56 protein-coding genes and 1 other RNA gene (2 of these 57 running past the window's edge) are annotated in these 56937 nt (G+C 56.6%); 36 read left to right on the top strand and 21 right to left on the bottom strand.

Going from position 1 to position 56937, the window contains the following annotated elements:
- The 3 genes from C8N36_RS24455 to C8N36_RS03820 form a co-directional block, all read right to left on the bottom strand.
- Positions 1-462 carry the 5' portion of a carbohydrate ABC transporter permease gene (locus C8N36_RS24455; protein ID WP_245910715.1) on the bottom strand. Its footprint begins 963 nt before the window's first position, so only the first 462 of its 1425 coding nucleotides appear in the window; it begins with the start codon at positions 460-462; its stop codon lies beyond the left edge, outside the window.
- A gap of 78 nt (positions 463-540) precedes the next feature.
- Positions 541-1836, bottom strand: coding sequence for an ABC transporter substrate-binding protein (locus tag C8N36_RS03825; RefSeq protein WP_097803290.1), 1296 nt, complete (start codon positions 1834-1836; stop codon positions 541-543).
- 379 nt (positions 1837-2215) lie between these two features.
- Positions 2216-3127, bottom strand: a complete 912-nt coding sequence (locus C8N36_RS03820) for a Gfo/Idh/MocA family protein (protein WP_097803411.1) — start codon at positions 3125-3127, stop codon at positions 2216-2218.
- A 304-nt stretch (positions 3128-3431) separates the two neighbouring features.
- On the opposite strand from C8N36_RS03820, the gene C8N36_RS03815 reads away from it, so the two are divergent.
- The 8 genes from C8N36_RS03815 (at position 3432) to C8N36_RS03780 (ending at position 12776) form a co-directional block, all read left to right on the top strand.
- Positions 3432-4262 carry a 3-oxoadipate:acetyl-CoA acetyltransferase gene (locus C8N36_RS03815; protein ID WP_097803289.1) on the top strand — a complete coding sequence of 277 codons (831 nt, stop codon included), beginning with the start codon at positions 3432-3434 and terminating at the stop codon, positions 4260-4262.
- A gap of 102 nt (positions 4263-4364) precedes the next feature.
- Entirely contained in the window at positions 4365-5183 is an 819-nt protein-coding gene (locus C8N36_RS03810; protein WP_097803288.1) for an ABC transporter substrate-binding protein, read from the top strand.
- A gap of 72 nt (positions 5184-5255) precedes the next feature.
- On the top strand, positions 5256-6074 hold the full coding sequence (locus C8N36_RS03805) for an amino acid ABC transporter permease (RefSeq protein WP_097803287.1): 819 nt from the start codon (positions 5256-5258) through the stop codon (positions 6072-6074).
- Entirely contained in the window at positions 6074-6802 is a 729-nt protein-coding gene (locus C8N36_RS03800; protein WP_097803286.1) for an amino acid ABC transporter ATP-binding protein, read from the top strand. Before C8N36_RS03805 ends, C8N36_RS03800 begins: the two co-directional genes overlap by 1 nt.
- 51 nt (positions 6803-6853) lie before the next feature.
- Positions 6854-7261, top strand: coding sequence for a rhodanese-like domain-containing protein (locus C8N36_RS03795; RefSeq protein WP_097803285.1), 408 nt, complete (start codon positions 6854-6856; stop codon positions 7259-7261).
- Between the two features lie 111 nt (positions 7262-7372).
- Complete coding sequence (locus C8N36_RS03790; RefSeq protein ID WP_097803284.1) at positions 7373-9583, top strand: trypsin-like peptidase domain-containing protein; 2211 nt, start codon at positions 7373-7375, stop codon at positions 9581-9583.
- 33 nt (positions 9584-9616) lie between these two features.
- Positions 9617-12022, top strand: coding sequence for a DUF4384 domain-containing protein (locus C8N36_RS03785; RefSeq protein WP_097803283.1), 2406 nt, complete (start codon positions 9617-9619; stop codon positions 12020-12022).
- A 13-nt stretch (positions 12023-12035) separates the two neighbouring features.
- Complete coding sequence (locus C8N36_RS03780) at positions 12036-12776, top strand: OmpA family protein (protein WP_097803282.1); 741 nt, start codon at positions 12036-12038, stop codon at positions 12774-12776.
- An 81-nt stretch (positions 12777-12857) separates the two neighbouring features.
- Here the strand turns inward: C8N36_RS03780 and C8N36_RS03775 are convergent, their stop codons facing one another.
- Together C8N36_RS03775 and nudC are read right to left on the bottom strand one after the other, a co-directional pair.
- The gene (locus C8N36_RS03775) at positions 12858-13319 is read right to left on the bottom strand and encodes an SRPBCC family protein (RefSeq protein WP_097803281.1); all 462 of its coding nucleotides are present in this window, start codon (positions 13317-13319) and stop codon (positions 12858-12860) included.
- A gap of 48 nt (positions 13320-13367) precedes the next feature.
- A complete protein-coding gene (gene nudC / locus C8N36_RS03770; protein WP_097803410.1) occupies positions 13368-14336 on the bottom strand; it encodes an NAD(+) diphosphatase in 969 nt (322 codons plus the stop codon).
- 182 nt (positions 14337-14518) lie between these two features.
- Between nudC and C8N36_RS03765 the strand changes: the two genes are divergently transcribed.
- The 3 genes from C8N36_RS03765 to C8N36_RS03755 all read left to right on the top strand — a co-directional run bounded on the left by C8N36_RS03765 (position 14519) and on the right by C8N36_RS03755 (position 17643).
- Positions 14519-16492 carry a bifunctional 2',3'-cyclic-nucleotide 2'-phosphodiesterase/3'-nucleotidase gene (locus tag C8N36_RS03765; protein WP_097803280.1) on the top strand — a complete coding sequence of 658 codons (1974 nt, stop codon included), beginning with the start codon at positions 14519-14521 and terminating at the stop codon, positions 16490-16492.
- Positions 16493-16669: 177 nt separating this feature from the next.
- Positions 16670-17002, top strand: coding sequence for a hypothetical protein (locus C8N36_RS03760; RefSeq protein WP_110767792.1), 333 nt, complete (start codon positions 16670-16672; stop codon positions 17000-17002).
- Between the two features lie 2 nt (positions 17003-17004).
- Positions 17005-17643, top strand: a complete 639-nt coding sequence (locus tag C8N36_RS03755; protein WP_097803278.1) for an HAD family hydrolase — start codon at positions 17005-17007, stop codon at positions 17641-17643.
- Here the strand turns inward: C8N36_RS03755 and C8N36_RS03750 are convergent.
- Together C8N36_RS03750 and C8N36_RS03745 are read right to left on the bottom strand one after the other, a co-directional pair.
- On the bottom strand, positions 17592-18785 hold the full coding sequence (locus tag C8N36_RS03750) for a hypothetical protein (protein WP_170125792.1): 1194 nt from the start codon (positions 18783-18785) through the stop codon (positions 17592-17594). The genes C8N36_RS03755 and C8N36_RS03750 overlap by 52 nt on opposite strands.
- 111 nt (positions 18786-18896) lie before the next feature.
- Entirely contained in the window at positions 18897-20003 is a 1107-nt protein-coding gene (locus C8N36_RS03745; protein WP_097803276.1) for a THUMP domain-containing class I SAM-dependent RNA methyltransferase, read from the bottom strand.
- Positions 20004-20160: 157 nt separating this feature from the next.
- Between C8N36_RS03745 and ffs the strand changes: the two genes are divergently transcribed.
- Positions 20161-20256: signal recognition particle sRNA small type (ffs, locus tag C8N36_RS03740), an RNA gene on the top strand.
- Between the two features lie 60 nt (positions 20257-20316).
- Here ffs and C8N36_RS03735 read toward each other — a convergent pair.
- The 3 genes from C8N36_RS03735 to C8N36_RS03725 all read right to left on the bottom strand — a co-directional run bounded on the left by C8N36_RS03735 (position 20317) and on the right by C8N36_RS03725 (position 23292).
- Positions 20317-20865, bottom strand: coding sequence for a protein-tyrosine phosphatase family protein (locus C8N36_RS03735; protein WP_245910714.1), 549 nt, complete (start codon positions 20863-20865; stop codon positions 20317-20319).
- On the bottom strand, positions 20831-21667 hold the full coding sequence (gene ypfJ, locus C8N36_RS03730) for a KPN_02809 family neutral zinc metallopeptidase (protein WP_097803275.1): 837 nt from the start codon (positions 21665-21667) through the stop codon (positions 20831-20833). Before ypfJ ends, C8N36_RS03735 begins: the two co-directional genes overlap by 35 nt.
- A gap of 98 nt (positions 21668-21765) precedes the next feature.
- Entirely contained in the window at positions 21766-23292 is a 1527-nt protein-coding gene (locus C8N36_RS03725) for an ankyrin repeat domain-containing protein (RefSeq protein WP_097803274.1), read from the bottom strand.
- A 225-nt stretch (positions 23293-23517) separates the two neighbouring features.
- On the opposite strand from C8N36_RS03725, the gene C8N36_RS03720 reads away from it, so the two are divergent.
- The 4 genes from C8N36_RS03720 to recR all read left to right on the top strand — a co-directional run bounded on the left by C8N36_RS03720 (position 23518) and on the right by recR (position 27434).
- The gene (locus tag C8N36_RS03720) at positions 23518-25278 is read left to right on the top strand and encodes a DNA polymerase III subunit gamma/tau (protein WP_097803273.1); all 1761 of its coding nucleotides are present in this window, start codon (positions 23518-23520) and stop codon (positions 25276-25278) included.
- 154 nt (positions 25279-25432) lie between these two features.
- Positions 25433-25777 carry a YbaB/EbfC family nucleoid-associated protein gene (locus tag C8N36_RS03715; protein ID WP_097803272.1) on the top strand — a complete coding sequence of 115 codons (345 nt, stop codon included), beginning with the start codon at positions 25433-25435 and terminating at the stop codon, positions 25775-25777.
- A 38-nt stretch (positions 25778-25815) separates the two neighbouring features.
- The gene (locus C8N36_RS03710) at positions 25816-26838 is read left to right on the top strand and encodes a TraB/GumN family protein (RefSeq protein WP_170125791.1); all 1023 of its coding nucleotides are present in this window, start codon (positions 25816-25818) and stop codon (positions 26836-26838) included.
- Positions 26838-27434 (top strand): recombination mediator RecR, encoded by a 597-nt coding sequence (gene recR, locus C8N36_RS03705; RefSeq protein ID WP_097803270.1) that lies wholly within the window; start codon positions 26838-26840, stop codon positions 27432-27434. Before C8N36_RS03710 ends, recR begins: the two co-directional genes overlap by 1 nt.
- A 173-nt stretch (positions 27435-27607) precedes the next feature.
- On the opposite strand, the gene C8N36_RS03700 is transcribed toward recR, so the two are convergent.
- Entirely contained in the window at positions 27608-28429 is an 822-nt protein-coding gene (locus tag C8N36_RS03700; RefSeq protein WP_097803269.1) for an N-acyl homoserine lactonase family protein, read from the bottom strand.
- Positions 28426-28707 (bottom strand): putative quinol monooxygenase, encoded by a 282-nt coding sequence (locus C8N36_RS03695; RefSeq protein WP_097803268.1) that lies wholly within the window; start codon positions 28705-28707, stop codon positions 28426-28428. The genes C8N36_RS03700 and C8N36_RS03695 overlap by 4 nt, the downstream gene beginning before the upstream one ends.
- Positions 28708-28918: 211 nt before the next feature.
- Here C8N36_RS03695 and C8N36_RS03690 point away from each other — a divergent pair, with 211 nt between their 5' ends.
- The 3 genes from C8N36_RS03690 to C8N36_RS03680 are packed head-to-tail and all read left to right on the top strand — an operon-like array spanning position 28919 to position 31727.
- Entirely contained in the window at positions 28919-30010 is a 1092-nt protein-coding gene (locus C8N36_RS03690) for an isocitrate/isopropylmalate dehydrogenase family protein (protein ID WP_097803267.1), read from the top strand.
- Positions 30007-31035, top strand: a complete 1029-nt coding sequence (locus C8N36_RS03685; protein ID WP_097803266.1) for a Gfo/Idh/MocA family protein — start codon at positions 30007-30009, stop codon at positions 31033-31035. The genes C8N36_RS03690 and C8N36_RS03685 overlap by 4 nt, the downstream gene beginning before the upstream one ends.
- A gap of 14 nt (positions 31036-31049) precedes the next feature.
- Positions 31050-31727 carry a GntR family transcriptional regulator gene (locus C8N36_RS03680; RefSeq protein WP_245910713.1) on the top strand — a complete coding sequence of 226 codons (678 nt, stop codon included), beginning with the start codon at positions 31050-31052 and terminating at the stop codon, positions 31725-31727.
- Here the strand turns inward: C8N36_RS03680 and C8N36_RS03675 are convergent.
- From C8N36_RS03675 to C8N36_RS03660, 5 genes are read right to left on the bottom strand one after another with little or no spacing between them, the layout of a single operon-like run.
- On the bottom strand, positions 31724-33277 hold the full coding sequence (locus C8N36_RS03675; protein ID WP_097803265.1) for a polyamine aminopropyltransferase: 1554 nt from the start codon (positions 33275-33277) through the stop codon (positions 31724-31726). The two genes, C8N36_RS03680 and C8N36_RS03675, sit on opposite strands and share 4 nt — an antisense overlap.
- The gene (locus C8N36_RS03670) at positions 33274-33498 is read right to left on the bottom strand and encodes a DUF350 domain-containing protein (protein ID WP_097803264.1); all 225 of its coding nucleotides are present in this window, start codon (positions 33496-33498) and stop codon (positions 33274-33276) included. The genes C8N36_RS03675 and C8N36_RS03670 overlap by 4 nt, the downstream gene beginning before the upstream one ends.
- 10 nt (positions 33499-33508) lie before the next feature.
- Positions 33509-33679 (bottom strand): hypothetical protein, encoded by a 171-nt coding sequence (locus C8N36_RS24085; RefSeq protein WP_170125790.1) that lies wholly within the window; start codon positions 33677-33679, stop codon positions 33509-33511.
- Positions 33680-33681: 2 nt separating this feature from the next.
- Entirely contained in the window at positions 33682-34980 is a 1299-nt protein-coding gene (locus C8N36_RS03665; RefSeq protein ID WP_097803263.1) for a DUF4178 domain-containing protein, read from the bottom strand.
- Positions 34977-35591, bottom strand: coding sequence for a DUF4178 domain-containing protein (locus C8N36_RS03660; RefSeq protein ID WP_097803262.1), 615 nt, complete (start codon positions 35589-35591; stop codon positions 34977-34979). The genes C8N36_RS03665 and C8N36_RS03660 overlap by 4 nt, the downstream gene beginning before the upstream one ends.
- Before the next feature lie 218 nt (positions 35592-35809).
- On the opposite strand from C8N36_RS03660, the gene C8N36_RS03655 reads away from it, so the two are divergent.
- Together C8N36_RS03655 and C8N36_RS03650 are read left to right on the top strand one after the other, a co-directional pair.
- Complete coding sequence (locus C8N36_RS03655) at positions 35810-37201, top strand: bifunctional enoyl-CoA hydratase/phosphate acetyltransferase (RefSeq protein WP_097803261.1); 1392 nt, start codon at positions 35810-35812, stop codon at positions 37199-37201.
- Positions 37198-38373 (top strand): acetate/propionate family kinase, encoded by a 1176-nt coding sequence (locus C8N36_RS03650; RefSeq protein ID WP_097803260.1) that lies wholly within the window; start codon positions 37198-37200, stop codon positions 38371-38373. The genes C8N36_RS03655 and C8N36_RS03650 overlap by 4 nt, the downstream gene beginning before the upstream one ends.
- Positions 38374-38453: 80 nt before the next feature.
- Here the strand turns inward: C8N36_RS03650 and C8N36_RS03645 are convergent, their stop codons facing one another.
- The gene (locus tag C8N36_RS03645) at positions 38454-39503 is read right to left on the bottom strand and encodes an aldo/keto reductase (protein ID WP_097803407.1); all 1050 of its coding nucleotides are present in this window, start codon (positions 39501-39503) and stop codon (positions 38454-38456) included.
- Positions 39504-39618: 115 nt separating this feature from the next.
- On the opposite strand from C8N36_RS03645, the gene C8N36_RS03640 reads away from it, so the two are divergent.
- Positions 39619-40212: an ImuA family protein gene (locus C8N36_RS03640; protein ID WP_097803259.1), complete on the top strand. Its 594-nt coding sequence runs from the start codon at positions 39619-39621 to the stop codon at positions 40210-40212.
- A 45-nt stretch (positions 40213-40257) separates the two neighbouring features.
- Here the strand turns inward: C8N36_RS03640 and C8N36_RS03635 are convergent, their stop codons facing one another.
- On the bottom strand, positions 40258-40743 hold the full coding sequence (locus C8N36_RS03635; protein ID WP_097803406.1) for a PaaI family thioesterase: 486 nt from the start codon (positions 40741-40743) through the stop codon (positions 40258-40260).
- 155 nt (positions 40744-40898) lie between these two features.
- On the opposite strand from C8N36_RS03635, the gene C8N36_RS03630 reads away from it, so the two are divergent.
- The 4 genes from C8N36_RS03630 to truB all read left to right on the top strand — a co-directional run bounded on the left by C8N36_RS03630 (position 40899) and on the right by truB (position 46007).
- Positions 40899-42143 carry an MFS transporter gene (locus C8N36_RS03630; protein WP_097803258.1) on the top strand — a complete coding sequence of 415 codons (1245 nt, stop codon included), beginning with the start codon at positions 40899-40901 and terminating at the stop codon, positions 42141-42143.
- 54 nt (positions 42144-42197) lie between these two features.
- Entirely contained in the window at positions 42198-43910 is a 1713-nt protein-coding gene (gene metG, locus C8N36_RS03625; RefSeq protein WP_097803257.1) for a methionine--tRNA ligase, read from the top strand.
- Positions 43911-44155: 245 nt separating this feature from the next.
- A complete protein-coding gene (locus tag C8N36_RS03620) occupies positions 44156-44980 on the top strand; it encodes a LysR family transcriptional regulator (RefSeq protein WP_097803256.1) in 825 nt (274 codons plus the stop codon).
- A 100-nt stretch (positions 44981-45080) separates the two neighbouring features.
- Positions 45081-46007: a tRNA pseudouridine(55) synthase TruB gene (truB, locus tag C8N36_RS03615; protein WP_097803255.1), complete on the top strand. Its 927-nt coding sequence runs from the start codon at positions 45081-45083 to the stop codon at positions 46005-46007.
- 55 nt (positions 46008-46062) lie between these two features.
- Here truB and C8N36_RS03610 read toward each other — a convergent pair whose 3' ends face one another.
- Both C8N36_RS03610 and C8N36_RS03605 read right to left on the bottom strand, forming a co-directional pair.
- Positions 46063-46881: an alpha/beta fold hydrolase gene (locus C8N36_RS03610; protein WP_097803254.1), complete on the bottom strand. Its 819-nt coding sequence runs from the start codon at positions 46879-46881 to the stop codon at positions 46063-46065.
- The gene (locus C8N36_RS03605; protein WP_097803253.1) at positions 46881-47558 is read right to left on the bottom strand and encodes a haloacid dehalogenase type II; all 678 of its coding nucleotides are present in this window, start codon (positions 47556-47558) and stop codon (positions 46881-46883) included. The genes C8N36_RS03610 and C8N36_RS03605 overlap by 1 nt, the downstream gene beginning before the upstream one ends.
- Before the next feature lie 139 nt (positions 47559-47697).
- Here C8N36_RS03605 and C8N36_RS03600 point away from each other — a divergent pair, with 139 nt between their 5' ends.
- The 10 genes from C8N36_RS03600 to C8N36_RS03555 form a co-directional block, all read left to right on the top strand.
- Complete coding sequence (locus tag C8N36_RS03600; RefSeq protein WP_211318218.1) at positions 47698-48093, top strand: VOC family protein; 396 nt, start codon at positions 47698-47700, stop codon at positions 48091-48093.
- Between the two features lie 111 nt (positions 48094-48204).
- Entirely contained in the window at positions 48205-48633 is a 429-nt protein-coding gene (locus C8N36_RS03595) for an FKBP-type peptidyl-prolyl cis-trans isomerase (RefSeq protein ID WP_097803252.1), read from the top strand.
- 117 nt (positions 48634-48750) lie between these two features.
- Positions 48751-49539, top strand: a complete 789-nt coding sequence (pcaD, locus tag C8N36_RS03590) for a 3-oxoadipate enol-lactonase (RefSeq protein WP_097803404.1) — start codon at positions 48751-48753, stop codon at positions 49537-49539.
- Positions 49540-50247: an alpha/beta fold hydrolase gene (locus tag C8N36_RS03585; RefSeq protein WP_097803251.1), complete on the top strand. Its 708-nt coding sequence runs from the start codon at positions 49540-49542 to the stop codon at positions 50245-50247. It abuts the gene before it with no gap.
- A gap of 11 nt (positions 50248-50258) precedes the next feature.
- Positions 50259-51584 (top strand): lyase family protein, encoded by a 1326-nt coding sequence (locus tag C8N36_RS03580; protein WP_097803250.1) that lies wholly within the window; start codon positions 50259-50261, stop codon positions 51582-51584.
- A 4-nt stretch (positions 51585-51588) separates the two neighbouring features.
- On the top strand, positions 51589-52794 hold the full coding sequence (locus C8N36_RS03575; protein ID WP_097803249.1) for a TCR/Tet family MFS transporter: 1206 nt from the start codon (positions 51589-51591) through the stop codon (positions 52792-52794).
- A 74-nt stretch (positions 52795-52868) separates the two neighbouring features.
- Positions 52869-53945: a zinc-binding dehydrogenase gene (locus tag C8N36_RS03570; protein ID WP_097803248.1), complete on the top strand. Its 1077-nt coding sequence runs from the start codon at positions 52869-52871 to the stop codon at positions 53943-53945.
- A 26-nt stretch (positions 53946-53971) separates the two neighbouring features.
- The gene (locus tag C8N36_RS03565) at positions 53972-55210 is read left to right on the top strand and encodes a mandelate racemase/muconate lactonizing enzyme family protein (RefSeq protein ID WP_097803247.1); all 1239 of its coding nucleotides are present in this window, start codon (positions 53972-53974) and stop codon (positions 55208-55210) included.
- Between the two features lie 89 nt (positions 55211-55299).
- Positions 55300-55623, top strand: a complete 324-nt coding sequence (locus tag C8N36_RS03560) for an ArsR/SmtB family transcription factor (protein ID WP_245910712.1) — start codon at positions 55300-55302, stop codon at positions 55621-55623.
- Positions 55613-56937 carry the 5' portion of an amidase gene (locus C8N36_RS03555; RefSeq protein ID WP_097803246.1) on the top strand. The gene runs 103 nt beyond the window's last position, so only the first 1325 of its 1428 coding nucleotides appear in the window; its start codon is at positions 55613-55615; its stop codon lies off the right edge, out of view. The genes C8N36_RS03560 and C8N36_RS03555 overlap by 11 nt, the downstream gene beginning before the upstream one ends.

The raw sequence follows: 56937 nt of genomic DNA, 5'->3' as shown, positions 1-56937 counted from the left end.
CAATGCAGTCACAAGGGCGGCAACGCATAAGATCGGCACCTGAATCAGTACAAACCAAAGCGTATTGAACATGCCGGTCCAGAAATTATAGCCCGGGTTCGAACACGATTTCGGCGATAAATAATTCTCGCAGGTAAAGATATCCGCGTATTTCTCAAGACCGACCCAAGGGCGATCAAACAGCGAAATGGACGCCCCACCTGTGAAAGAGACGTAGAAGTTCAAGATCATAGGCAAGAAAGTGAAAAAACCGAAAATCAGCATGTTGGGCAGCAGCAGTGCATAGGGCACACCGGCGCGGCCAAACAGGCTTTGGGCCAGTTCCACCGGAAACCCCAGTAGATCCATAAAGAATTGCGGTATCTGGCGAAGCGTATAGCGTCGCCGCATAAGAAGCCAGATCGCCCCGCCAAGACCCCAAAACAGGGCGGCGAAGGCTACTGTAAAGCCTGCAGGTGTCATGAAACGTCCCAATCAAAGGGGCCCCAATGGGGCAAAAGGGCGGGTTCCAGACAGGCACCCGCCCCAAAGTCCTACGCCTTATTGATTGGCGTTGGTGTCCAGTTCTTCTTGAACTTTGGCCATCGCCTCATCCAAGGTCAGCTCGCCATTCAAAGCTGCGCCGATGTATTGCACAGTGGCATTATACATCACGAAACCCTTAGGGCTGCCCTGAAGCTGATAGGCCTGCGGTGTTTGCTCTGCAGCATCTGCGGCCATTGCAGTAAAGGCCGCAAGACCATTTGCAACAGCTTCGGTCGCGCCAGCACCGGCATAATCAAGACCTTCGGCCTGAAGACCGGAGTGGGCTGGAATGGCATATGTTTTCGAATACCATTCGCGGGCAATGTCGGTGCCCCCCATCCAAGCCACAAACTTGGCAGCGGCCATTTCTTGATCCGCGTCACCCGATTTAAACGCCACAAGACCCGCGCCGCCCGGCATCACACCGCACCCTGCTGGTCCACAAGGAACGGGTGCCACGGTCCAGTCGAACTTGTCACCGACATTGGACTGAACGTTGCCGGTGTTCCACGAGCCGGACATGTAGAAAGGCACGTCGGAGTTGAAGAACATCTCATTTCCGTTGGCATATTTCGCGCCGGAAACAGCAGGCCAGACGTCTGGCGGCATCAGGCCGGATTTGTGCCAATCGATCATCAGCTGGGAAAAGGTTTTGAAACCGTCATCCGCGATCAACTTGCCATCGGGGCTGAAATACGCCGCACCATAGGACATCGCAGGACCCGCCATACGGTGACCCGAACGGTCCATGACCATGCCGGCATATGAACCGGTGCCATCCATGACGGCCTGGGTAGCTTCGGCCCAGTCTTCCCATGTTGCGCCAGCGGCAGGGACATCAACGCCCGCCTCTTCGAACATGGTCAGGTTCACATAGGGACCTGTGACGGTCATTTCAGTGTGGAAACCGAAAATGCCGTCTGGTGCGCCCGCACGATACCACGGCAGAACCGCGCCATAGTTGGCTTCCCATTCGGCGGCATCAACATGCGGTGTCAGATCAACATAGTGCGGGTTCAATCCCCCCAAGTTGGTGACAAAAGCCAGATCGGGGCCTGAACCTGCTTCCAGCTGGATCGCAAGCTGTTCGCGGATCACGTTGTAACCAACGGCGTTGATGGTGATCGTTGTGTCGGGGTTTTCGGCTGTATAACGGTCGACCAATTCCTTGACCAAACCGGCTTTGCCGTCCACGTCCGAAATCATCAGATCGATTTCAGCCGCCGAAACAGCACCGGCGACCAACATCGCCATGGCCGACACGGAACCCGCCGCAACCGAACGCAAAGTCATCCCTTTGACATGCATCATTTTCAATTTCCTCCCTAGTATCTTTCCCTGCCTGTTAGCCGGGTGATGCGACGATAGTGTGAAAGGAAACCTGCGCGGTCAACCGTTGACCGGGGCGGCAAAGTGAAAATTGATCTATTATTGCTACACGTTTGACTGTGAGGCTTCGCACCCCTTGCCCCACAGCGTAGCGAACAGAGACGAAAATCCGGGAAAATCCCCGATCACACCGCGAATCACCCTGCCTCTGTCCGAATCGTCGCACTTGGAAACTATTGCACGAAAGCTACCTCGTGGGTGTATCAATTCCGGTTTCTGGCTGGGTGACCAGACTCCGGCTGCGATGCCTTTCAGCAGAGCTGAATCACCAAAGAACCGCTGCTGTCAGACGGACGCAGAGTTAAAAGTGGAATGCGTCCACCGGCACCCGCCGCCCAAGCATAAACGCATCCGCAACATGGCGCAGCGGTGACAGATCCATGTCCGTTTTGCTTTGGGCAACCAAATCGGCCATCTGGGCATACAGGCGGGGATATTCACCGATCAGGCTTGGGTCTTGGCCCGCCGGCACCCCGTCAATCATCATATGCTCACCGCCATCGGTCAGATGCAGCTTGCCAGCCTCCGTCCAAACTTCGATATCCCATGTTTGCGGTCCCGTTTGACGCCAATCGAAATCTGCAGAGACGCCATCGGTAAAGTCCAACTGGGCGGCAATTGGCGTTTGACGGTTGTCTGGAAACTCCAGCGTTGCCGATTTGAGATGAACCGGTTGCGGAAGGATTTTTGTCATCAGGGAAAGTGCATTGATGCCCGGATCAAAAACCCCCATGCCACCGGGATCAAAGACCCAATCCTGACCCGGGTGCCATTTGCGCACGTCTTCGCGCCACGTAATGTGCGCGCGGGTGATGACCTTGTCCGCCAACCAGTCGCGCGCGGCGTCGGCGCGTGCCCCTTCTCGTGAATGCCAGGAGGCAAACAGGCAAACCCCTGCTTTTCGCGCCATATCCTCTAGCGCGTGGCATTCCGACAGCGTTGCACCGGGGGGCTTTTCCAGCATCACATGACGGCCCGCTAAAATGGCCCGTTTGGCAAATTCAAAACGCGGCACCGGTGGCAAACAGAGCGACACGACCGGAATGTCTGGATGCGACTCAAGCATTTCGTCCAGATCCGTAAAGGCCGGAACCCCATCGACACGGCCAGCGCGCGAACACGTCGCCGCGAGTTCCCAAGCATTGCTAGCAGCGATGCTGGGCACATGTTGATCGCGGGCAATCTTGCCAATTCCAACCAAAGCAATCTTCATGGGCGGCATCCTTTGCGCTGACATTTCGGGTCGTTTCAAGTCCTGTTAGCGCAAAAACTCATGTTTGGTAAAGCGCCTCACCCATAAACGCGCCGCCGCTCTTTGAGCGCACCACACGTCGGAACTTGCACATAATCGGGAACATTGGTGCAGCGGCGGGTCAGCGCACCGGCGCGCAAGGGCTGCCCCAAGAAGGCCGGTTCGAGACATCATTGACTGAAAAACGCGCGCGTAATAGTAATCATGTTAATAGAAACATTCACGGCGACAAAAGCGTTACCGGTTTTAATATCTAAGGAAGCTCATGTCCAACCCCTGCATCATCTGCGTCGCCATAACCGGATCTGTCCCTCGTAAAGAAACCAATCCTGCAGTCCCGATCACTGTGCCCGAGCAAATCGAAAGCACCCAAGAAGCGTTCGAAGCAGGCGCAAGTATCGCGCATTGCCATGTACGCCTTGATGACGGGACACCGACCAGTGACCCCGAACGTTTTGGCCGGTTGATGGAGGGGATCCAGAAACACTGCCCCGGCATGATTGTGCAGCTTTCTACTGGCGGCCGATCTGGCGCGGGGACAGAGCGCGGCGGAATGTTGTCTTTGCGCCCGGATATGGCTTCGCTTTCAGTGGGGTCCAATAACTTTCCAACCCGCGTCTATGAGAATCCGCCAGAACTGATCGATTGGCTGGCCTCGGAAATGCGCACCTATGACGTCAAGCCCGAGATCGAGGCCTTTGACCTGTCACATATTCACCAAGCCGTGGCGCGCAGCAAGCGTGGTGACATCCCCGGCAAGCTTTATGTACAATTCGTCATGGGGGTAAAAAATGCCATGCCCGTCGATCGCGATGTCTTTGATTACTACGTCAGAACAATGGAGCGCCTTGCACCGGACGCCCAATGGTGCGCGGCAGGTGTCGGGCCGGGCCAGATTGTTGTCAATGAATGGGCCATCGCTGCTGGTGGCCACACCCGCACCGGGCTTGAGGACAATATGCGTCTTGATCGCAATACCCTTGCACCGTCGAACGCAGCGCTCGTCGCCCGCGCCGCAGCGCTGTGCGAGAAGTATGAGCGTCCGGTCGCGACATGGCAACAAGCCCGCACCATTCTGGAGCTGCGTACAAGCTGACCATTTGGTCCGAAAACCCCCGCCAAGATGGCATTTTCCAGTTCTGGCACTGGACAAGCGCGCAGCGTAGCGGTCAACTGCGCGCAACAAAAACAGTGAGGGATGATCATGAAGTTCTGGACAACCGCCGCCGCTTTGATGCTGGCCTCCAGCGCCGCCTATGCAGACAGCTGCGCCACCGGAAAGACGCTGACCGATGGCATGCTGACTGTCGCCACCGGCAACCCGGCCTATTTTCCTTGGGTGATGGATGATGCACCCGAGACCGGCAAAGGGTTTGAGGCCGCCGTGGCATATGCCGTCGCTGCCGAGATGGGGTTTGATGCCGATCATGTGGCTTGGATTCGTACCAGCTTTGATCAAGCCATCCAGCCCGGTGCCAAAGAATTCGACGTCAACATGCAACAGTTTTCGATCACACCCGAACGCGAAGAAATGGTTGATTTTTCAGCGCCCTACTACACCTCGGCGATGGCGGTTCTGACCACCAAATCCGTTGTGGAGGCTGGCGCGACGGCTGATGTTGCCTCGCTCAAATCTTTGATCTGGGGCGCGGACGCCAATACCACAGCTGTCCCGATGCTGGGTGACCTGATCGCACCAGAAAAATCGCCGCTTTTGTATGATGACAACGCGGATGTCACCGCTGCAATGCAAGCGGGCCAGATCGACGCCGCTTTGTTTGACTTGCCAACGGCCCTGTATCTGTCTGCTGTTGTGCTGAACGACGGCGCGTTGCTGGGTCAGTTCCCCGCGGATCGCGGCGAAAACCCCGATCAGTTCGGCATGTTGATGGAAAAAGGCTCTCCGCTCAAAGAATGCGTTGATGCGGCCATCACCGCCCTGACCGAAAACGGCAAACTGGCCGAAATCGAAGCTGAGTGGCTGCAGGCCACAACCGGCGTTCCGCTGATCAAGTAACAGCTTTTCACCACTATATCCTATTGGCAGCGCCAGAGTTTCTGGCGCTGCCCCTGTAATGACCGGACGCCCATGCCCACACAAACCCGCCGCCAGTCCTTTGAGGCCCGCCAGCGCAAACGCGCCAATATGATCGCCGCAGCCTCGACCTTTGCGGTGCTGGCCGCCATTGTTCTTTTGGTTCCACTGGCCCCCGGATGGGAAAACGTCAAACGCAGCTTTTTTAACGGGGCTGTCTTTGCCAAAACCTTTCCCGGACTGCTGAACGCTTTTGTGATGGACGTCGCCATTTTCCTTTGGTGTGCCCCGCTGATTGCGGCGCTTGGATTGATCGTCGCCATCGCCCGCGATTTGCGCAGCCCTGCGCTTTATCCGGTACGGTTGCTTGCCATTGCCTATACCGATGTGTTTCGCGGGCTACCGGTGATTTTGGTGATCTATTTGATTGGCTTTGGCATCCCTGGCCTTGGCTTGCCGCGCCCATGGAATTCACCCTACATCTGGGGTTCTCTGGCGTTGATTTTGGTCTATAGCGCCTATGTTGCCGAGGTGATCCGATCTGGCATCGAAAGCATCCATGACAGCCAGCGCAATGCCGCACTGTCGCTTGGGCTTTCTGGCGGCGATACCATGCGCTACGTGATTTTACCGCAGGCCGTCCGCCGCGTGGTTCCGGCCAATATGAACCTGTTCATCGCACTACAAAAAGACGTGGCGCTGCTCAGCTTTATTGGGCCGGTCGAGATTTTCAGACAGGCAGGCGTCTACAAATCCCTGATGGCGAACTTCACCCCCTATGTCGGAGCGGCCCTTATCTTTCTGGCGCTGACAATCCCCGCCACGCGCTATGCCGATTATCTGATGAACAAACAGTCAAAGGCACGCAGCTGATGGCCGATCTCAAACTTGAAAACGTGCAAAAGGCCTTTGGCGACAATCCGGTTATTCGCGGAATTGATCTGACGATCACCAAGGGGGAAATGGTTTGCCTCATCGGTGCATCAGGATCGGGCAAGTCTACCTTGCTGCGCTGCATGAACCTGCTTGAGCCCATTGACGACGGGAATATTTTTCTGGACGGGACAGATATTTCCGAACCGGGAAAAGACCCGCAACCCGTGCGCCAGCGTATTGGAATGGTGTTCCAAAGCTATAATCTGTTCCCGCATATGACCGCTTTGGACAACGCCATGCTGGCCCCTCGCCGGATATTGGGCGGATCGCGGGCGCAGCTGCGCCCCGCCCTCGAAGAGATGTTCACACGGTTCGGGCTGCATGACCGGATGAACCATTTCCCCGATCAGCTGTCTGGCGGACAACAGCAGCGGGTTGCGATCATTCGGGCCTTGGCCATGCAGCCTGAAATCATGCTGTTTGACGAAATCACCTCTGCCCTTGATCCCGAATTGGTCGGCGAAGTTCTGGATGTTTTGCGCGACCTGCGCAGCCAAGGCATGACTATGGTTCTAGCCACACATGAAATGGGCTTTGCCCGCGAATTGGCCGACAAAGTCTGCTTTCTTCACCAAGGGCGCATTTTGGAGCAAGGTCCACCCGACCAGATTTTCGAAGCGCCCAATGAAGAGCGGACAAAAGCATTTTTGTCACGGGTCTTGTAGGATTGTCCTAGGTCCTTCCTGCTGCCAAACCACCCCAAAAGGGAGATCACCATGCGTAAACTCAAAACCACAGCCGCTGAAATGGTCGCGTCGGCCCGTGCCCGCATCCGCGAATTCGAAACCCCTGAACTGATCGCCATGGTGGATGACCCGAACGTTGTCATCGTTGACATTCGCGACGTCCGCGAGCGCCGCCGCAGCGGCTATATCCCCGGGTCCTTTCACGCCCCGCGCGGAATGTTGGAATTTTGGGTCGATCCCGATAGCCCCTACTTCAAAGACGTATTTGCCCGCGAAGACGGTTGCGACAAAACATTTGTGCTGCATTGCGCATCCGGTTGGCGCTCAGCCCTCAGCGCGGCAACGTTGATCGACATGGGATTCGACGTTGCCCATCTGCGCGAAGGTTTTTCAACTTGGGAGGCCCAAGGAGGCCCTGTTGAGCGCGAAGACACCTGACTTGCCACAAACAGATACCCTAGGGTCAGGTTTTCCTTCGTTGACTCAAATGCCTTGAGTGGCCGATCATCAAAGCACTTGCTAGGCAAGGTTTTTTGAGAGGATCGTTCCGTGCGAAATTTCGTCGCCACTACATCACTACTTGCAGGTCTTGCCGCATCAACTCCGGCCTTTGCGCAAGATGTCGTTGGGTTCGACCGCGGCGATTTCGGCAATATCGTTTTGAACCGCAAACAATCGGCCAGCGCCGGTGATATCGAATTTGAACTCTCGGTTGGCGATTATAACAACGAGAGTATCCGCAATTATTCCGAACAAAGCATCTTTGCGAAAATCGGTCATTCTGTCGGCCGCTTGGATATTCTGACCGACAAGGGAATTTTCCCCTGCACCGCCTTTATTGTCGACAAGAAACACATTCTAACCAACTACCACTGTGTGCCGGGCATTTTGAACAATGAACGCGCCGGTGCCACCCGTATCGACGCGGTGCAATTTGTTGCCGGCTATACGCAGCAGGGGGTTGAAGAGGGCACACGGAAATTTACCGTCAGCCCAACACCGGTTGAGGCATACGAAGACCTTGATTACGCACTGCTAGAGGTGCTGGGCGACCCCAGCGCAGATTATGGCATGCTGAAACTGGCCGCAGCCGCCCCGAATGACGGCGATCCCTATTGGGTGATCGGCCATCCCATGGGCGAGGCCCAGCGCATCAGCCGCGAGAAATGCAAAGCCAACAATCCGGCCCTATCCAACAATCGCCTGCTCCACACATGCGATACCCTGCCGGGAAATTCCGGTTCACCGGTGATCGACGCCTCTTTGCAGATGGTGATTGGCCTGCACCATGCGGGATCAAAGCGCGACAGCGTCAATTTTGCCATCCCGATGGCGGATATTATTGAACGCTCTGACATCCTTGAGGCAGCGTTGAGCACCCTGAATGACGCGCCGCCTTCGGATCCAAATCCGGTGCCTGTTGATCCGCCAGTGGACACGACACCAACGCCGGTTCCCGATCAGGACGAGGCGGGTGCACTGTGTGATGCCCTGTATGCCGAGGCCAAGGGCTATGGCGAATGCTTTGCCTACCGTGCCTATGCAGAACAATGCCAAGGGCATAAATTTGCCCCCTTCGCTCAAAGCTTTATCAACCATCAGTGCAAAAGCGCCGAAGTGATACCGCCCGTTGAACCAACCCCGATCAAACCCAAGCCGATTGAACCGACCCCCGTGACATATCTGCGCCCTTGGTGCAGCGCGTCCCATCTGACCCCGACAGAAACGGCGATATGCGCAGATGCGTATCTGGCTGGCCTCGATGAGCGGCTTGAATACGCATACAACAACCAAAGCGGACGCAGCACGTCGCGCCAACAAGCCACATGGCGTACAAGCACCCGCGACGCTTGCGGACGCAATGCCGCTTGCATTGGCAGCGCTGTGGTCGACCGGATCACCTATCTTCAATCGACAGTGGTGACCCCGCCGCCAGCCCAAACAAGCCCACAGGTTGTGAACGGCAATTACCGTCTGTCCAACAGCCAGTGTTACATCGTGACTGCCTCGCGCCCGTCGATCCCTGAGGCGATCGCCTTTGCCAACCAATGGTTTTCAGGCCGGTCTGGCGTGCGCATTTTTAAATCAAGCAATGGGTACTATGGCATCACCGTCAAAACCGTGTCGAAATCCAACGCCGATTGGCAGATCAACAATCTGAAATCCCAAGGCGCGGTCCCAAGTGACAGCTATTGTTCCTCGGGCCGGCTATATGTGGCCGAAGTTCTTTGGCAAGGGGGCAATGCCCATGTCCCGACACCAACGCCCGCTCCGTCAAATCGCACCATGTATGTGGCCAATAACAATGACGGCGGATTGAATGTGCGCCCCGGCCCCGGCACGAATTACCCCTATTTCACAGAGATCAATGTCGGCACCCGTCTGTCCGTCATCACCACTTCGGGCAAATGGTCAAACGTTATCTTGCCCAGTGGCCAAAAGGGCTGGGTCTACAGCCCGCTTTTGACCGCCACCCAGCCCTATGTGCGCCAATGCAACGCCCGTGTGGTCAACCTCGACCCCTATTCCAGCCGCACACGCGCCTCTGGGTCCGGCTATCTGAGCATGCGCGCCAAACCCTCTTCCAAAGGCAAGAAACTGTCTGAAGTTTATTTGGGCGACCAAGTGCGCGTCTTGGCCCAGCGCAGCGGTTGGGCACGCCTTGAATGTATCTCGGGGCAATGCCTGTCGCCCTATTCAGGCAGTGCAGGCCAGCGCGGCTGGTCGTCAACCAAATATCTATCCATTCGTTGTAACTGATTTCGCCACCCCCTTGGTAGCAGGAGACTTGATATGAAACGCGATCTATTCAAAGCCAGTTTATTGGCAACGGCCGCGATGTTTGCGGGCCCGGCAATGGCCGAAAGACCCGCTCTACCCATGGATGCCTCGCCGCAAGAAGAGGCGGCTTATAAGGTGCTCGATAAATACTGTGCCGGATGTCATCAGGACGGTGCTTTGAACGAAGGGCTGACCAAAGCAAAATCCGGCTTTGGTCACGTTTTGGACATGCGCCGATTGTCCCAAGACCCCAAATTTGTGTCCATTGGCGATCACGCAAAGTCCAAGCTGTATCAAGTGATCGCCGGTGGATCGCCACCGATGCCAGACAACTGCTGGTCACCCGATTGCACCCCCGAAGAAGCCGAACTTGAAGTCTTGCAGCTTTGGATCGAAAGCCTAGGCGCAAACGCCCCTGAAAAGCAGTTTGTTTCGCTTGAAGACATTCACCGGCTGGCGCAGGAAGACCTACAAAAGCAACCGACCAACCGGCGTGATCGCATCCGCTATATTTCGCTTCGCCCATTGTACAATGACAAGGACATCAGCGCAGACAACTACGACAATTATCGTCAGGCAACGGTCAAACTGATCAATGCGCTCAGCTGGAACCCTGATCCGTACAAGTGGGAGCAGGTGGACGAACACGGCGTTTTGATGCGGATCTACCTGCCGGAAATCGATTGGGATGCCAGCAAATGGCACCGGCTCGAAACCATCTACCCCTACGGGTACGCCAGTGACACCGACCCCTATCTGAATCCGCTCAAGCACATGGCTGGCACTGATATTCCCATCATCCGCGCCGATTGGTTTGCGTCGACCGCTCCGGTGGCCCCGCTATACTACGATCTTCTCGACATGCCTGACACCGTTCAGGGGCTGGAACGTTTGCTCAACCTCGACATGGCGAAAAACATCGCCAATGAACAAGTGGTGCGCGCAGGATTTCAAAATTCGGGTGTATCTACCAACAACCGATTGATCGAACGCCACGCACTCGGGACCGGTTTTTTCTGGACCTCCTATGATTTTGCAGGCTCGAAAGGGCGGCAGAGCTTTTTTGAATATCCGCTTGGGCCAGCAAATGTGTACGGCCCCGACCTCGCGTTCGAACACGATGGCGGCGAGTCGATCTTTACCCTGCCGAACGGGTTTCATGCCTATTACCTGAACACCGCTGACGGTGCGCGTTTGGATGTCGGCCCCACCAGCATTGTGCGCGACGATGATTATTCAGACGGCACCGGTGAAGTCATCAACGGTATCAGCTGCATGTCCTGCCATTCCAAAGGCATCCGCTACAACGATGATGCTGTGCGCGATGTGGCAATCAACAACCTCGCCCTGCCGTCCGAAGCACGGCAAACCATCGATGCCATCTACCCCGGCCAAAAGGTGGTGCAAGAGTGGTTCAAGAAGGACGAACAAGCCTTTTTCGACACGCTGCGCTCAGCCGGAATTGACCCTGAAACCGCTGCTGGCGGCCTAGAACCAATCCGCGGGCTGTTTGTCTATCACGTTGATCATTTCATCGACCTACAGCAAGCCGCCAATGAACTGGGCATGACCGAAGATATGCTGCGCAAGCGGATGCCCTTTGTTGGACATCAGTTTGCCAGCTTGATGACGCGACTGGAACAGTCCCCGATTGCTCGCGATGAATGGACCGCCGCATACCCTGCGTTGATGGAAAAACTGACGGATTATCGCCCGATCATCAACGATCACAAAGCACCGGCTAACTTGACAGCGTCGGTTGCGGCCGTGGTCAAAGATACCCCCTATGCACCACCTGCCGCGGATCACTCGACCGTCTATGCAGCGCCGCCAGCGAAAAAGGATACGCCAATCACGACCTATGCCGATGTTGCCAAGCCCGATCACAAAGCCCATGATCCGGTCCAGCACTCGGTCCCAACCCAAAGCCATTTGACCGTCTATACCAACAAACCCACTTATGTGGTTGGCGAAGGGTTGCAGGTCTTTATTGAACCGCGTCACGACTGCCGCCTGACCTTGATTTCAATCGATGATCGTCATCAAAGCTGTGTGCTGTACCCCTTCCCCGGTCTTGAGGATGAGGTCATCAAAGGCGGGTCGCAATATGTCTTCCCACCGCGCGGCAGCCTGAAAACCACGCATGAAGGTCTGGAAACCATTCTGGCCATTTGTAATGGCGGACATGATGCGATTGATCTGCACACCCGTGACACATCCAAAGTGTCTTGCGCAGCCAGCCACAAGCCATTGACCAAGGATCAATACACAGAAGTGGTGAACGAAGTGCTTGCCCTCGACCTTGGGGATAACGGCAAAGACAGGCAGAACGTTGCCGGCGTCGATTACCGAGGTGTCAGTGATCACAACCCCGACGTGATCAAATCGCAAATCTCGGTTGTTGTGACCGGACATTGATAGGAGCACAGAGATGTTAAAACTCTTAGCCACCTCTGTGTTTTGTCTGGGGCTGCCTCTGGCAGCCCTAGCGCAAAGCGGAGAAATCTTCATTCCGGGTGACACAGCAGTGATCCCGATGATGAAACCCCAACCCACCAACCCGCTGGCGCGCTGTATGCTGAACGCCTCGGCGGCCAATTGCGCCGATGTCGGGCGCGATGCCAATGGTGTTCAGTTCGAAAGCGCGGTGGTGCCGCAGTATGAAACCCTCGTTCTGGACCTCAATGACAATCACGTCGCAATCAGCACCGAACCGCCTGCAACGCCGCCGGTATATGATGCCCCGGCAGTGGATCATACACCTACCAAGCCAAGTGGCGGCAAAGTCGCCCTGCCCTCTGTCGCGATTTCCATCGAGTTTGACTATAACAGCGACCATATCCGCGCAGATCAAATCGGGAAATTGATGCAACTGGTTGAAGCTTTGCAAGATCCCGCTTTGGCAGGAACGCCTTATGCTGTCATCGGGCATACCGATTCAGTGGGTTCCGTCGGCTACAATTGCGATCTGTCTCTACGCCGCGCGGCCTCTGTGACCCACGCGCTGGAAAGCAGCTATGTCGGATTGCCGCTCTACCCTGTAGGTTTCGGAGAGCATGTGCTCAAAAACACCTATGACCCCAAGGCTGCCGAAAATCGTCGCGTTACGTTTTTGAGGTTGCCGGACCATCCCGGCGCCGTGCTGCAGACCGCAGGGGCCGTCTGCCATTGATCGTCTAAACCGGTGCCTCATCTATCAGGGCACCGGACCCATATTCGGCCCACGCAAACGTTGACAACGTCAGTGACAGAGTTACGCCTTTAGACGGTTTTCCAGATCTTTGGCCAAACCGGCCATGCGTGTTTTGAACCGTTTGTCCAACCCGCCTTTGGCCAATTTCAGCGATTGCAGCAACAATCGCGCAGACAGGGTTTTCGCCCCGAAATCTGTCGATACACCAATGCGCGTCCGAGACCGCGACAAGGCCACAAGATCAACCACTGTGCGCGCCTCAAGCCCGCCAGACACGCTTTGAAATACCATCTGTTCAGGCGCGGCGAATTCACAAAGTTCAATATCAGCGGTGCGGGTTTTCCCGCGAAACTTGAAACCCGCCTGCCAAGCCAAACCTTGGGCAGCCGCACCAGTATCGTTGGTGCGTTTCACATCGATCCCGCGCCGCAACACCTGACGTTCGATCCCCTCAAAATCAGTAAGCTCGGCGAACACCTGATCTAGGGGCGCTTCGATATCTTCGCGTGCGGTCAGTTCCATTGGGTCACCTGTGTAAAGTCTCGTTCAAGGGATACTAGATCTTCTTCGTTAATCCAATCTGTCAGCCAGCCAATTCCTGAGCAGAAAATGCGCAATTGCACCTTTTCGGCCGGGCAGAATGTCGCTGCGCAGACCTGCATGCGCATCCATCAGCTCTTCTCGGGTGACCCAGCGGGCATCATCCATCTCGACCGTATCAAGGGTAATTTCTTCGCTAAGCGCTTCACCATGGCATCCGATCATCAAAGAAGACGGATAAGCCCAAGGCTGACTGGACAAATACGACACCTGCCCCACGTGGACACCGGCTTCCTCGAACACTTCGCGGCGCACTGCCGCTTCGATGGTTTCGCCCGGCTCCAGGAAACCAGCCAGACAGGAATACATCCCTTCGGGCCAGCCCGGAGACCGTCCCAGCAGGCACTTGTTTCCGCGGGTGATGAGCATAATCACCACAGGGTCAGTACGCGGGAAATGATGACCACCGCAATCTGGGCAAATCCGTTGCCAGCCAGCCATATGAGTCACGGATTTTGTGCCACAGCGGCTACAAAACTGGTGCGATGAATGCCATGAAACAACAGACCGCATCGTCGCCGCCAGCTCTGCGTCACGCGCAGACAGACGGGTCATAATCATCCGCAATTCAGCAAAGCGTGTTCCGGCTTCCAGCAATGGGTGTTTTTGCTCGCTCGGGTCCAGAAACTGGCCCATAGCGTCGGCGTCCAACTGTTCAGGTTCCCATCCGGAAACATCATATGCGAAGACCGCTGCCCCGTTTTCGCGGCCCATGAAAATCGGCGGCTCCCCGGCCTCAGCCAAAACCGGATGATCCATCGGCAAGCGGACCAGATCCAGCCCTGTGTCACCGCTTACCAAAGGCTTTCCACGCCAAATCAAAATGCAGCGGCTGCCTGCATCTTGCATCAATGTCGCCAGCGCTGGAATGTCACCGCGTATCTCCGCTGCGCGGTCCAAACCAGACCCGCCAAATGTCACCTCTTCGGCGTGTTTCATATCGCGCATCCCTATAGTTTGCGCGACTTTGCAGCGACTTGCAGCCGGATGCAATGCAACAACGTCCACCGCAAACAATCTGCAATTGAAACTCTCAAGGATGTGCTAGCGTGTCACAGTACTGTTGAGAATCGCTGCCATTCAGCCTGCAGAACCAATCATAACAACCAATAGGGTGAAACATGTCCAAGTCTTTGAAATCTTTGTCCCGCCGCCAGTTTTTGGCCAGCACCACAGCCGGTGCTGCAATGATCACATTGCATCCTTACTCAGCGGCGGCGGCCACCAATCAGGCGCATCTGCGCATCATGGAAACCACCGACATTCACGTGCACGTCCACCCCTATGACTACTATGCGGACAAGCCCCGCGACACCGTTGGCCTATCGCGCGCCGCATCCATCATTGGTGACATCCGCGCCGAGGCAACAAACTCTATACTCGTCGACAATGGCGATTTCTTGCAGGGCAACCCGATGGGCGACTACATCGCCTATGAACGTGGAATGAAAGAAGGGGACATGCACCCGATCATCACCGCCTTCAACACAATCGGCTATGATGCAGCGACCATCGGCAACCACGAATTCAACTACGGTCTCGATTTCCTGATGAAATCCACCGCAGGAGCGGACTTCCCCATTGTTCTGGCGAACATTGCCAAGGAACAAGGCGCAACAGCCCGCGAAGACACCACGCTGTTCAAACCCTATTCGATCCTCGAGCGCGAGTTGACAGACGGCAACGGAGACACCCACCCGATCAAAATCGGCGTGATCGGCTTTACCCCGCCACAAGTGATGAACTGGGATCGCCGCCACATGGAAGGCAACGTGCAGGCCCGCGACATCGTCGAAACCGCCAAGGCGTATATCCCCGAAATGAAGGAACAAGGTGCCGACATCATCATCGCCTTGTCGCATTCGGGCATCGGATCCGCCGATGACACCGGCGGCATGGAAAACGCCGCAGTGCCTTTGGCAGCGGTGGACGGGATTGACGCACTTGTGACAGGACATTCACACCTTGTCTTCCCATCAGCCACCTATGCCGACTTCGCCGCCGTTGATGTCGACAAAGGCACCATTCATGGAAAACCAGCGGTCATGGGCGGCTTTTGGGGCTCGCATCTCGGGGTGATTGACCTGCTGCTCGAACGCGAAGGCAACGAATGGCGCGTCGTGACAACAACCTCTGAATCGCGCCCGATTTCAAAACGCAACGAAGACCGTTCGATTACCCCATTGGTCGAAGACACCCAGGCTGTTCTGGACGCAACCGCCACCGATCACGCGGAAACCTTGGCCTATGTCCGCCGCGCGGTTGGCAAAACCTCGGCCCCGCTGCACAGCTATTTCGCGCTGGTTGCGGATGATCCTTCCGTTCAGATCGTCTCGATTGCTCAAAAGTGGTATATTGAACAGATGCTTGAAGGCACTGAACACGCAGGCTTGCCTATCTTGTCAGCCGCAGCCCCCTTCAAGGCCGGTGGCCGCGGAGGTCCGGAATACTATACGGATGTTGCCGTGGGCGATGTGGCGATCAAAAACGTCTCCGACCTCTATCTGTACCCCAACACCGTGCGTGCAGTGCGCGTCACCGGAGCGCAAGTCAAAGGCTGGCTCGAACGTTCGGCCGGGATGTTCAACCAGATCGAAGCCGGATCGGCGGATGCATTGCTGCTCAACCCCTCTTTCCCGTCTTACAACTTTGATGTGATGGACGGGGTCACCTATCAAATCGATCTTAGCCAACCATCACGCTTTGACCCCAAGGGGGTACTGGTAGACGCGGCCGCGACACGGATTGTAAACCTGCAATACAATGGTGCTCCTGTTGAAGATGACATGGAGTTCATCATCGCTACCAACAATTACCGCGCATCCGGCGGAGGAAGCTTCCCCGGCACCGGTGATACAATCGTGTTCGAAGCGCCGGACACAAACCGTGACGTGATCGTCCGCTACATTGTAGAGCAAGGTACTATCGATCCAAAGGCCGATGCCAACTGGTCCTTCGCGCCGCTTGAAGGCACATCAGTGCTGTTCGAGACTGGCCCAAAGGCGCGTGATTATATCGGTGACGTCAAAGGGGTCACCATCGAAGACGCCGGCGACGGTGCCGATGGGTTTGCGGCCTTCCGCATCCAATTGTGATTGCATGCAGATAACATCTTGGCAGGCGTGTTTCGGCGCGCCTGCCATCCTAGGTGCTGAAGGGACGGTGGGCGGGGCGACGTGCGCGCAGCGCACCAGCGACGTCCCGCCGTCATATATTAGACAAGCATTACAATCTGCCCTATGTCACCCGCAAAGACCATCAAAGGGCCTCTCATGTACAAATTTCTCGCCGGAATGACCTTCATGGCTGCCGTCGCTGCTTTCTTCACAAATCCAGATCTCGATGATGCCGAAAAGACGCTCAAAACCGAATTGATGGAGATCGTCGCCGCCAAAGAGCTGGGGGAACAAGACGGCTTGAACGCAGCGGCGCTTTTGGCGTGCCGAGTCGATCCGAATGGCTGCTACAATCTTTTGCGCTCAGGCATCAACATGACTTTTGAGAACAACCACCTCTATGCGAAACTGAAGCTTGAGGGGTTTAACCGCACCGCTTCGTGCTTTGGCATGTACGACCGGTTCTTCTGCCCTGGAGGAATGCAATAACAATGCGTTACAGTGCAGTGATCTTCGATCTGGACGGCACCTTGATCGACACAGAGCGGCAGATGACTATTGCAGGAATGCGCGCATTCGAGATTATGGGCATTCCAGTTCCTGACGGTTTTTTCGACGCCTTGGTTGGCGTTGATTTCAAAACGGGCTTGGCGTTGATTGCTTCAAAATGGCCCGACCTCGATTTCAATCAAATTGATGCCGTCTGGGCTGCAGAAACCAAAGCACTTCATACGCAAGGAATACCGACAAAACCCGGTGTCGACGCGCTCTTGAACCAGATTGATAAGCTCGGGTTGCCCAAAGCGATTGCAACCTCTTCCTTTGCCCATTCCGCCGAACGCAAGCTGAAAGCGTCCGGTCTTGCATATCGCTTTGAAACGGTGATTTCAGTCGATTCAATCACCAATCCAAAACCGGCAGCCGATCCCTATCTCTTTGCGGCACAACAATTGGGTGTGCCTCCTGAATCCTGCCTCGCTTTCGAAGACAGCGAAACAGGATCGCAATCCGCCTATGCTGCGGGAATGACGGTGGTTTTGGTGCCTGACGTCGCGCCCGTAACCGGACGCTTCTCGCATCACCGCGCAGCAGATCTGCTGGCCGGGGCCAAACTTGCCGGCTTGCTATAGATCGAAGCCGCCAAACGCGGTTTGGTGTCCCGCAAAACCCAATCGCGCATATCCTGGTCTTCCAAGGCATATGATCCGCGCCCTGGCCGCCAGACAATACCGCGATCACGCAGACCATCCAAAGCCTTTTGCACCTTTGGCGGGGTTAGGATTTCGCCCATCCGCTCACCAATCCGATCCAATGTTTTAGCGGCAAAAGGTGAAAAACCGCTGCCATCTTCGATCAAGATCAATAACACAGCCCGTTGAATTTCGGTCAACGTCCCGTAATCGTCTTGATGTTGTTGCCAAACCATGGCTTGCAGCGTGCCCGCGCGCGCCGTCACCGTCTGGTGCAAACCGGCACTTCCTGCCTGTCCCAAAGCATGATCTTGAACAACTTGTGCCAATATCCCGGGCCTAAACCCAAGCAGAGTAAAGGCCGAGGTTACGTCATCTGAGCTCAATTGATTGTCTGCGGCCAAACGCGTGTTTACCTGATGCACAAGTTCTTCGACAAAAGACCGGCCAAGCCGGGGAAACTCTTGGATTTCGACACCTATAAACGGGGCCTTGCGTTTGGACACAAGCGCCGAAAGCCGGTCGCGGTGGGACCCCGACAAAACCAAATGCAGCCGTGTGCCATCGCCGTTCATTTCATCAAACGCCGATCGTAGCGCCGCCATAGCGTCACATCCAGCCGCGGTTTCAAGTGATTGCTGCGCTTCGTTTACGATCAAGACAATGTCGTCAGCGGTATACTTGGCAATTTCCTGCAACACCTCACTTAGTGTTCCACCGCGCCGTCGCCCGCGCCCCGGAGTTTCCAATTTATGTTTGTTAATAGTAATCCATGAAAACGGTAATTCGTCCACCAGATTGGAACCGTTATCCCTAACAATGGCCAATTCGTCATTCAGAGTTTTCGCCAAAACCATACCGGGATCCAGATCCGTTTTGGCCCAAAGGTCAATCGAGATAACGTGACAACCCAGTCCCTTTAGTTTCGGCTTCAACTCCTTTTGAAAAAAGGATCTTTTACCGGTGTGCCTTGCAGAGCTCCAAATCTGACAGGTTGCAGTTCCAGTCAGGCTTGCGCTCAAAATTTTGGCCGCAATTTGGTCGGACAGAGCCGAACGTGGGATATAAATATCTTTGCACATAGAAAATTCAAAACTCATTCAAATACAGAAAATCATATATATCGCCTGCGCAGAAAATGGCGCAGGTGGCTTCAATATAGCCTAAATTTTATTTGCGTGCAGCACCAGAGTCTATAGTGACCCAGTCTGATATAGCTTTACCTTTAGTCCGCCAAATGACACCGGCGGTCCGGATTTAAACGGCAATCCCGTTGATTTCGCCAATCCGGCGTCGCTGGTTATCATGCCCACTCGCCAGCCGGAAAATCGGTCCTTCATCACTTGACCAAAACTGCCATACAGGGCGAACAATAGTTTGCGGTTGCCAATCCTTGCGCCATAAGGCGGATTTACCATGACGAGACCTGTTTTACCGGCGGGGCGCATTACATCCGACACTGCTGCACGGCGAAATTCGCACAAAGCGTCGACACCGGCACGCTTTGCATTGGCCGTGCTGGACCTGATCGCGCCGTCATCGCGATCCGACCCGAAAAAGCGTGGTGGACCTTCGGCTCCCGCAGGTATTGCACTTCGCATGTTCTGCCATGCGTCAGCGTCATAATTCGCCAGCATTTCAAAGGCAAAGCTTCGTGAACGCCCAGGCAAAAGCCCCGCCGCGCGCTCTGCTGCCTCAAGCAAAAAGGTTCCCGATCCGCACATTGGGTCAACCACGGTTTCAGTCCCATCGTAACCACACTGCCGCAAAAATAACGACGCCAGAGTTTCGCGCATTGGGGCTTTGCCGATCGCCTCTTTGTGGCCACGCCGGTGCAAAGGTTCGCCCGATGTATCAAGGCTGATTGTGACAAGATCATCCTCGATCCGCACCAAAATACGCACGGGCGCGTCGGATTCTATCGGCGCTCCCAGCGTCTCGCGGATCGCGGTTTCTACCCGCTGACGCGCTGCACGGTCGTGATAGATTTTGGATTCCTTGCAGGTCACTTCGACCCGAACGGGCACATCAGGGCGCAAAAATGCAGCCCAGTCAAATTTTCGTGATCTTTTGTCCAACTGCGCCAAATGAAAGGCCCGAAAGGATCCAATACGCGCCAAAACCCGCCCAGCGCCGCGCAACTCCAGATTGGCACGCCACACGTCTGGCCAATCACCAGAGGTGGTAACCCCGCCAGATACAGCCTGAGGGTTGGCAAAGCCCGCCTCGCGGGCCTCATCAGCTAAAACGTCTTCCAAGCCAGGAGGCGCTGCGAGAAAAATATCGAAGTGTGTGGTCATCTGCCCCCTTTAAACGTTGCAGCACACAGGCGCGAGAAGAAAGAGAGCCGGATGCTCAAATCAAAGCATGGCCACACGTTGGCCTCCCTCGATTTGAAATGTCACGGATTTAAAACAGGCCATTGCAAAATCCGGCGCGCTCTCTTAAATGAGGAATCGAGAGGTTGCGCGGGCGAACGCCTCGCCAACCTGGTCAGATCCGGAAGGAAGCAGCCACAACGAGTCCCGTTTGGGTCGATGTAGCCTCTCACCTCATCTCTTTTGCATGGCAAACAGAGGTCAGGCACAACAATCCCCTTAGTTTTTGGCCTGACTACTGAGTGTGCCGCATGAACAATGGCATATTTTGCTCAGCGCCTTTGGCCCAGTTGATCTGATTTTCGTTACCAATTCCAGCCTCTTGGGCATTGGCCAATCTATCCTTGGTATCGCCCGGCGCAGCGCCGGTTTCAATCATGAGCCGCAGAGCCACCATCGCCGACCGTGCACCTTGATCACCGCACAGCACCACGACGCGCCCGCCGCCCTTAAGCGCCCGGCGCGCGCGTTCGCTCACTTGTTCCCATGTTTCCCCGCCAGCACGTTCGGGGATCGCATTGGCAGGAATATCGAAATGCACCCAGCGTGCGCCCTTATCTTGCATGTCGGCCCCCAGCGTCTCGGCATGCGCTGCGGACAATTCAGCATCAGTGGCAAGCGTGATTACGATGGCCGGTGTCCAACTGGACAAATGTTCGATATCGCCAGCATAGTTTCCGCCAGCCCCCGGCAAAGTCGACAAGGCCAAGATGCCGCCACCAACAGGCAGCGCGTGGATCACAATAGGATCAGAGTTTTTGGGCGCTGAAGGTGTCACAGTCACGCATTTCCCCCCCATTGTAGCCACGTGCAAACCACCGCGACCGCTGCGCCGATGTGCCATGCGTGAAGGTATGAGGCTGCGGCACGCGACCAGCACGGCGTTGCAAATGGTCATCGCCGATTTTGCGGGCCGCGTTCAGCGCTTCTTCGATGTCGCCGGGTTCAAGTAGCCCATCAACATTGCGAGCCCAAACGCCAGACAGGCAATCCGCCTGAAGTTCAAGCCTAACGGTTAGAGCATTGGCCTGCGTCTCGCTTGCAGTTTGGCGACGTTTGTTAACCTCGCCTAATATCCCCAACTCCTGCTGCACATGGTGCGCAACTTCATGGGCAATCACATAGGCCGCTGCAAAATCGCCGCCCGCCCCAAGACTGCGCGACAAGGTTTCGAAAAATTCGGTGTGGAGATAAGCTTTTTCATCCGCCGGGCAATAAAACGGACCTGTGGCCCCGCTGGCACCGCCGCAGGGCGACGCTGTTTGGCCAGAAAACAAGACCATTTTAGGCGGCTCATAGGTGCGGCCCAATTGTGCAGGAAACTCTTTGCCCCAAACAGTCTCTGTCGTTGCCAAAACCTGCGCAGAAAACTGCGCAGCTTTCTCTTGCTCGGCACTGACCTGTTGCGGCGCATTTTGGGCGGGAGCGTCCAAGCCTTGCAGCAAACCAGACACGTCAATGCCCGCGAAATAGCCGACGGCCAAAATAACCAAAACCCCGAGACCGCCAATTTTGGCACCGCCGCCGCGCGATTGTCGGCGTCGGTCCTCGATATTCCGGCTGCCTCGAATGCCGCGCAATTTCATACGTCACTCCCCCTTAAATCACGCAAGAGATGATACACATCGTGCGCCATTGGCCCAGATGATTCGTTATCGCCGTCAAATGGCGTGATCTTTTCGGATCAGACAACTTGCCCCGGACGCGCCTCGGCCCAGTCTTCAAGGAACGCCCGAAGGTCTTCGCGCCCGATCATTGTGATGGCGTGTTTGGGCAGTGCAACACCGTGATGCAGCACGCGTTCCAGACAGGCAATGTAGTCGCGTCCCGCTCGTTCCGGATTATTTTCCGACCCATGGAGAATTGTCGACAAAAGCGTACCGCCATAACCGTTGACATGGGACAGATCGCAACCAAGGCTCAGGAAGTAATTCAATACCTCGGGCAGTCCTTCCCAACCTGCCAATTGAATAGGTGTCAAACCTTGGCCATCCGCCGTGTCAAAGGGTAAACCCAGCACCACCAGACGTTTGACATAATCGAGCCGCCCCGGCAGGTGCAAGATTTCGCGGATCAAATTGGTATAGGCGGGTGGCAGCCTGTTGGGATCAATAAAACTGCCGATGACATCCTCGCCCTTGGCTGCTTTTGCCAATAAGCTTTCCTCGTGGGACAGAGGCACCTCTGCGCGCCGTGCTTCAATAGCTCTGATAACAGGCTGGTTTCCATGCACGCAGGCATAACCATAAGCACTGGCACCTTGATACACCCGCGCCGGATCGGCCCCGGCCTGCAACAGCAACTGAACCATCTGCGTGTCGCATCCCCGCCGCGCCGCTTGGTGCAAGGCGGGCACCACCCAAGGGGATTCTCCGCCAACTTCGGCATCGTTGAAATCATCCGCCCGTGCGCCATGAGCCAGCAGCATTTCAACAGCGGCATGGTCTTGAAAATCCATTGCCCGCAACAAAGCATTGGTCCCCTTGGGATCGGCCCCTGCCTCTAACAACATCGCCAAGCCTTGGTGATGCCCCAGCTCGGTTGCGTGATACAGCGACTCGCCATCATTTGGATCTGCCCCATGATCCAAAAGCCAACGCCCCAAAACCATATTGTCCGCATGGCCGATCGCGCCGTACAGCGCTGATAGCCTGTGATCAGACCCTGCGTTTTGGGCAAAACCGTCATTCACATCCGCACCGTGATCCACCAACAGTTGGGCAATGCCAATCATATCCGGAGCAAGATCAGGTCGGGCATGTATCCATCTAGAGAACGCCAGATGCAAGATTGGTCGGCGCGGGCCCAAAGCCTTGGTGGCAAGTGTCGCATCTGCCAGCACGGCCCTGCGCACCGCTGCCAGATCATACAGCGCAATCTGCAGCCCCAAATGCCCCGCCGCAAGGTCCGGTGTGCCCTGCAATAACGCCTCAACAAGAGAATTGCGTCCATGAAACAAAGCCACCTTGAGGCGCTGAACCTTTGCTGCGCGATCCAGCCCCATGGTTTCGGCCGCATGCTTTAGCTGCGGCCAACTGGCGAAGTTGTTCTCTTGCGCGACAACATGCAAAAAATCCGCCCTTTTCAGCAGCTCGCCCGCGGGTCGCGGCGGATGTTGCTTAAGACGCTCGCGGGCCAGCTTGTCACCGGCCTCAAAGGCGCGATGCAGTTGCTTGGCTGCACGACGTAGGTTGTCTATGGAAAGGGTCATTATCGGGCTCCTCATGTGTTGCCCGTTGATCCGCTAGTCGGGCAGAGAAACCGAATTTTCGGCGAAAATTCGTCGTCTGGCAGGTGCTGGCACTTTCCGCGGATCTGGAGGCCGCCTGCAAACGGCCCAAAGCCACAGTGCCCCGCCGGTTTTAGAAAATCAAGCGGTGGACGCCCCCGCCTGCAACGCGTAGCTTATGCGCTGACACTTCGAGACTGGACCGACATGACCGACACGCCCGAATATCAGGTTCTTGCCCGCAAATACCGTCCAGAGACCTTTGTTGATCTGGTCGGCCAAGACCCGATGGTGCGCACGCTGCGCAACGCGTTCGAGGCGGACCGCATTGCTCAGGCCTTTGTGATGACAGGCATTCGCGGCACCGGCAAAACCACCACTGCCCGCATCATCGCCAAAGGCATGAATTGCATCGGCGCAGACGGAAACGCTGGCCCCACCACCGATCCATGCGGCATCTGTGAACACTGCGTCGCCATCATGGAAGGCCGCCATGTCGACGTGATGGAAATGGACGCGGCATCAAACACCGGTGTCGCCAATATCCGCGAAATCATCGATTCTGTGCACTATCGCGCGGCTTCTGCCCGCTACAAAGTCTATATCATCGACGAAGTGCATATGTTGTCGACCGGTGCATTCAACGCCTTGCTCAAAACGCTCGAAGAGCCACCGGCGCATGTCAAATTCATTTTCGCGACCACGGAAATCCGCAAGGTGCCCGTGACGGTACTGTCGCGTTGCCAGCGGTTTGACCTGCGCCGGATCGAACCCGAAGTCATGATTGCCATGCTGCGAAAAATCGCGACCGGTGAAAATGCCCAGATCACCGACGACGCTTTGGCCCTGATTTGCCGCGCAGCCGAAGGATCGGCGCGCGATGCAACATCGCTGCTTGATCAGGCCATCTCCCATGGAGCAGGCGAGACAACTGCCGATCAAATCCGCGCCATGTTAGGACTGGCGGATCGCGGCCGCGTTATGGATTTGTTCGAACGGATCATGCGCGGTGATGCGGCAGGCGCGCTACAAGAGCTGTCGAGCCAATACGCCGACGGAGCAGACCCGCTGGCCGTCTTGCGCGACCTGGCCGAACTGACACACTGGGTTTCGGTGGTGAAAATCACCCCTGACGCAGCCGAAGACCCCACGATCGCACCCGATGAACGCACCCGCGGATTGGCTTTTGCCGACGGGCTTGGCATGCGTCCCCTGTCGCGAGCCTGGCAAATGCTGCTCAAGGCGATTGAAGAGGTCTCCAACGCCCCGTCTTCGATGATGGCGGCTGAAATGGCCGTGATCCGGTTGACCCATGTTGCCGATCTGCCGTCACCCGAAGAATTGATCCGCAAACTTCAAGACACGCCGCCACCCACTGCTCCGGGGCCCCAAGGAGGCGGGATGGCGCAACCAAGCCATCACAACACCTCAGCCCAAGGGCTACCGGCACCAACACATCCGGGCACGTCTGGCCCGGTGGCCTATGCCGGCGGTGGCGGTGCGGCGGCAGCCGTGGCCGTCGATCAAGCCTTGGCCAAATATCCCACGTTTGAACATGTGTTGGAGCTGATCCGGATCAACCGCGATGTCAAATTGCTGGTCGACGTAGAGGGCAGCGTTCGATTGGCCGCCTATCAACCCGGCCGGATAGAGTTTGCACCGGCGGACAATGCCTCGCCCGATTTGGCGGCACGGATCGGCGGGGCCTTGCAACGCTGGACCGGAAACCGTTGGGCAGTTTCAATCGTCAGTGATTGCAATGCGCCAACCATTGTCGAACGCCGCGATGCTGCGAAACTCGCCTTGCATGCCAAAGCCGAAGAACACCCGCTGGTTCAGGCCGTCATCGCCGCCTTTCCCAAAGCCGAAATCGTTGATGTCCGGACTGCCGAAGACATCGCCGCCGTCGCGCTTGAGGAGTCTTTGGCGGAAGTCGAAGACGAATGGGATCCGTTTGAAGAAGACTAGGAGGCGGACACTGCCAAAATCTGCTGGTGGAATTTACAGGTTTCGGTGATGAAATTTGGACCCGGCCTCCCTACTTGTCCCTTATCTTGATGGCTGCGATAACCGCGCGCAACACATCGGCCATTCCTCAGGCCAAAACTATAGGAGAATAGCAATGCTCAAAGGACTAGGCCAACTTGGCGATATGGCCAAGATGATGAAATCCGCACAAGACATGCAGGCCAAAGTTGTGCAGATGCAAGAAGACCTGAACAACACGGTTGTCATCGGCGAATCCGGTGCAGGTTTGGTCAAGGCCCGCGCCACCGCCAAAGGTGAACTGACCGGCCTTGATATTGATCCGTCGATCTTTGTGCCTTCGGAGAAAGAAGTCGCCGAAGACCTGATCCTTGCGGCAATCAAGGACGCTCAAGCCAAAGCCAAAGAGCGTGAGCAATCTGAAATGCAAAAAATCACCCAAGAGCTCGGCCTGCCCGCCGATATGAAACTGCCCTTCTGATGAGATTGCGTGGCCGGACTCTGACTGGAGTGTGCCTTTTGGCTTTGCTCTGCTCAGTGTCCGGTGCCTTCGCGCAGGCTTGGGCCACCAAGGAAGTTTGCGAAATCACGCAAATGCCGACGGTGCCGGCCGTCATTGCCTCTGTCCCGCTCAAAGCATTGGAAAATGAGGCCGCCAAGATCGCCAACGCCACAGGCCGGTTTTGGAAGATCACCGGAACAGACGGAAAAACATCTTTTTTGTGGGGCACCAATCACAGCTCAAACCGGTTTATTCTGGATGTACCTGCCGCTGTCATGGACACTTTGGACCAGTCAAGGTTGGCAGCCTTCGAGATCGATCCCACCTTTTCAAGCAGGGACAGTTTTTGGCAAACGGTCAATTATCCGAATGTGTTTCGCCCTGCGACATCGACCTTTACATTTTCCGATTTAGACCTGCCAGCCGACGTGACCACATGGGTTTTTGACCGTATCGAAGGCCTGGGATGGGGCGGGTATAACATCGACCATCTCACGCTTGGCAGTTTGACCGAGCTGTTGCTGAGATCGCCCTGCGACGATTTTAATGCCGGCATTATTCCCGACCAAGACAGCTATTTGCAAACCAAAGCCCATATAGCGGGTATTCCGGTTCTGGGCCTTGAGCCGGTTCAACGGCTCAAATCCCATTTTGACAAACCCGAGAATGCAGAGCAGGCCCGCGCGATGATTGCCGTTTTTGCAAGCTATTTGGCCCCACAAGACAGCCCGGCATCAAATGCCGCCCATATGGCCCTGTACCTGCAAGGGCGCATCGGGCTTTCGATGGTGGCCGATCGGGCCGAGGTTCTGGGGTTATTGGGGCCGCAAGCAGATGCGCTGTATGACACGATGAACGGCTACCTGTTGGATCAACGCAATCATGATTTCCTCGCCGCCGCTGGCCCCGAATTAGCGCAGGGCGGCGTTTTTCTGGCTGTTGGCGCTTATCACCTGCCCGGCGCGGTTGGCATGGTGGACCTGCTGCGCGCCGAAGGTTACACAGTGGAACGTATCCCTTTGCCCGGCGAAATCCCTTGATGTCCCAATCCACTGATAAAATTGAAGACTTGATCGCTTTGATGGCGCGCCTGCCCGGACTTGGCCCACGCTCTGCCCGCCGTGCGGTTCTGCATCTGATCCGCAAGCGAGGGATCTTGTTAGCCCCGCTCGCCGACACCTTGCAAGAGGTCGCTGCCACGGCCCGCGAATGCCTGAATTGCGGCAACGTCGGCACCTCGGATATTTGCGATATCTGCGAAGACGCGCGCCGCGCCAACGGGATATTATGTGTCGTCGAAGATGTGGCCGATCTGTGGGCGATGGAGCGGGCCGGAGTTTTCAAAGGCAGATATCATGTGCTTGGCGGTACCCTATCTGCCCTCGACGGGGTTGGGCCAGATGAATTGCGTATCCCGCAGTTGGTCACACGGGTGCAGGCCGAAGAGATCACCGAAGTCATCCTTGCGCTCAATGCCACGATTGATGGTCAAACCACAGTTCATTATATCGCAGACCAGTTGGAAAATCGGGTCGAACTAACGTCGCTCGCCCAAGGTGTGCCCATCGGCGGCGAGCTGGATTATCTTGATGATGGCACGATCACCGCAGCCATGAACGCACGCAAAAAATTGTAACAACAATTTTGACCACGTTTCATGACTGGGTGCAGCAGTTCACATTTAAACAGCCAATCGCCATCACGCTGGATGTGGTCATTCTAGCGTGCAGAGGGGGCCAGGCCCCTCTGGAGCTCAAGAGCTCCATTCACCCCCGGGATATTTGAGGACAAGAGAAAACCAGCAGTATTCTAGGTCTTGATTGGCGCGATTGGGCCCGGATCGAGGCGGTGGATATGGTCGGCGGCCCCTTGGGCAAAAAGGGTTCGGACCAATGGATCATGTCCCGGGACAATTAGTTCCGGCTTGCTGGCCAAACGGTAGAGTGTATCGAACCCGTCGAGCATGTTTTGGAGATCAACCACAATTGGAAAGGGTTTGCGGGCCATAAAATTTTCATAGTAATGGGCCGCATCCGAGGCAAGAACCATCCAGCCGACCTGAGTGCGCACCCGAACCGCTTGCAATCCGCGTGAGTGGCCGCCGATGCAATGCACTGTTACGCCATCCGCAATCTGGGCATCGCCATCGTGGAAAGTCATCTTGCCGCGATAAAGCCGGGTGATGGCTTCGCAGATGTGGCCTGCCGTAAAGGGCATCCGCAAGGCATCATGGCACATACAAGGACCCGTGGCATAGGCCATCTCTGCCGCTTGCAGATGTAGATGCGCATTGGGGAAAAGCGCCAAGCCGCCTGCGTGATCATAGTGCAGATGCGTCACGATGATTTCGGTGATGTCTTCGGGTTTGAGGCCCAATGGAGCAAGCGCTTGAGCTGGATTTAGCCGAATAGGTCTGTCGCGACTGGCGGCTTCGGCATCGTCATAACCCGTATCGACAAGGATCACGCGGTCGCCCTGACGCAAAAGCCACATGAAATAATCCATCGCATGCGGCGCATCGTGATTGTCGTCAAAGATGAAACTGTCAGCACGGGTGCGGGCATTGCGATCTGCGTATTTGATCGCATGCACTTCCCATGTGTCGCCGGCATGAGACACGCGGGCGCTCATCGGATCACCTCGTCAAATAGCCGGATCCGTTTATCCGCCACCATCCCCTCGATCGCGGCCTCAAACGCTTTGAAATGCTTGCTGCCGAGGTGGGTATCGAACGCAGCCCGATCTGTATAGATTTCATACAAAAAGACTTCGTTTTTATCGCGGCAGATATCAAAAAGCTGACATCCGGCCTCCATCCGGCGCGACACGCGGGCATTGTCGATCATAAGCGGTAAAAATGCCTCCATGCGATCCGGGTGGATTTGGAAGGTCACAGTTACAACATACATTCGGGGTATCTCCTTTTTCGGGCAACCAACCCTGCGTCTGTTGCCCATGATTTGTGCGTAAATCAGTACAACTTTCAAGGTCGGATGCGGCGCGGCGACGGCAATTGGACAGAGGTGCTTGCTTTCTACTATTCACTTACGTATACATTAAAAAATACATTAATGCAAAGCCGCATTTCTGCCCCATCAAAATACGCCAAGGACACCCGAAATGACCCAGACATTTGAGATCGCTGTTTTTGAAGGCGACGGTATCGGCCCGGAAATCACGGGTCCTACCGTAAACATTCTGGCCGAATTGGCCCGCAGTTCGAACAGTTACGGCCTGTCCTTCACCGACGCGCCCGCCGGGGCCGCGCATTATGCCAAAACCGGAGAGTCCCTGCCCGAGGCATCCATGGCGATTGCCCGCCGTGCCGATGCGATCCTTTTGTCGGCAATGGGTCTACCTGATGTCCGCTACGATGACGGAACCGAGATTTCCCCGCAGATCGATTTGCGCAAGGCACTGACACTCTTCGCCGGGGTACGCCCTGTAACGGTGCGCGCCGGACAACGAACACCGCTCAATATGCCCGACGGAAAAGAGATCGACTTTGTTTTGATCCGTGAAAGCACCGAAGGGCTTTTCTACACCCAAGGTCGCGGCGAAGTCACAAAGGATGAGGCCCGTGAAACGCTGCTAATCACCCGGGAGATTTCCGAAAAACTGTTCAAATTTGCCTTTGCCTTGGCCAAAACCCGTAAGGAGGCTGGCCGCGGCCCCGGCAAAGTGACTTGTGTCGACAAGGCCAATGTTTTCCGCGCCTTTGCCTTTTTCCGCGAGATGTTTGATGCCGAAGCCGCCAAGCACCCTGATTTGATCGCAGATCATGCCTATGTTGATGCTACCGCCCTATGGATGGTGCAAAAACCTTGGGATTTTGATGTGATGGTCACCGAAAATATGTTTGGCGATATTCTATCCGATCTAGGCGCGGGGTTGATGGGCGGCCTTGGCCTTGCACCATCCGCCGATATTGGCACTGACAACGCCGTCTTCCAACCGTGCCACGGATCAGCGCCTGACATAGCCGGACAAGGTGTCGCCAACCCATTTGCCATGATCCTGTCCGGCGCAATGATGTTGGAATGGCTGGGAATTCGCCACGATGTCGAAGCGATGACATCCGACGGGGCCAAGCTCCGACAAGCGGTTGAGCATGTCGTGGCGCAAGGCCAGATATTGACCCGCGATCTGGGCGGCGAGGCTGGCACCGATGCCGCCGCCAAAGCTGTGATTGCCGCATTGGATTTGCCATGACCGCCCATAGCCCTCTCAAAGTCGCCTGTGTCGGGGCGGGCTATTTCAGCCAGTTCCACTATGGCAGTTGGGCGCGCATGGATACCGTCGAACTTGTCGCCTCATGTGATCGTGACATCGAAGCGGCCAAACGCACCGGACTACCCGCGTTTGCCGATTTGGCGCAGATGATTGACCACGCCCAACCCGACTTGTTGGACATAATCCTGCCGCCCGTTGCGCAGGCGCAGGCCATCCGTTTGGCATTGGGCAAGGGTGTCAGGACCTTGATTTGTCAAAAACCCTTTTGTCAGGATCACACCGAGGCCGAAGACATCACCGCCCTAGCAGAGAGCCATGGCGCGACACTGATCGTGCATGAAAACTTTCGGTTTCAGCCTTGGTATCGAACCCTCAAGGTACAGTTGGATCGCAACGCCGTGGGCACCTTGCAGCAAATCACGTTTCGCTTGCGGCCCGGTGATGGACAGGGGCCACGCGCCTATCTGGATCGCCAACCGTATTTCCAAGACATGAGCCGGTTCTTGGTCCATGAAACCGCCGTCCATTGGGTGGATACCTTTCGCTATCTTCTGGGCAATCCGACCGCAGTCTATGCCGATTTACGTCAGGTGAATCCGGTCATTTCAGGCGAAGATGCGGGCTATATGCTGTTTGACCACCCCGGCGGCGTCCGTGCCCTGCTGGATGGCAACCGCCACCTTGACCATGCTGCCGACAACCACCGCCGCACCATGGGCGAGGCGCTGATCGAGGGCACGGCTGGGTCGATTAAACTACGTGGCGATGGGTCGCTCTGGCGGCGCGGGTTTCAAGAAACCCACGAAACCTGCCTATTGCCCGCCAATGAATGGGAAGGTTTTGGCGGTGATTGCGTCCACCACTTGCAAAGCCATGTGGTTTCGGGCCTTTTGAACGGGACACCGCTTGAAAACACCGCCCGCGATTATTTGCAGGTGATCGACATCGAAGAAGCGATCTATGCCTCGGCAGATACCGGACAAAAGATCAAACTTAACCCCTAGAGGCCCTTCCCCGCGTGACCCAAACAGACACCAAACCGCAATCCAACACCCAGCGCGCTATCCATGCGTTGCGTGAAATGATTTTTGCTGGCGATCTTCCGGCGGGATCCGACCATTTGGAAAGCGAGTTGGCCGCGCATTTGGGCATGTCGCGCACTCCCGTCCGCGAAGCAGCCCTGACGCTTGAAGGCCAAGGCCTGCTTGAAATGCGCCCCCGCAAAGGTGTCCGCATTTTGCCTGTCTCGCCCGGCGACATGCGTGAGATTTACGATGTGCTAACCGAGCTGGAGAGCCTCGCGGCGCGTTTGGCCGCGGAGCGACAGCCATCCAAAGACGAACTGGTGCCACTCGCAAAGGCCATCGCCGACATGGATGTCGCGCTGGCAAAATCTGATTTGGACGGATGGGCCGACGCCGACGAACGGTTCCACACCGAACTGGTGCGTTTGGGGGGCAATAGCCGGGTCCAGATGGTTGTTGCAATGATGTCTGATCAAGTACGGCGTGCGCGAAGTATCACGCTTCATATGCGCCCGCCCCCGTCGAAATCCAACGAAGACCATCGCCTTGTCTACGATGCGATTAAGTCAGGCGACGCAGATCAAGCTCACGCCATCCACCGCGCCCACAGGCAGGCGGCCAAGGACTTGATTGTTGCCCTGCTTGAAAAGCACAAGTTAAGCCGGATTTAGCGAAACCAGTAGTCCCAGCCATCCAGATAATAGGCCACCAGCGCATGCGATTGCAGGGTGTTTTCCTCGGCCTCAACCTTATCCATGTCGGCTCCGAACACCTGCGCAGATTGCCAGACCTCGGGTGTGAAATACCTCAGACCTTCGGGCAATTCGGGTGCCCGATCTACGGGCAATTGCGGACCGGCAAGCACAAACCCCCATTCGCCAAAACTGGGCACATAACTGTGGTACCCCACAACATCGAGCCCCTGCCCCGGTGCCCCCGGATTGCGCGTGCTTTCCAAGGTTGCCGCAACGGACCAAAAGGCCTGACGGGCAAAAAACGGCGATCCGGCCTGCGTGACCATGATCCCTTGGGCCGTCATGCGTTCCATCAACAAGCCGTAGAACTGGCGTGTGTACAACTTGGAAAGGGCCACTGTTTTCGGATCAGGCAAGTCAACTATCACCACGTCATAGCTGCCAGTGCTGGTTTCGACAAAGAGCCATGCATCCGCGTTGGTAACCGTCACTCGTGGATCGCTAAGCGCGTGATTGTTGAGCTTGGACAAATCAGGATGGTTGCGGAATATTTCTGTGACGCGCGGATCAAGATCCACCAACGTTACTGTTTCGACATCGCTGTATCGCAGGACTTCGCGCACGGCCATGCCATCGCCGCCGCCAAGGATCAAAACATTGGCACGGCGCGGCGCATGCGACATCACCGGATGGACCAACGGTTCGTGATAGCGGTGCTCATCAAGGCTATCGAACTGGATCGAATGGTTCAGGAACAGCCGGGTGCGATCGCGAAAACGGGTGACAGTTATTTGCTGATATGGCGTGGCCTCGGTCAAAATCACGTCGTCTTCAAACATCTGGGTTTCGGTGATCGAGACAAGCCGTTCCGACTGCATCAACCCATATAGTGCCCCGATCAGGGCCACAGCCCAAACCGTGACAATCGCTTTGGTGACGTGTTCGCGAAACAGCCAGATCGACAGGCCCGCCACCATCAGGTTCAGCACGCCAAAGGCCAGGCTGGCCGACATCAACCCCAGTTGAGGGATGACAAACAGCGGAAAGGCGACCGAGGCCACCAAGGCGCCGACGTAGTCAACACTCAGGACATTCTCGAACCGGTTTTCAAAGGCCCCGACAGCCTCCATCGCGCGGGCGATCAGCGGTATTTCCATGCCCGACAGAACACCAATAGCAATCAGCATGGTGTAAAGCGGCGCGGCCACTGTGCCCAGCGCAGCGTAATGCAAGAACAGCACCGGTGCCATAAACCCGCCGACAACGCCAAGCAGGATTTGCGCCCAGATGAACCCCGACAAGGGCTGCGCCACAAAGCGCGACAGCCATGCGCCAACCCCCATGGATGACAGGAATATACCTATAACAAGTGAAAACTGGCGAATGGAATCGCCAAGCAAATAGCTGGACAGCGTGGCTGCGATCAGCTCGTAGATCAGCCCGGCGACAGCCACCAAAAAGGTAGCGGCCAATAGCCAGACCTCCCGCGCACGCGACTGCGGCGCGGGCACAGGCGTGTCATTCATGAAACGATGACAGCCGCGATGATAATCGAGATCGAGATGAAGAGCATGCCAATCACAACCGCCAGTGCGATATTCTGATCCTCTTCGATTTCTTTCATGATTGGAAAGGGCGTCATCCAGTCAAGCACCTTCCAAGTCACCCACATCAAGAACATGCCCAAGGCAGTGTAAACAATGGTGCCGACAAGTTCAGCGATATTGATAGCGATTAAAAATTCCATGGTGTCCCCGTTATTTGACGCGGTTGTTTGTGTAATAGCCACCGCCATTGCTGCCCACGCGAACAGAATTGGTTTTGTCGAGATCGACGCTGGTGCCGCCTACCCCGTGATAGCCAAGATAGGAAGTACCGGCGACCAATCCGCCTGCGACGACTAAAAAAACGATCCTAAACAATGACATGATTAATCCTCATCCGTCCAGTCGCTGCCCCGCCAGCGGCCATTACTGTGTCGCAATTTGCGCAAGAACTGCCAGCCTGCCAACAGGCCAAAGACTACAGCCAGAAAACCCAGCCCGACGCCGCTCATCTGGCCTTCGCGGATGCGAAGATCAAGCCGAGACACCGCCACTTTTGGAGTGGCTGCTGTGCCGTCACTCCAAACGCCGCTTTCGGCATCGCCAAGGGTCACTTTGTATGTGCCTGCGGTTTGCGGCACAAAGCGCAGATTGGCACGGCCTGACCCTTCGCTCCAAGAGCCTTCGCTGTCACGGCCATGGTAGGCTTCTACAGTGCGCCCTGCTTCAAACAACACCTCGTCATTAGGTCCGGTGACCTCTAGGCCGATACTGGCCCAACTGTTTTTGACATCCGCTGCAATCGCGATTTCAACCAATTGGTCCGGTTTGGTCACTTCGAACGGGATTTCCACAGGCAGCCCAACGACCGGCATTCCAATTTCATTGAGAACCGGATCGCCCGAGCTCATGCCAAAGACCATCGACAAGATGAGGCAGAAACCGGCAATTCCAGCAGACCAGTTGCGGATAAAGGCAAAGTTTTTGCCGCCTTTAAATGGCTGGAGCGGGTGCACTTTCTTGGTGAGTTTGGGCAGCTTTATGCCAAAACTCGCTTCGACCTCGGCGCGCGGGAAAAAGCTGGACCGATAGGTTTCGCGTTCCGTTCCCGATTGCGAAAAGTCCAACATTGACGTGTCGCCCAACACACTGACCGAAGTAGATTTATCACCAATGGCGGGGTTCCACGTAAATTCACCTTCGGCGTAGGTGACTGCGCTGGTTGAGGTCGCATAATAGACGTAGCTTTCGCCGCCGACCATCAAGCGCGGCTTAACTTCGGCCCGTTCCACCTGATTTTCGGAAAGCCACCCGGGATGTCGGTAGCGCCGGGAAAAGGTCACAAAGCCATCTTCCAGCGTCAGAAACGCATAACCATGTGTCGGCGAATACATCTGGTGGTCAACCCAAACCCATTTTCTGCCATTATAGGTCTCGGTGTGTTCCAATGTCCCGATGACCGTGTATTCGACCCCCTGGATCAAGCCTTTCATCCCAAGGGTAAAAGGTGTGTCCGGCCGTTTGAGATCCGCGAAGGTGCGCAGCGCTTTGTAGCTGTCTTGGGCATCCAGTTCGGTGCCGCAATAGGGACAGATGTGCACCGTCACCCGCCCCCCCCCCAGCACATCGAGACCAGCCCCGCAGGACGTACAGTTCACCGTTTTCAGATCACTGGCGCGGGTCATGTTCCACGCACCACTTTGACTTCAAATGGGTCAAACCATGCGCCCAGATACCAGTTTTCACCGCCATCCCAGAATTCACCTGACAGCAGATCGCCAGCTTTGTTGCCAGCGTTTACAAAGGTGTGGGTATCGCCCACTTCCATCGGTTCGCCAAAACTGCCGCGAATGGCAACGCATTCGGCGCTCTCCATTTCTTGGATGCGGTACACGCCGCGCTGGTAGGTCACTTTTTGACCCAAACGTGCAGCACCAGAAACTCTGGGGGCTCCTTTTGACGGCAACGGCACCTGAACCACAATGTCCCCCTCATCAACAGAGACCCAAACCGGATCCCCTTGGCCATCCACGCCCCAAAATTCATCCCAGAACCCGCGGCCATAGGAATAGCGGGCGTGCCCCATCAAATCGACGGTATAAGCGCCCATGCTGACCTTGTCGCCAATGCCAAACAGCAAGGGCGCGTCATGCATTTCGCCGCCCTGCCCGGCTGTTAGCGCTTTGTCATCCGCCAAAAACAGCGATGTTCCGCAGGCGTCACAGGTAATCATTTTTACAATGGACAGGCTCTGTTCGACCTGATTTCCGCAATTTGGACAATTAAATTTCGTCATCCCCGTAGGTTGCCGATGCCCACCCAAATTTCAAGTAGGGATTTTTGCCATCTGCCTGCACGGATTTTCAAACCGCCTCACTTGCATCAGGTTCAAGGCGGGAATGCTCAAATTCCCGCCATTTCGGCGTCAGGTTTCACGTTACATTTACTGCGGGCAGACATAAGCGTACTACACTTCCAGATTGCCAAGGCAACGAAGTCGAGACAGGTGAACAAATGCTGATTGAAAACAAAACATTCGATGAATTGGCCATTGGCGATCAAGCCGAACTGCGCCGGCTTTGCACCCAAGACGACTTGATCGTGTTTGCAAATGTGTCGGGCAACCATAATCCGATGCACATGTATGAAGCAGATGGCGATGGTGACGGCCACCCTGAGGCGATTTTACCGGGGATGTTCGTGGGAGCATTGATTTCGGCAGTTTTGGGCAATGTCCTGCCCGGTGCAGGCACCTTGTACCGGTCGCAAAATTTCCAGTTTCACAATCGTGCCCATGCCGGTGATGAATTGTGCAGCCGCGTCGAAGTTACCGACAAGAACGAACAAGACGGCACTGTGACCCTCTCGACCGAAGTGCGCAGGATGCGTGACGATGCCGTCGTTCTGGACGGTTGGGCCGAGGTCATGGCCCCGCGCCGCAAGGTCGAATACAACAGCCACGACTTGCCCGGATTGGTCGTCCAACGCCATCGCCACTTTGAAAAGCTGCTTGTTAAGGCAGAGCCGTTGGCGGCCTTGGCCACTGCTGTGGTCTGCCCCGAAGACCCCAATTCCCTCGGAGGGGCGCTGCTGGCGCGTCAACACACCTTGATTGAACCGATATTGATCGGTGACGCCGATAAGATCGCTGCGACCGCCAGAGATTTGGGGCAGTCGCTGGACGGTGTTGAGGTGATCGACATCAAGGACCATCGCGGCTGTGCCCGCCGCGCAGTTGAACTGGTTCACGAAGGTCGCGCCAAGGCGTTGATGAAGGGGCATTTGCACACGGATATGTTGCTGCGCCCGCTTCTTGATAAGGTGACGGGTCTGCGCATGGGCCGCCGTTTTACCCATGTATTTGTGATGGATGTACCGGGCTTGGCACACCCGTTGTTGGTGACCGATGCGGCGATCAATATTGCGCCGGATCTGAAAACCAAGGTCGACATCACCCAAAACGCCATCGATCTGGCCCTAAGCATTGGCATCGTCGAACCCAAAGTTGGTGTCTTGTCCGCGGTGGAAACCGTCAACCCTGATCTTCCGTCGTCGATTGACGCAGCTTTATTGTCGAAAATGGCAGATCGTGGCCAGATTACCGGTGGTCTAGTGGACGGGCCTTTGGCGATGGACAACGCAGTGGATATCGCCGCCGCCCGAACCAAAGGCATTGTGTCACCCGTTGCAGGGCGTGCCGATATTTTGGTTGTTCCGAATCTGGATGCAGGCAACATGTTGGCGAAACAGTTGGCCTATCTCAGCCACGCCGAAAGCGCCGGTGTGCTACTGGGAGCGAGGGTGCCTGTGATTTTGAATTCACGTGCTGACGATGACATGGCGCGGTTGGCCTCTTGCGCCGTCGCCGCGCTACATCATGAACGCCTAAGCGGAGCCGCAAAATGAGCCATGTCCTGACCTTGAACGCCGGGTCTTCCACATTGAAATTCGGTCTGTTCACAGCCGCACAGGACCCCAACCCCCTATGCACCGGTTTGATTGATCACATCGGCGGTGCGGCGACATTGTCGCTCAAGGATTCGCAGGACAAAACCCTGTCGCGCGGGGATCTTGCGCAAGGATCAGCTGAAAACCATGACGGCGCTTTGCAGGTGGCTTTGGCCGAGATTGGAACCCAGTTTCCAGAGGCAATAATCACCGCTGTTGGGCACCGTGTTGTGCATGGTGGCGTCGATTTTTGCGATCCTATTAATGTGACGGGGAAGGTTCTCGAAGATCTCGATAAATTGGTGGCTTTGGCGCCGCTTCACCAGCCGCATAATTTGGCGGGTATACGGTCTTCGATTTCAGCCTTTCCACAGGCCAAGCAAATTGCTTGTTTTGACACAGCCTTTCACCGCCAGCACCCGTTTGTTAACGATACTTATGCGCTGCCGCGCGAATATTACGACAAAGGTGTGCGGCGCTACGGGTTTCATGGCCTCAGCTATGACTACATTTCCGGAAAACTCGCAGAAATTGCCCCCGTGTTGCATGCGGGCCGTGTGGTCGTTGCGCATCTGGGCAACGGCGCATCTATGTGCGCGCTCGTCAAAGGACAGTCGATCGCCTCCACCATGGGGTTTTCGTCGCTGGACGGGATCGCGATGGGCACACGGACCGGTCAGCTTGATCCGGGCGTGATGCTCTACCTAATGGATCACGAAGCGATGACCCACGATGAAATCTCCGATCTGTTATACAAACAATCCGGTCTGCTCGGGATGTCTGGTGTCAGCAATGACATGCGGGAACTTCTGGCTTCCGAAAATCCACAAGCCTACGAAGCGATTGACTACTTTTGCTGTCGCATCCAGCGCGAGCTGGGCAGTTTAGCAGCCGCTATTGGCGGGTTGGATGCTCTGGTTTTCACCGGCGGCATCGGTGAAAATGCGGCAAAGATTCGCGAACGCGTCTGTGCGGGTATGGAATGGATCGGCATTGAATTTGACAATGCGCGCAACACCGCTGGTGTTGAGGTGGTCAGTACCAGTGCAAGCCGCGTGCAAGTCATGGTCGTGCCAACCAACGAAGAGCTGGTGATCGCGCGGGCCGCTTCGGCCGCTGTGGCGGGTTAGCAAACCGACCTTGTCCAATAATAGGACGCAAAATCGGGCGCGCTGTGCAGGTGACTGCCAAGCGCGCCCTGAACCTGCCTTTAGTAAGGCATTGGATGCAGTTTATGGGCGGCGTCCAAAGCCGTCAAAAGCTCTGGCGTTAGGTCGACGTCCACAGCGCCCAATCCATGTTGCAACTGCACCAATGTCGTCGCCCCGATGATCGATGACGCCACAAAGGGCCGCCGCGCTGACCAAGCAAAGGCCATATGCACCGGATCAAGATTGAAATCACGCGCTACCTGCAAATAGGCCTCAACCGCATCAAAGATGCGGTCGGACTTGCGCCCGCCCATTTCGGCATTGATCGACATACGCGATCCTTCGGGAACCGCCCCGCCCTGATACTTCCCGCTTAGAAACCCGGCACCCAGCGGTGAGAACGGCAAAAGGCCGATGTCTTCGAACATCATCAGTTCTGCCAGATCGGTGTCAGCCATGCGGCACACCAGCGAATATTCGTTCTGGATCGACGCCACACGCGGCCCGCCGACGCGCTCTGCCGCCGCCAACCATTGCGCTGTTCCCCATGCGCTTTCGTTTGACAGGCCAAAGGCACGGATAGTACCGCGTTCAACTTCGCGCTGCAGAGCCCCAAGGCAATCTTCGATTTGGTCAATCACCTGCGCGCGGCTCATCCCGCCCTTCATCGGGTCATAGCTCCAGTTTTGACGGAACATGAAGCTGCCACGATTGGGCCAATGGAATTGGTATAGGTCGATATAATCCGATTTGAGCCGCTTCAGGGACCCCTCGATCGCGGCAGGAATGGTTTTGGACGTGATCTGGGCCCCGTCACGCGCATGTTGAAACCCTGCACCGGAATGCTTGGTTGCCATGATCCAATCGCTCCGCTTGCCGGTCTTGGCGAACCAATCGCCGATAATTTCCTCTGTCCGGCCAACGGTTTCGGCTCTGATCGGATTGACCGGATACATTTCGGCCGCATCCATAAAGTTCACGCCGGCCCCCTGCGCATAGTCGATCTGGGCATGCGCGCCGTCCAGACTGGTTTGGGTGCCAAAGGTCATTGTGCCGAGGCACAGTTCAGACACCATCATACCGGACCGGCCCAGTGGATTCATTTTCATTGCAAGATCTCCTTCGCGCATCTTGGCTGCAAGATAGCGACACCAGAGCGATTGCCAAGGCCACATGTGAAAATCAAAACTTGAGAACATAAAGCGAACATTGTAATGTGCAAATATGACAGCAGCCAGCCTTTTGTCCCGAAAATCACACCGCCCGCCCCCGGCGCTAGACCTGCAAGACGGCATGCAACTGCCTTTGTCGCGCGTGCATGAACTTTGCGGTCAGGCGCGGCGCACTTTGGCCGTGCGTATCGCGGCCCGTCTGCTTGCCTCCAAATCCGGCTCCGCATCCGGACCGATCTTCTGGATCACCCCGAAATGGGAACGCAACCAGCTCAATACCGACGGCTTGGTGTCCTTGTTGCCGCCGCAATCCCTGATCTTTTTGTCCCCCCTGCGCGGCGAGGATATATTGTGGAGCATGGAGGAGGTGTTGCGCAGCGGGGCCGCACCGATGGTGGTGGCTGATCTGCCTGAACCACCCGGGATGACACCGGTGCGCCGCCTGCATCTGGCCGCTGAAACCGGCACCGCCGAAGGAAAGTTTCGCCCGATCGGCCTGCTGCTGACCCCCGGCGCTGGCGGGGCCCCCGGCGTGGAAACCCGCTGGCGGATGGAACCGCAGCATCGCGCAGGCCAGACCCGTTGGCAGCTGGACCGAATACGCGCCCGCATGGCCCCGCCCAAGTCATGGGTGCTGACCCAATAACCACAGGCACACCTGCCGGTTCGGACCACCAAGACAGCCCCCAGATCAGGGCCGCAGGATCATGCAGGTCGTTGATCCCGTGGCATAGAGCTTGCCATCTTCCTTGCCGCGCAATTCACCATTGGCCACACCGGTTGACCGCCCCGAATGCTGCGCGATTCCGATGGCCTGCACCGTCATCCCAACCGGCACCGAACGGATAATATTTACCTTATATTCCAAAGTGGTGTAGCCAGCCCCCTTGGGCAAGGTCGTTTGAACTGCGCAGGCCATACAGCTGTCCAAAATCGCGCCGTACCAGCCGCCATGCACAGTGCGCAGCGGGTTTGCGACAGCGAATTCAGGCGTACCTTCAAACACCACCCGCCCTTCATCAGCCGCGACGAGCCCAAAACCCAAAGTGGCCCCAATCGGCGGCCCGGCGCGCCTGCCATCGACAATCGATCGGATGAACTCAAGGCCAGTCACCGACAACATTTCTTCTGTGGTCGGCAAATCATCAAAGGATTGGGCAATTTTGCGCGCTGGCATAGTGATCTCCTGATTACGTCGGATCATCAAACGCCGCCCCGCCAAAAACCAAAAGCGTAACGCCGCGTCCAATTAAACCAAGAAACGGCACAAAACGACGCAGGGGCGTCGCATAGTGCCTTGCCCCCGTCGCGCAGCTATGACCACAAGCAAGCATGCGTATGTTGGTCTCCTTTGCTGCCCTGTTTTTATCCGTGGTCCTCTTGCAACTGTCGTCTGGCGGTGTCGGGCCATTGGACGCGCTCTCGGGCTTGGCCCTCAACTTCAGCACAACCCAGATCGGCCTCTTGGGGTCGGCGCATTTTCTCGGATTTTTTGCTGGCTGCTGGTGGTCCCCACGTTTGATGGGCTCCATCGGACATACACGCGCTTTTGCCGTGCTGACAGCACTGGGAACTCTGGGGATCATGGGCCACGTCCTAACCGACAATCCCTATATCTGGGCGATCATGCGGATTGCCCAAGGTCTGTGCATTGCCGGTTGCTACACCGTGATCGAGGCATGGTTGCAGGCCAAAGTGACCAATGAAAACCGTGGCCGCGCTATGGGCACCTATCGTATCACCGACATGCTGGCCTCTTTGGTGGCGCAGTTGATGATCTCGGTTTTGGAACCGGCGCATTATGTGTCTTACACTTTGCTCGCCATGCTGTGCTGCGCTGCTATCTTGCCGCTCACTCTGTCACGGGCCAGCCAACCCGAAACCCCGGCCGCCCCCAGGTTGCGCCCAAGACTGGCCTATGTCAGCTCTCCCTTAGCGGTGGCTGGCGTGCTGGTTGCTGCGCTCTCAAGCGCGTCCTTCAGGATGGTCGGGCCGCTTTACGGCACAGGCGTTGGACTACAAACTTCTGATATTGCTTTATTTTTGGCGGCATTTGTCGCGGGCGGTGCGCTATCGCAATACCCGATTGGCTGGCTTGCCGACCGGTATGACCGCCGGAATGTATTAATCTGGCTTTCAATTGCCGCCATTGGCAGCTGTGCCTTTACCGCTACCGCAACAAATCTCAGCACCGCGGGTGTCATGCTCACAGCCGCGGTATTCGGGTTGACGACGTTTCCGATCTTTTCGGTCTCTGCCGCGCACGCCCATGACTTTGCCAGCAACGAAGACCGGGTCGAACTTTCTGCTGCATTGATGTTTTGGTACGCCTGCGGGGCCATCGCCGCGCCTTGGCTCGCGTCCACATTAATCGAAACCTATGGCCCGCCCGCTTTGTTCATCATGATCGCATTGGGCCATGGGGCACTGGTTGTCTTTGGTTTGATCAGGGGCCGCGCCCGCCCCGGCGTGACCGAACGGACACCCTATGTGTACGCCCCGCGCACCTCGTTTGTTGTTGGCCGGTTGATGTCTCGCTTTCGTGACAGACCGGACAAGGGTAACAAAACACAGTAGCCAGCCCCGCTTGCATAAGCTAAATCACGGCCAAACCGCACGGGACAAATAACAATGGCACGCCACCTCATCACCTCCGCGATTCCATATATCAACGGGATCAAGCATCTGGGCAATCTTGTAGGCTCTCAGCTGCCTGCTGATTTATACGCCCGTTATCTGCGCGCGCGCGGCCACGAAGTGATGTTCCTGTGCGCCACGGATGAACACGGCACGCCCGCCGAACTGGCCGCCGCCAAGGCCGGCAAACCGGTCGACGAATATTGCGCCGAAATGTGGGGGGTTCAGGCCAAGATTGCCGATGGGTTCCGCCTGTCTTTTGATCACTTTGGCCGCTCGTCCTCTGAGCAAAACAAGAAGCTGACCCAGCATTTTGCCGCCCAGCTGGACAGTCAGGGCTTGATCCGTGAAGTGTCTGAAACGCAGATGTTCAGCCATACAGATGGCCGCTATCTGCCTGACCGCTACATCGAAGGCACCTGCCCAAACTGCGGCTTTGAAGATGCGCGCGGCGACCAATGCGACAATTGCACCAAGCAGCTTGACCCTGTTGATCTGATAAACCCGCGCTCGACCATTTCCGGTTCGACCGATCTGGAAATGCGCGACACCAAGCATCTGTATCTGTGCCAGTCCAAAATGAAGGATCAGCTAGAGGCGTGGATCGACAGCAAAACCGACTGGCCCATATTGACCACCTCAATTGCCAAGAAATGGCTGAATGATGGGGATGGCCTGCAAGATCGCGGCATCACCCGTGACCTTGACTGGGGGGTACCGGTGATGAAGGGCGATCAGCCCTGGCCCGGCATGGAAGGCAAAGTGTTCTATGTCTGGTTCGACGCACCTATCGAATACATCGCCTGCGCCCAAGAATGGGTTGATGAAGGCAAAGGCACGGATTGGGAACGCTGGTGGCGCACCGACAAAGGCGCGGATGACGTGACTTACACCCAGTTCATGGGCAAAGATAACGTGCCGTTCCACACCCTCAGCTTCCCCACCACGATTTTGGGGTCGGGTGAGCCATGGAAGCTGGTCGACTACATCAAATCCTTTAACTACCTGAATTACGACGGTGGCCAGTTCAGCACATCGCGCGGGCGCGGCGTGTTTATGGATCAAGCGCTTGAAATCCTGCCCGCTGATTACTGGCGTTGGTGGTTGCTCAGCCATGCGCCCGAAAGCGCGGACAGCGAATTCACTTGGGAAAACTTTCAGGTTTCGGTCAACAAGGATCTTGCTGACGTACTGGGCAACTTTGCCAGCCGCGTCACCAAGTTCTGCCGGTCCAAGTTTTCCGAAGCCGTTCCGGCCGGCGGCACCTACGGCGCGCGCGAAGAACAGCTGTTCACCGATCTGGCAACGAAAATTGCTGAGTACGAAGCGCACATGGAGGCAATCGAGGTTCGCAAAGCCGCAACAGCTCTGCGTGCGGTATGGTCCTTGGGCAACGAATACCTGCAAGAGGTCGCGCCTTGGACAACCTTCAAAACCGATCCTGAACAAGCTGCTGCGCAGATCCGGTTGGCGCTGAACATGATCCGTCTCTACGCGATCATCTCGTCGCCCTTTATCCCTGACGCCAGCGCCGAGCTGATCGAGGCAATGAAAACGGATGGCTCCGAATGGCCAACTGACATCAAAGCTGCGCTTACCGCCATGCCCGAAGGCCACGTGTTCGCAGTGCCCGAAGTGACCTTTCGCAAGATCACCGACGCCGAGCGTGAGGACTGGCAGCAGCGGTTCGCAGGAACACGAGACTAAGCTTCCGGTTCCCCAAAAGCACCAACACAAGGCGCAGGCGGTTTTTCCGTCTGCGCCATTTTTTATGGCTGGAAATGCGGGCTTGGATCTTTGCTTTTTCCGGGTGCGGGCGGTGATTTGGAAATCTGATCGGAAAAACGGGTATCTGCATCATGTTTTCATCCGTGACAGGGGCATTTCAATTTCGCCCAAAGTCACACGTGAAATTTCTTGAAAACACTCCCTAAAACAGCAACCTTACTTTCATGAATGAAAGCCTTCCTTCTTTCACCGATCTCGCGCTATTCCTAGAGGTCGCCGATTGCGGCTCTTTGACCGCAGCCTCCAAACGTACCAATGTGCCGTTGCCCACTTTGTCCCGGCGCATGACCAGTTTGGAACGTGAAACCGGACGCGCCTTGTTTCGGCGCGGGAAATCCGGGTATCGCGTCACCGCTGATGGAGAGGCCTTGGCCGAACAACTTGCCGGATTGCGCGTGATGCGGCGCAGTGTGGACCGCTGGATGCAACAAGGGGCCGGACCGGCACCTGTTCGCATCACGGCAGGAATTTGGACCTCGCGGCATTTGGCACGAACGCTGACATACGCCGCCAACGTCAGTTGGGTTCCGATATTTTTGCCATCAGATGCCCTGCTTGATCTGCCCCGCCGCGCCGCCGACATCGGGTTGCGCAATGCACCGCCCGAACACCCGTGGCTGGCCCGTCAAAAACTGCGCCGGATTGACTATGCGATATATGCTGTTGGACCTCAGATTTCAGGTTTCGTCGGTCTGCCCAATGCGGCCGGACTGACCGCATCACAAAGATGGCTGCACAACCATCACGGGGATGACGTGCGGGTGACCGCCGCCAATCCGCGACTGTGTCTCGACCTTGCCTTGAATGGTTTTGGTAAGATCGTTCTCCCGTGCTTCGCAGGTGACGCAGAGCCCGAACTGACACGCCAGTCAGATCTTATCGCTGGATTGTCCCATGATGAATGGCTGGTCAGCCACCATCAAGCCCGCAACGATCCGGCCATCCGCGACGCGATCACAGCGCTTCAAGCCGCCCTTTCACCGACTTGATCAGGGCCAAATTGCCGTCTGAGGTGGATATCTTGCATCCCGAATTGACACAGGCCTCTGGCCTTGCTACCTCCGCCGCCTTATCAATCCGAGGAAAACCATGGGACGCAAGCGCAAGGGCCGCGATATTTCAGGCTGGCTGATCGTAGACAAACCGGCTGGCATGACCTCGACTTCGGTTGTGAACAAGGTCCGCTGGGCAATGGATGCCAAAAAAGCCGGCCATGCAGGCACGCTCGATCCAGAGGCGACAGGTGTTTTAGCTGTCGCTTTGGGCGAAGCCACCAAGACCGTTCCCTATATTACAGAGGCTCTCAAAGCCTACCGGTTTACGGTGGTGCTGGGACAGGCCACAAACACTGACGACGCCGAGGGCGAAGTCATAGAGACCTCGGATTTGCGCCCGTCTGACGAAGAGATCAAAGAGGCTTTGCATCAATTTGTCGGTGACATCCAACAGGTGCCCCCACAGTTTTCCGCCGTCAAAATAGATGGAGAACGCGCCTACAAACGCGCCCGCGACGGCGAAGAAATGGAGATCGCTGCCCGGGCTTTGTTTGTCGAAGAACTGGTGATGATCTCGCGTCCCGACACCGACCATGTTGAACTGGAAATGATCTGCGGCAAAGGCGGATATGTCCGGTCCATCGCCCGTGATCTGGGAGAAACCTTGGGATGTAAGGGCCACGTGCTGCGCCTCCACCGTATCTGGTCAGGTCCTTTTGAAACCTCAGACGGGATCACCGTTGAACAAATCGATGAAATGGCCAAGACCAGCGCACTTGACGCCTATCTTAAACCGCTCGAAGTCGGTCTGAGCGATCTACCTGAATTACGCACCACCCCTGAAGGGGCGGTTAAACTGCGCAACGGCAACCCCGGCATGGTTTTTGCGGCTGATGCGGAATACGGCGACGAGGCTTGGGCCTCGCTAGACGGCGAACCCATTGCGGTCGGGATCTACAAAGCAGGTGAACTCCACCCCAAACGCGTCTTTGTCCGTGCAGAAGATCCCGGCGTGGAATAAACGCCGATGGGATGGTGGGCGGGGCGCCTTTGCGTAGCAAACAGCGCCGTTCACCTCACATCATTGCAAGCCATTTTCGCAAAGCTGCCAAGGCTTCCGGCTCGTCCAAAAACGGTATATGGCCGCGATCTGCGACTTGGACCGCCACTGCATCCGGCCTGCGCTGTACCATCTGGTCAAAACAACTCTCGGCCAACAGATCAGAATGCGCGCCCCGGATCATACACAGCGGCAACTCTGCCAGCGCGTCGAAAAACGGCCACAGGTCCGGTACCACCTGTGCACCATCGGCCAATACGGCATCGCGCAGTTTTGGGTCATATGTAATATCCAAGCCATCAGCCACTTCGCGGTAATGCGTCGCCACTTCCTGCCGCCACCGTGTCTCGGGCACATTCGCAAACCCTGCCATCACCTTGGGCCGCGCGGCCACTGCCGCCTCCACAGTCTTCCAGCTTGGGCGGCGGCCAAGATAGTCCTTTATCACCTCAAGGCCGCGGTCAGCAATTTCCGGACCAATATCATTCAACGCTACCCCCAACAGCCGCTCTTTGACGGTTGCTGCCAGACCCATCGCGATCAACCCACCTCGCGAGCTCCCTAAAACAGCCGCCTTTTCAATGCCGAGATGATCCAGCAACTCAAGGGCATCGCGCCCCTCGGTCGGGATTGTATAGCTTTCATGCGGGGCCCAGTCCGATTGGCCGCGACCGCGATAATCCAACCGGATCAAGCGCACGCCAGACAGGTGCGGTGCGACATAGTCAAAATCACGGCCACTGCGGCTCAGTCCAGACAGACACAGCAGTGGCAAGCCTTCGCCCTCATCCGTGAAATACAAAGAGACCCCGTCCGAGGTGGTAAAACGCGGCATCACACAAGCTCCGGAATGGTCGACAGATCGCTCAACACATGCGCCGGTTTGCCCGGCAGGCGGTCCATCGGTAATCCCATACGATTGACCCAAACCGTTTGAAATCCATAAGCCGCAGCATGGGCGGCATCCCATCCGTTGGAAGATACAAACAGCACCTCTTCCGGCGCGCAGCCAAATTCTTCTCCAACCAGATCATAGACCTTGGCTGCCGGCTTGAAGATACCAACCTTATCTACCGACAACAGCGCATCAAGATAGAGACCCACACCGGCGCTGTCGACAGCCCCATCCAGCATATCCTTATTGCCATTCGACAAAATCGCACAGTTTTTGCCAGCGGCTTTGAGATGCGCCAACATAAACGGCACCTCTTTATAGGCAGGTAATTCCCAATACAGCGCCAGCAAACGCTCTCGCAACTCCAGATCATCAAGCCCTGCCCGCTCCATCGCCCAGTCCAAACCATCTTTGGTCACTTCCCAGAAGGGAACATAGGCACCGGACACGGCACGCAGCCAACTGTATTCCAACTGCTTGGACCGCCAATCAGCCGCGACCTGCGGCCATACCTCTGCCAGCTTTTCGCGCCCCGGTTCATCAGCCACAACGCGCGCCGCAGCGGCCACATCAAACAAAGTGCCATAGGCATCGAAAACGCAGGTGGTGATGGTCATGGAGTGTCCTCATATGTGCACCGCCAGCACCCTGACAGAAAATGGCAGGATCTGAAAATCGCGGGGCTTTTCCCGAAGGCCACAACACCAAGCCATGCTATCTATGTCAAACACTGATTCATTGAACAGGAGATTTCCAATGACCAATCCTACGCCAACACACGGCACAATTATGTGGACTGAATTGATGACCCGCGATTTGCCGAAAGCGCTTGAATACTATAGCGCGGTCTGCGGTTGGGAATATGACCTGATGCCAGACCCTGACACTGGGGGCCAATACCATATCGCCAAAAAAGACGGCCAATCCGTCGCCGGACTCATGGATATGAGCGCCATTGAGAACCTGTCCGAAGTCCCCCCACACTGGTTTACCTATATCGCCGTTGATGATGTTGATGCGGCTGTCGAAGCCACCAAAGCAGCTGGCGGTGAAATCCGCCGCCCGCCCTTTGATATTCCGGGTATTGGCCGCATCGCCATGATCGCGGATCCCACGGGTGCCGCCCTTGGCCTGATGACACCTGCCAGCTAAGTCTGATTATTTGCAATCTTGCCCCGGGTCTTTTATGGTGCGCCCGCACACGAGAACCCGGGGCAATCAACCGGCCTCGTCCATTCATTCTTCCTGACCTACGAGGCTTTTATGACGCAGGCTAAATCCGGCGATACCGTTAGCATTCACTACACCGGCACATTGAACGACGGTTCTACTTTTGACAGTTCCGCTGGCCGCGACCCGCTGGAATTCACCCTGGGGTCCGGTCAGGTCATCCCCGGTTTCGACAAAGGCGTCGAAGGCATGACCGTTGGCGAAAAGAAGACCGTGAATATCGTTGCGGATGATGCCTATGGTCAGCCAGACGACCGTGCCCGTCAGCCCGTGCCACGCGAACAGATCCCTGCGGAAATCCCTTTGGAAGTTGGCATTCAATTGCAGATGCAATCCCCCACCGGTCAAGTGATGCCTGTCACTGTGGTCGAAATCTCCGAAACCGAAGTCATTCTTGACGCCAACCACCCGCTCGCAGGCAAAGACCTGACGTTCGAGCTGGAACTGGTCTCAATCGCTTAAGCGACCTCGCGAACAGATATGCGGCAAGGCGGGGGTTTCCCCGCCTTTTCCATTTGCGCCTCTGGTGCATTCATGGCCTTTCGCGTTAAACCTTTCGACAACGAGGGAGGACACATCATGCACATTGCCAATCTGGACGGGCTGCGACTGCACTACAAAATCGAAGGCCCCGAAGACGGCACTCCGGTGGTGTTTGCCAATTCTCTGGGCACAGATCTGCGGATGTGGGATCCGATTATGCCGCTCTTGCCAGCTGGTTTGCGCACCTTGCGGTACGACAAACGCGGCCATGGCTTGTCTGATGTTCCCGGTGGCCGGTGGTCTATGGGCAACCTGGTACGCGATGTTGAACAGCTGATGGATTTGGCCGGTTTCAAAGATGCTATTTTTGTCGGGCTGTCCATTGGCGGTCTGATTGCGCAGGGGTTAGCGGCCAAGCGGCTTGATCTGGTTCGGGCCTTGGTGTTGTCCAACACAGGCGCAAAAATCGGCACCCGCGATATGTGGGCCGACCGGATCAAAACCGTCGAAGATGGCGGGCTGGAAGCCGCTGTTGACGCGACAATGGAGCGGTGGTTCTCTGCCAAATTCCGCGCAACAGAAGAATTCCACGGCTGGCAGAACTTCCATCTGCGCACCCCTGCACGCGGCTGGACAGGATGCGCTGATGCCATCGCAGGCACCGATTTCATTTCCTCGACTTCTGGTTTGCGCCTGCCAACACTGGGAATTGCGGGATCAGAAGATGGCGCAACGCCGCCCGATTTGGTCCGCGAAACATTGGATTTGATCCCCGGATCACAGTTCCACCTGATCCGCGGTGCGGGCCACCTGCCTTGCATCGAAGCCCCGGAAGAATACGCCGCTACGTTGACCAAGTTCTTTGCCGCTCAAGGCGTGACCTAAGTGGCGCAATTCCTGCTGATCCATGGATCTTGCCACGGCGCGTGGTGCTGGCGCGACGTGAATCCAGCGCTAGAGGCATTGGGGCACAGCGCGAAGGCAATCGACCTGCCTTCGCATGGCGATGACCCGACACTAGCCAAAGACGTGACGCTGGACCTCTATGCGCAGGCAATTTTGGACGCGATGGACGGGCCGACAATTGTTGTGGGCCACTCCATGGCGGGATTTCCAATCTCGCGCGCAGCCGAGCTTGACCCAAGCCAATTCAAACGTCTGGTCTATCTGTGCGCCTATCTGCCTTGGCCCGGCCTTGGACTGGCCGACCAGCGCCGCAAGGCTCCTCGTCAACCTTTGGCCGAGGCGTTTCGCGTCGCAGAAGATCGCATCACAATGGCGTTCGATCCCGCAATGGCCGAGGAAAAATTCTACCACGACTGCCCCGATGCGCTGGATTTTGCGCTGCAGAACCTCTGCCCGCAACCGATCTTGCCACAAGAAACCCCAGCTGAACTGGGGGCTAATTATGCTGCTGTGCCGCGCAGCTATATCACCTGCGACGACGATCAGGCTATCCCGCCAGAATTCCAGCGCGAGATGGCTCAGGCCTTGCCAGAGGCCGATCGCCACAGCCTGCCCAGTTCCCATTCCCCGTTTTTTTCGATGCCAGAACGGCTTGCCGCTCTGCTTGATGCCATCACCCTTTCCTGACCGGAGCCCAAATGCCCGCAACGCCTTTTGACAGCCTGCACCTTTCTGCCCTTTTCACAACCGGCGACACGGGCCGTTTGTTTTCCGACAGCGCCGAAATTCGCGCCATGATGCTGGTGCATGGATCGCTGGCTCTTGCGCAGGCCGATGCTGGGGTGATCCCGATGGAAAGCGCCAAAGCCATACAGCGGGCCAGTTTAGAATTGCAGATCGATCCCGCAGGGCTGGCTGCGTCTTGCGGACAGAACGGCGTCACAGTGCCCGGTTTGGTCGATTCCTTTCGCAAGAACCTTCAGGCCCCTGAACACGGCCAATACCTTCACTGGGGAGCTACATCGCAAGACATCCAAGACACCGGATTGATGCTGCGGATGAAGCGCGCCCTTGGTCAGATGCAAGACAACCTGCGCGCCATTCTCGCGGCTTTGGCGGCTCTGGCCGACCAGCATGCCGAAACCCCGATGGCCGCGCGCAGTTATGGACAACACGCCACGCCAACCAGCTTTGGTGCGATGGTTGCCAGCTGGGGATGGCCGCTGCTGGACGCCTTGCAAGCCGTTCCCGATCTGCGCCGTGATACCTTGCTTGTGTCTTTGGCTGGTGCGTCCGGCACGGCATCCGAACTCGGGCCGGATCCCGCGGCGCTGCGGGCTGCATTGGCTGAAAAGCTTGGCCTTGGGGATCCGGGTCGCAGCTGGCACAGCGACCGCACCCCGATTTTGAAACAAGCCGACTGGATGACACGCGTCAGCATGGCCCTCGGCAAACTCGGAGAGGACCTGATCCTTGCCACCCAATCCGGCCAATCAGAAATCACTTTGGGCGGCGCGGGCGGATCCTCCACCATGCCGCAAAAGCAAAATCCGGTTGGCCCGTCGGCTCTGGTTGCTTTGGCACGCCATGTCCAAGGATTGAACGCAACCTTGCAGGGCGCTGGGTTGCACCGCCAGCAGCGCGATGGCGCTGCCTGGTTCACGGAATGGCTGACCTTTCCGCAATTGGTACAGAGCACCGCTTCAGCCCTGACACATGGCAAAACCTTGGCCGAGGGAATGCACCCCAATACCGATGCTATGCAGCGGGCACTGGACAACACCGGCGGGTTAATTTTGGCCGAAGCCCTAAGCTTTGCTCTGGCTGCGAAAATGCCCCGCCCTCAGGCCCAAGCCGCAGCCAAAGCGCTGTGTCTTGAAGCGCGCGAAAAAGGGCTGCCACTGGCTGATCTAAGCCGGGCTGCCCATCCCGACCTGCCCGCGGATCTTTTTGAAATGGAGCGGCAAATGGGCATTGCCCCGGATGAGGCCCGAAATTTCGCCGCCGCCGTAAGGGCCCTTTGACCTGATGCCATTGCCCGTCGTCTTTGTGCTGATAACCGTAATGATCGACACTGTCGGCGTTGGGCTGATCATGCCCGTCATGCCCGATCTGATCGAAGAGGTCACCGGCGGTTCTTTGGCGGATGCCGCTCTGTGGGGCGGGGTTTTGACAGCGGCTTTTGCGGTTATGCAGTTTTTGTTTGCTCCGCTGCTCGGCAGTCTGTCAGACCGGTTTGGCCGGCGCCCTGTTTTGTTGGTCTCTTTGGCGGTCATGGCTCTGGACTATGTGTTGATGGCTTTCGCCGGAGCCATCTGGTTGCTGCTTGTCGGCCGCATTATTGGAGGCATAACTGCGGCGACCCATGCCGCAGCCTCGGCCACAATGGCCGACCTGTCCGAACCGGGCAAGGAAGCCGAAGGTTTTGGTCTTGTGTCGGCCGCCGTCGGAGTTGGCTTTATCGCCGGTCCGCTGATCGGCGGGGCATTGGGCGAATTTGGCACCCGCGCGCCATTTTGGGCAGCGGCGGTGCTGGCCACAGCCAACGGGATCTTTGGCTGGTTTGTGCTGCGCGAAACCGTCACCGACGACATCCGCCGCAAATTTGACTGGCGCCGCGCCAACCCCTTTGGCTCCTTTTATACGTTGTCTAAACTGCCGGGAATTGGCAAAGGGCTGATCGGCTTTTTCTGCTATCAATTCAGCTTTACCGTTTATCCCGCTGTTTGGGCATACTTCGCCAAAGCCCGCTTTGATTGGGATGCCGGTATGATCGGCCTGTCTTTGGCCCTGTTCGGAGTGTCTATGGTTTTGGTGCAAGGCGTATTGATCCGCAGCATTCTTGCCCGTTTCGGCAATCGCGGTACGGCTTTTCTAGGGCTGGTATTTTCCGCAATCGGGTTTGGCGCGCTGTCCGTGGTCACCTCAGGCACAGTCGTCTTGATCCTGACGCCACTTGCCGCATTGGGCGCGATCTTTTCGCCCGCGGTGCAAGGGATGATGTCAACCAAATTGGGGCCAGAACGCCAAGGTGAATTGCAAGGCATACTTGGCTCGATCACAGCTGTGGCCATGGCGATCGCACCGCTGCTTATGGGCGGAATATTTGCATATTTCGCAGCCACGGACACCAGTTACTACTTTCCCGGTGCACCCTTTGTCTTGTCTTTGGGGTTGACGCTCTTCGCTCTCGCGATGTTTTTGATGCCTGCGTCCCGACGTCAAAAGTCATAAACGACACATATCGACGTTTTTACGCTTGCTCCTTGATGGCGGGCCGAACAGGTTACCCCTAACAGGAGAGACATATGACCAAGATCAAAGCCGCCGTATGCACCGAATTTGGTGCCCCTCTGCAGATTGAAGAGCTGCATTTGCGCGCGCCCCAAGACGGCGAAGTTGAGGTCACGCTGGAAGCCGTTGCTATTTGCCATTCCGACATTTCATTCGCCGATGGAGGCTGGGGCGGCGATCTACCTGCTGTTTACGGCCATGAGGCGGCGGGCCGCGTCACAGGCCTTGGGGCTGGTGTCAAAAATCTCAAACACGGGGACCGCGTGGTTGTCACCTTGATCCGCGCCTGCGGCACCTGCGCAAATTGCGCCACCGGCAAGCCGACGATTTGCGAAACCCCTTCTGCCGGTTCCCCGATCACCCGCGCGGATGGCACCGAAGTCGTTCAGGCGATGAATTGCGGGGCCTTTGCGGAAAAAGTCGTCGTCGATCAAACGCAGGTCGTCGCGTTACCAGACAGCATGCCTGCCGAATCCGTGGCGCTGATGGCCTGCGGCGTGATCACCGGAATTGGTGCCGTCATCAATGCAGGCCGCCTGCGGGCAGGCGAAGACGTGGTTGTCATTGGCGCTGGCGGCGTTGGTCTGAACGCAATCCAAGGCGCAAAAATTGCTGGGGCACGGCGCATTGTCGCCGTCGACATGAGCGAAGAAAAGCTGGAAATCGCCAAAGAGTTCGGCGCAACGCATGGTGTTTTGGCCAACGGCAAAGCCCCTTGGCGCGATGCATTCAAAGCGCTGGGGCGCGGGGCCGATCTGGTGGCTGTGACCGTTGGCGCAATCCCCGCCTATGACAGTGCGATGCGCTATCTGGGTTATGGCGGGCGCATGGTTATGGTCGGCATGCCCCATACTGGCGCAATGGCGCAATATGAACCCGTCGTCCCAGCCTTTATGGGCCAGCATATGATCGGGTCAAAAATGGGCGACGTCGTTATTTCACGCGATATCCCATGGATGGCGGACCTGTACCAGCAAGGGCGTTTAAAGCTGGATGAACTGGTCTCTGGCCGCTGGACACTTGAACAAATCAACGAAGCGATTGCCGATACGAAAACCGGTGGTGCGCGTCGAAACGTCATTTTATTTTAATCACTTGCCTGCCGGGATGCACCACAATGAAACTACGTGATCTTGACATAATCGTCACTGCACCGCCTGCCCCCGGCTGGGGCGGTCGCTATTGGATATTGGTGAAACTCACAACTGATGACGGGATCACCGGTTGGGGCGAATGCTATGCTTCCTCCATCGGGCCCGAAGCGATGCGCGCCGTGATTTCGGACGTGTTTGAGCGGTATTTCGACGGCGAAAACCCAGAGAATATCGAACGCATGTTCCGCCGCACCTATAGCTCGGGCTTTACTCAACGCCCTGATTTGACGGTTATGGGTGCATTTTCAGGTCTTGAAATTGCGTGTTGGGACATTTTGGGCAAGGCTCGTGGCCGTCCCGTCTGGGCGCTGCTGGGCGGCATGATGAATGAACGGGTGCGGGCCTACACCTATCTGTATCCGATGGCTGAACACCCCTTGCCCGAGTTCTGGGGCAACGCCGATATGGCAGCAGAGGCGGCGCTTGACTGCGTGTCACGTGGCTATACGGCCGTCAAATTCGACCCTGCTGGCCCTTATACAATGCGCGGCGGCCATCAGCCCGCGATGTCTGACATCAGCCAGTCTGTTGCCTTTTGCAAAGCCATCCGCGACGCTGTTGGCGACAAGGCTGACCTGCTGTTCGGCACCCATGGGCAATTCAACACCTCAGGCGCAATCCGGTTGGGGCAAGCCATTGAGCCCTATAACCCCCTGTGGTTCGAAGAGCCGGTTCCGCCGGATAATCTGCTGGAATATGAACAGGTTGCACGGGCCGTTCGCATTCCAATTGCCACGGGTGAACGTCTCAGCACCCGTAGTGAATTTTCAGCGCTTTTGCGCACAGGTGGAGCCAAAATCTTGCAGCCAGCGCTTGGCCGCGCAGGCGGCATTTGGGAGTCCCGCAAAATTGCGTCGCTTGCCGAAAGCTTTAACGCCGAGGTCGCACCGCATCTTTATGCCGGGCCTGTGGAATGGGCTGCCAATATCCAACTCGGGGTTGCGATACCCAACCTGTTGATGGCTGAAACCATCGAAACCCCGTTCCATGACGCCCTGATCAAAAGTACCCTTCGTGTCGAAGACGGTTTTGTCACAGCGCCCCAAGAACCCGGTTTGGGAATTGAGGTCGACGAAGCCCTGGCCCGCGCCCACCCCTACACCGGCAATGGGCTACACTTGCAAATGCAAGATGCGCCTTGCGACTATGCGAATGGGAATCTCTTTGAGGGGGGTGCCCCCTCGGTTCACCCAAGCGATTGAAATGTAAATAAAAACGCAATCTCGCATTTTCCAGACAGCACTGGTATTGTCTGCGCAAACAGACAGTGGAATTTTGAACAGTGAACCAAATGCCCAAGCCACCTGCCCCGCCCGAGGAAATGGCCAACAACGCACGCCACGCTGCGGTGTTTCTAAAGACCTTGGCGCATGAAGGGCGATTGATGATCCTGTGCCATTTGGGATCCGGCGAAAAGTCAGTTGGCGAGTTAGAATCGCTTCTGGAGATCCGTCAGGCGGCGGTCAGTCAAATGCTGGCCCGCCTGCGCGAAGAAGGTTTGGTGGCAACCCGCCGCGATGGCAAGACGATTTACTATAGTCTTGCCAACGAAGACACGAGCCGCGTGATTGCCCTGCTGTATGACATTTTCTGCGCAGGTACGGATGAAGGCTAAGCCGGTTTTTTCTGGCCCGGATCTTTGTGGGTTAAGCGCCTGCGACATTGTCGGTATGTTGCAGCGCAAGGACGTTTCCCCAGCCGAGTTGGTGCAGGCAAGCGCAAAGCGGATCGACCAAACATCCCCCGGCATCAATGCCATGGTCACCGTTTGCCAAGATCGCGCCATGGCTGCGGCAGCACAGGCCAGCCCAGTCAGTCTGTTGGCAGGCCTTCCGATCGGGATCAAGGACTTAACGCCGGTCGCAGATGTGCGCACCACTTATGGCACTCAAGGTCTGTCCGACTTTGTTCCCACCGTATCCGACCCGATTGTCACGCGGCTGGAACAGCGCGGCGCGGTGGTTATGGGCAAAACCAACACCCCGGAAATGGGCGCAGGTGCCAACACCTTTAACAGTGTTTTTGGCAGGACCCGAAACCCATGGGATACGCGGATGAACGCCGGCGGGTCTTCTGGCGGAGCGGCGGCAGGACTGGCAACCGGTGAAGTCTGGCTCAGCCAAGGCTCCGATCTGGGTGGCAGCCTACGCACCCCAGCCAGTTTTTGCGGCATCGTCGGTTTACGGCCCTCGCCCGGCGTAGCAGGCGGCGGGCCATCGGCGCAGGGGTTTGACCCTATGCCGGTCGAAGGCCCGATGGCGCGCACTGTCGAAGACTGCGCCTTGATGCTTGATGCCATGTCGGGGTTTGATCCGACTTGGCCACTCTCTTATCCCGCGCCGGATCAAACCTATTTGCATACCTGCCGAATGGACGCCGGTGACATCCGCGTGGCCTTTTCCCCGGATTTGGGTGGCCTTGCCCCCGTCACCGCCGAAATTACCGGCATTCTCGGCAGTGCCTTGTCGAAAATTTCGACGCCGTCCTTTGATGTTGTCGAAGAATCGCCGGACGTGCCGACCTTTGAAGCCTGTTTCCGCACCCTGCGGGCCTTTGGGTTTTGGACCGGTGCGCGAAACACGCCAAAGCGGATCACCCAGCACTATAAGCCCACTTTGCAGCAGAACATTGCAGAGGGTCGGGCGCTGGAAATGGATCAGGTGGCCGAGGCCATGGGGCGCCGTTCGCGGCTCTATGACAGCATGCGTCAATTCCTGACCCGATTTGAAGTCTTGGCCTGTCCGGTGAACGGTATCGCCCCGCTCCGCGCTGAAATTGAATATCCGCCCGATGTGAATGGTGTGCCGTGCGAAGATTATCTGGACTGGTTGCGGTTTTCGATGCTGGCCACGGTTTGCGGTCTGCCCGCGCTGTCGCTTCCGGTTGGGTTCACGGACCAAGGGCTGCCGGTTGGCATACAGTTGATTGG

The organism is Pelagimonas varians (assembly GCF_003208435.1).
Lineage (GTDB): Bacteria > Pseudomonadota > Alphaproteobacteria > Rhodobacterales > Rhodobacteraceae > Pelagimonas > Pelagimonas varians.
Note: the sequence above shows the minus strand (reverse complement) of the source record. Positions and strands in the feature narration are given on the sequence as shown.

What these genes read in the sequence shown, in the direction of transcription:
- C8N36_RS03825 (WP_097803290.1), bottom strand. Translation starts at nt 1,836, where the DNA reads ATGATGCATGTCAAAGGGATGACTTTGCGTTCGGTTGCGGCGGGTTCC.
- C8N36_RS03820 (WP_097803411.1), bottom strand. Translation starts at nt 3,127, where the DNA reads ATGAAGATTGCTTTGGTTGGAATTGGCAAGATTGCCCGCGATCAACAT.
- C8N36_RS03815 (WP_097803289.1), top strand. Translation starts at nt 3,432, where the DNA reads ATGTCCAACCCCTGCATCATCTGCGTCGCCATAACCGGATCTGTCCCT.
- C8N36_RS03810 (WP_097803288.1), top strand. Translation starts at nt 4,365, where the DNA reads ATGATCATGAAGTTCTGGACAACCGCCGCCGCTTTGATGCTGGCCTCC.
- C8N36_RS03805 (WP_097803287.1), top strand. Translation starts at nt 5,256, where the DNA reads ATGCCCACACAAACCCGCCGCCAGTCCTTTGAGGCCCGCCAGCGCAAA.
- C8N36_RS03800 (WP_097803286.1), top strand. Translation starts at nt 6,074, where the DNA reads ATGGCCGATCTCAAACTTGAAAACGTGCAAAAGGCCTTTGGCGACAAT.
- C8N36_RS03795 (WP_097803285.1), top strand. Translation starts at nt 6,854, where the DNA reads ATGCGTAAACTCAAAACCACAGCCGCTGAAATGGTCGCGTCGGCCCGT.
- C8N36_RS03785 (WP_097803283.1), top strand. Translation starts at nt 9,617, where the DNA reads ATGAAACGCGATCTATTCAAAGCCAGTTTATTGGCAACGGCCGCGATG.
- C8N36_RS03780 (WP_097803282.1), top strand. Translation starts at nt 12,036, where the DNA reads ATGTTAAAACTCTTAGCCACCTCTGTGTTTTGTCTGGGGCTGCCTCTG.
- C8N36_RS03775 (WP_097803281.1), bottom strand. Translation starts at nt 13,319, where the DNA reads ATGGAACTGACCGCACGCGAAGATATCGAAGCGCCCCTAGATCAGGTG.
- nudC (WP_097803410.1), bottom strand. Translation starts at nt 14,336, where the DNA reads ATGAAACACGCCGAAGAGGTGACATTTGGCGGGTCTGGTTTGGACCGC.
- C8N36_RS03765 (WP_097803280.1), top strand. Translation starts at nt 14,519, where the DNA reads ATGTCCAAGTCTTTGAAATCTTTGTCCCGCCGCCAGTTTTTGGCCAGC.
- C8N36_RS03760 (WP_110767792.1), top strand. Translation starts at nt 16,670, where the DNA reads ATGTACAAATTTCTCGCCGGAATGACCTTCATGGCTGCCGTCGCTGCT.
- C8N36_RS03755 (WP_097803278.1), top strand. Translation starts at nt 17,005, where the DNA reads ATGCGTTACAGTGCAGTGATCTTCGATCTGGACGGCACCTTGATCGAC.
- C8N36_RS03750 (WP_170125792.1), bottom strand. Translation starts at nt 18,785, where the DNA reads ATGTGCAAAGATATTTATATCCCACGTTCGGCTCTGTCCGACCAAATT.
- C8N36_RS03745 (WP_097803276.1), bottom strand. Translation starts at nt 20,003, where the DNA reads ATGACCACACACTTCGATATTTTTCTCGCAGCGCCTCCTGGCTTGGAA.
- ypfJ (WP_097803275.1), bottom strand. Translation starts at nt 21,667, where the DNA reads ATGAAATTGCGCGGCATTCGAGGCAGCCGGAATATCGAGGACCGACGC.
- C8N36_RS03725 (WP_097803274.1), bottom strand. Translation starts at nt 23,292, where the DNA reads ATGACCCTTTCCATAGACAACCTACGTCGTGCAGCCAAGCAACTGCAT.
- C8N36_RS03720 (WP_097803273.1), top strand. Translation starts at nt 23,518, where the DNA reads ATGACCGACACGCCCGAATATCAGGTTCTTGCCCGCAAATACCGTCCA.
- C8N36_RS03715 (WP_097803272.1), top strand. Translation starts at nt 25,433, where the DNA reads ATGCTCAAAGGACTAGGCCAACTTGGCGATATGGCCAAGATGATGAAA.
- recR (WP_097803270.1), top strand. Translation starts at nt 26,838, where the DNA reads ATGTCCCAATCCACTGATAAAATTGAAGACTTGATCGCTTTGATGGCG.
- C8N36_RS03700 (WP_097803269.1), bottom strand. Translation starts at nt 28,429, where the DNA reads ATGAGCGCCCGCGTGTCTCATGCCGGCGACACATGGGAAGTGCATGCG.
- C8N36_RS03695 (WP_097803268.1), bottom strand. Translation starts at nt 28,707, where the DNA reads ATGTATGTTGTAACTGTGACCTTCCAAATCCACCCGGATCGCATGGAG.
- C8N36_RS03690 (WP_097803267.1), top strand. Translation starts at nt 28,919, where the DNA reads ATGACCCAGACATTTGAGATCGCTGTTTTTGAAGGCGACGGTATCGGC.
- C8N36_RS03685 (WP_097803266.1), top strand. Translation starts at nt 30,007, where the DNA reads ATGACCGCCCATAGCCCTCTCAAAGTCGCCTGTGTCGGGGCGGGCTAT.
- C8N36_RS03675 (WP_097803265.1), bottom strand. Translation starts at nt 33,277, where the DNA reads ATGAATGACACGCCTGTGCCCGCGCCGCAGTCGCGTGCGCGGGAGGTC.
- C8N36_RS03670 (WP_097803264.1), bottom strand. Translation starts at nt 33,498, where the DNA reads ATGGAATTTTTAATCGCTATCAATATCGCTGAACTTGTCGGCACCATT.
- C8N36_RS24085 (WP_170125790.1), bottom strand. Translation starts at nt 33,679, where the DNA reads ATGTCATTGTTTAGGATCGTTTTTTTAGTCGTCGCAGGCGGATTGGTC.
- C8N36_RS03665 (WP_097803263.1), bottom strand. Translation starts at nt 34,980, where the DNA reads ATGACCCGCGCCAGTGATCTGAAAACGGTGAACTGTACGTCCTGCGGG.
- C8N36_RS03660 (WP_097803262.1), bottom strand. Translation starts at nt 35,591, where the DNA reads ATGACGAAATTTAATTGTCCAAATTGCGGAAATCAGGTCGAACAGAGC.
- C8N36_RS03655 (WP_097803261.1), top strand. Translation starts at nt 35,810, where the DNA reads ATGCTGATTGAAAACAAAACATTCGATGAATTGGCCATTGGCGATCAA.
- C8N36_RS03650 (WP_097803260.1), top strand. Translation starts at nt 37,198, where the DNA reads ATGAGCCATGTCCTGACCTTGAACGCCGGGTCTTCCACATTGAAATTC.
- C8N36_RS03645 (WP_097803407.1), bottom strand. Translation starts at nt 39,503, where the DNA reads ATGAAAATGAATCCACTGGGCCGGTCCGGTATGATGGTGTCTGAACTG.
- C8N36_RS03640 (WP_097803259.1), top strand. Translation starts at nt 39,619, where the DNA reads ATGACAGCAGCCAGCCTTTTGTCCCGAAAATCACACCGCCCGCCCCCG.
- C8N36_RS03635 (WP_097803406.1), bottom strand. Translation starts at nt 40,743, where the DNA reads ATGCCAGCGCGCAAAATTGCCCAATCCTTTGATGATTTGCCGACCACA.
- C8N36_RS03630 (WP_097803258.1), top strand. Translation starts at nt 40,899, where the DNA reads ATGCGTATGTTGGTCTCCTTTGCTGCCCTGTTTTTATCCGTGGTCCTC.
- metG (WP_097803257.1), top strand. Translation starts at nt 42,198, where the DNA reads ATGGCACGCCACCTCATCACCTCCGCGATTCCATATATCAACGGGATC.
- C8N36_RS03620 (WP_097803256.1), top strand. Translation starts at nt 44,156, where the DNA reads ATGAATGAAAGCCTTCCTTCTTTCACCGATCTCGCGCTATTCCTAGAG.
- truB (WP_097803255.1), top strand. Translation starts at nt 45,081, where the DNA reads ATGGGACGCAAGCGCAAGGGCCGCGATATTTCAGGCTGGCTGATCGTA.
- C8N36_RS03610 (WP_097803254.1), bottom strand. Translation starts at nt 46,881, where the DNA reads ATGCCGCGTTTTACCACCTCGGACGGGGTCTCTTTGTATTTCACGGAT.
- C8N36_RS03605 (WP_097803253.1), bottom strand. Translation starts at nt 47,558, where the DNA reads ATGACCATCACCACCTGCGTTTTCGATGCCTATGGCACTTTGTTTGAT.
- C8N36_RS03600 (WP_211318218.1), top strand. Translation starts at nt 47,698, where the DNA reads ATGACCAATCCTACGCCAACACACGGCACAATTATGTGGACTGAATTG.
- C8N36_RS03595 (WP_097803252.1), top strand. Translation starts at nt 48,205, where the DNA reads ATGACGCAGGCTAAATCCGGCGATACCGTTAGCATTCACTACACCGGC.
- pcaD (WP_097803404.1), top strand. Translation starts at nt 48,751, where the DNA reads ATGCACATTGCCAATCTGGACGGGCTGCGACTGCACTACAAAATCGAA.
- C8N36_RS03580 (WP_097803250.1), top strand. Translation starts at nt 50,259, where the DNA reads ATGCCCGCAACGCCTTTTGACAGCCTGCACCTTTCTGCCCTTTTCACA.
- C8N36_RS03575 (WP_097803249.1), top strand. Translation starts at nt 51,589, where the DNA reads ATGCCATTGCCCGTCGTCTTTGTGCTGATAACCGTAATGATCGACACT.
- C8N36_RS03570 (WP_097803248.1), top strand. Translation starts at nt 52,869, where the DNA reads ATGACCAAGATCAAAGCCGCCGTATGCACCGAATTTGGTGCCCCTCTG.
- C8N36_RS03565 (WP_097803247.1), top strand. Translation starts at nt 53,972, where the DNA reads ATGAAACTACGTGATCTTGACATAATCGTCACTGCACCGCCTGCCCCC.
- C8N36_RS03560 (WP_245910712.1), top strand. Translation starts at nt 55,300, where the DNA reads ATGCCCAAGCCACCTGCCCCGCCCGAGGAAATGGCCAACAACGCACGC.